Source organism: Halobellus marinus, assembly GCF_032113415.1.
In the GTDB taxonomy this organism is placed as follows: domain Archaea; phylum Halobacteriota; class Halobacteria; order Halobacteriales; family Haloferacaceae; genus Haloquadratum; species Haloquadratum marinus.
The window spans coordinates 173,015-230,685 of sequence record NZ_CP134947.1; the positions used below are offsets into that span (position 1 = coordinate 173,015).

General features: G+C 60.8%; 47 protein-coding genes and 4 pseudogenes (1 of these 51 cut by a window edge). 25 read left to right on the top strand and 26 right to left on the bottom strand.

Translation table 11 applies throughout. From position 1 onward, the window contains the following. Positions 1 to 422: 422 nt before the first annotated feature. On the bottom strand, positions 423 to 1,880 hold the full coding sequence (locus RJT37_RS19115; RefSeq protein ID WP_313690162.1) for a hypothetical protein: 1,458 nt from the start codon (positions 1,878 to 1,880) through the stop codon (positions 423 to 425). Positions 1,881 to 2,254: 374 nt separating this feature from the next. Here RJT37_RS19115 and RJT37_RS19120 point away from each other — a divergent pair, with 374 nt between their 5' ends. The 3 genes from RJT37_RS19120 to RJT37_RS19130 all read left to right on the top strand — a co-directional run bounded on the left by RJT37_RS19120 (position 2,255) and on the right by RJT37_RS19130 (position 5,039). Then, positions 2,255 to 2,710, top strand: coding sequence for a CPBP family glutamic-type intramembrane protease (locus tag RJT37_RS19120; RefSeq protein WP_313690165.1), 456 nt, complete (start codon positions 2,255 to 2,257; stop codon positions 2,708 to 2,710). Between the two features lie 410 nt (positions 2,711 to 3,120). After that, complete coding sequence (locus RJT37_RS19125) at positions 3,121 to 3,498, top strand: DUF5518 domain-containing protein (RefSeq protein WP_313690167.1); 378 nt, start codon at positions 3,121 to 3,123, stop codon at positions 3,496 to 3,498. A gap of 278 nt (positions 3,499 to 3,776) precedes the next feature. Further along, entirely contained in the window at positions 3,777 to 5,039 is a 1,263-nt protein-coding gene (locus RJT37_RS19130) for a serine hydrolase domain-containing protein (RefSeq protein ID WP_313690169.1), read from the top strand. Positions 5,040 to 5,093: 54 nt separating this feature from the next. On the opposite strand, the gene RJT37_RS19135 is transcribed toward RJT37_RS19130, so the two are convergent. Together RJT37_RS19135 and RJT37_RS19140 are read right to left on the bottom strand one after the other, a co-directional pair. After that, on the bottom strand, positions 5,094 to 7,271 hold the full coding sequence (locus tag RJT37_RS19135; RefSeq protein ID WP_313690171.1) for a heavy metal translocating P-type ATPase: 2,178 nt from the start codon (positions 7,269 to 7,271) through the stop codon (positions 5,094 to 5,096). Positions 7,272 to 7,403: 132 nt separating this feature from the next. Next, positions 7,404 to 7,832, bottom strand: coding sequence for a universal stress protein (locus RJT37_RS19140; protein WP_313690173.1), 429 nt, complete (start codon positions 7,830 to 7,832; stop codon positions 7,404 to 7,406). A gap of 95 nt (positions 7,833 to 7,927) precedes the next feature. Between RJT37_RS19140 and RJT37_RS19145 the strand changes: the two genes are divergently transcribed. The 4 genes and pseudogenes from RJT37_RS19145 to RJT37_RS19160 all read left to right on the top strand — a co-directional run bounded on the left by RJT37_RS19145 (position 7,928) and on the right by RJT37_RS19160 (position 10,584). Beyond that, positions 7,928 to 8,827 carry a CPBP family intramembrane glutamic endopeptidase gene (locus RJT37_RS19145; RefSeq protein ID WP_313690175.1) on the top strand — a complete coding sequence of 300 codons (900 nt, stop codon included), beginning with the start codon at positions 7,928 to 7,930 and terminating at the stop codon, positions 8,825 to 8,827. A 149-nt stretch (positions 8,828 to 8,976) separates the two neighbouring features. Further along, entirely contained in the window at positions 8,977 to 9,558 is a 582-nt protein-coding gene (locus RJT37_RS19150) for a flavodoxin domain-containing protein (RefSeq protein ID WP_313690177.1), read from the top strand. Continuing rightward, positions 9,555 to 9,833: a hypothetical protein gene (locus tag RJT37_RS19155; protein ID WP_313690403.1), complete on the top strand. Its 279-nt coding sequence runs from the start codon at positions 9,555 to 9,557 to the stop codon at positions 9,831 to 9,833. Before RJT37_RS19150 ends, RJT37_RS19155 begins: the two co-directional genes overlap by 4 nt. A gap of 239 nt (positions 9,834 to 10,072) precedes the next feature. Next, positions 10,073 to 10,584: pseudogene (locus RJT37_RS19160) on the top strand (TspO/MBR family protein). Between the two features lie 183 nt (positions 10,585 to 10,767). On the opposite strand, the gene RJT37_RS19165 reads toward RJT37_RS19160, so the two are convergent. The 5 genes from RJT37_RS19165 to RJT37_RS19185 form a co-directional block, all read right to left on the bottom strand. Beyond that, entirely contained in the window at positions 10,768 to 11,607 is an 840-nt protein-coding gene (locus RJT37_RS19165) for an ABC transporter permease (protein ID WP_313690179.1), read from the bottom strand. After that, entirely contained in the window at positions 11,604 to 12,599 is a 996-nt protein-coding gene (locus RJT37_RS19170; RefSeq protein ID WP_313690182.1) for an ABC transporter ATP-binding protein, read from the bottom strand. Before RJT37_RS19170 ends, RJT37_RS19165 begins: the two co-directional genes overlap by 4 nt. 118 nt (positions 12,600 to 12,717) lie before the next feature. Further along, positions 12,718 to 13,857 carry a bactofilin family protein gene (locus tag RJT37_RS19175; protein WP_313690185.1) on the bottom strand — a complete coding sequence of 380 codons (1,140 nt, stop codon included), beginning with the start codon at positions 13,855 to 13,857 and terminating at the stop codon, positions 12,718 to 12,720. Between the two features lie 262 nt (positions 13,858 to 14,119). Next, a complete protein-coding gene (locus tag RJT37_RS19180; protein WP_313690187.1) occupies positions 14,120 to 14,824 on the bottom strand; it encodes a CPBP family intramembrane glutamic endopeptidase in 705 nt (234 codons plus the stop codon). Positions 14,825 to 15,072: 248 nt separating this feature from the next. After that, entirely contained in the window at positions 15,073 to 16,461 is a 1,389-nt protein-coding gene (locus RJT37_RS19185; RefSeq protein ID WP_313690189.1) for an alpha/beta hydrolase family protein, read from the bottom strand. A 137-nt stretch (positions 16,462 to 16,598) separates the two neighbouring features. Here RJT37_RS19185 and RJT37_RS19190 point away from each other — a divergent pair, with 137 nt between their 5' ends. After that, positions 16,599 to 17,162 (top strand): hypothetical protein, encoded by a 564-nt coding sequence (locus RJT37_RS19190; protein ID WP_313690191.1) that lies wholly within the window; start codon positions 16,599 to 16,601, stop codon positions 17,160 to 17,162. Between the two features lie 26 nt (positions 17,163 to 17,188). On the opposite strand, the gene RJT37_RS19195 is transcribed toward RJT37_RS19190, so the two are convergent. From RJT37_RS19195 to RJT37_RS19205, 3 genes and pseudogenes are all read right to left on the bottom strand, one after another. Then, on the bottom strand, positions 17,189 to 18,313 hold the full coding sequence (locus RJT37_RS19195; protein WP_313690397.1) for a serine hydrolase domain-containing protein: 1,125 nt from the start codon (positions 18,311 to 18,313) through the stop codon (positions 17,189 to 17,191). Positions 18,314 to 18,565: 252 nt separating this feature from the next. Further along, positions 18,566 to 18,957, bottom strand: a pseudogene (locus RJT37_RS19200) (hypothetical protein); the annotation flags it as partial. 98 nt (positions 18,958 to 19,055) lie between these two features. Further along, positions 19,056 to 21,044, bottom strand: coding sequence for a serine hydrolase (locus RJT37_RS19205; RefSeq protein ID WP_313690192.1), 1,989 nt, complete (start codon positions 21,042 to 21,044; stop codon positions 19,056 to 19,058). A 214-nt stretch (positions 21,045 to 21,258) separates the two neighbouring features. Here RJT37_RS19205 and RJT37_RS19210 point away from each other — a divergent pair, with 214 nt between their 5' ends. Continuing rightward, positions 21,259 to 22,029: an SDR family NAD(P)-dependent oxidoreductase gene (locus RJT37_RS19210; protein WP_313690194.1), complete on the top strand. Its 771-nt coding sequence runs from the start codon at positions 21,259 to 21,261 to the stop codon at positions 22,027 to 22,029. Positions 22,030 to 22,381: 352 nt separating this feature from the next. On the opposite strand, the gene RJT37_RS19215 is transcribed toward RJT37_RS19210, so the two are convergent. Beyond that, the gene (locus RJT37_RS19215; RefSeq protein ID WP_313684617.1) at positions 22,382 to 23,197 is read right to left on the bottom strand and encodes an IS5 family transposase; all 816 of its coding nucleotides are present in this window, start codon (positions 23,195 to 23,197) and stop codon (positions 22,382 to 22,384) included. 94 nt (positions 23,198 to 23,291) lie between these two features. Here RJT37_RS19215 and RJT37_RS19220 point away from each other — a divergent pair, with 94 nt between their 5' ends. Further along, a complete protein-coding gene (locus tag RJT37_RS19220) occupies positions 23,292 to 24,074 on the top strand; it encodes a CPBP family intramembrane glutamic endopeptidase (protein WP_313690197.1) in 783 nt (260 codons plus the stop codon). 60 nt (positions 24,075 to 24,134) lie between these two features. After that, positions 24,135 to 25,142: a CPBP family intramembrane glutamic endopeptidase gene (locus tag RJT37_RS19225; RefSeq protein WP_313690199.1), complete on the top strand. Its 1,008-nt coding sequence runs from the start codon at positions 24,135 to 24,137 to the stop codon at positions 25,140 to 25,142. 83 nt (positions 25,143 to 25,225) lie between these two features. On the opposite strand, the gene RJT37_RS19230 is transcribed toward RJT37_RS19225, so the two are convergent. Further along, positions 25,226 to 26,179, bottom strand: coding sequence for a hypothetical protein (locus RJT37_RS19230; protein WP_313690200.1), 954 nt, complete (start codon positions 26,177 to 26,179; stop codon positions 25,226 to 25,228). Positions 26,180 to 26,488: 309 nt separating this feature from the next. On the opposite strand from RJT37_RS19230, the gene RJT37_RS19235 reads away from it, so the two are divergent. Both RJT37_RS19235 and RJT37_RS19240 read left to right on the top strand, forming a co-directional pair. Continuing rightward, entirely contained in the window at positions 26,489 to 27,922 is a 1,434-nt protein-coding gene (locus RJT37_RS19235) for a DUF8147 domain-containing protein (protein ID WP_313690202.1), read from the top strand. A gap of 282 nt (positions 27,923 to 28,204) precedes the next feature. After that, the gene (locus RJT37_RS19240; RefSeq protein WP_313690399.1) at positions 28,205 to 29,446 is read left to right on the top strand and encodes an RNA-guided endonuclease InsQ/TnpB family protein; all 1,242 of its coding nucleotides are present in this window, start codon (positions 28,205 to 28,207) and stop codon (positions 29,444 to 29,446) included. Positions 29,447 to 29,688: 242 nt separating this feature from the next. On the opposite strand, the gene RJT37_RS19245 is transcribed toward RJT37_RS19240, so the two are convergent. Together RJT37_RS19245 and RJT37_RS19250 are read right to left on the bottom strand one after the other, a co-directional pair. Continuing rightward, complete coding sequence (locus RJT37_RS19245; RefSeq protein WP_313690204.1) at positions 29,689 to 30,993, bottom strand: DUF7282 domain-containing protein; 1,305 nt, start codon at positions 30,991 to 30,993, stop codon at positions 29,689 to 29,691. 580 nt (positions 30,994 to 31,573) lie between these two features. Further along, on the bottom strand, positions 31,574 to 31,771 hold the full coding sequence (locus RJT37_RS19250; RefSeq protein ID WP_313690207.1) for a heavy-metal-associated domain-containing protein: 198 nt from the start codon (positions 31,769 to 31,771) through the stop codon (positions 31,574 to 31,576). A 132-nt stretch (positions 31,772 to 31,903) separates the two neighbouring features. Here RJT37_RS19250 and RJT37_RS19255 point away from each other — a divergent pair, with 132 nt between their 5' ends. Both RJT37_RS19255 and RJT37_RS19260 read left to right on the top strand, forming a co-directional pair. Further along, complete coding sequence (locus RJT37_RS19255; protein WP_313690209.1) at positions 31,904 to 32,494, top strand: AsnC family transcriptional regulator; 591 nt, start codon at positions 31,904 to 31,906, stop codon at positions 32,492 to 32,494. A gap of 96 nt (positions 32,495 to 32,590) precedes the next feature. Then, positions 32,591 to 35,265: pseudogene (locus tag RJT37_RS19260) on the top strand (heavy metal translocating P-type ATPase). Between the two features lie 501 nt (positions 35,266 to 35,766). Here the strand turns inward: RJT37_RS19260 and RJT37_RS19265 are convergent. The 4 genes from RJT37_RS19265 to RJT37_RS19280 form a co-directional block, all read right to left on the bottom strand. After that, entirely contained in the window at positions 35,767 to 36,582 is an 816-nt protein-coding gene (locus RJT37_RS19265; RefSeq protein WP_313684617.1) for an IS5 family transposase, read from the bottom strand. A gap of 160 nt (positions 36,583 to 36,742) precedes the next feature. Beyond that, positions 36,743 to 37,363 carry a class I SAM-dependent methyltransferase gene (locus RJT37_RS19270; protein ID WP_313690211.1) on the bottom strand — a complete coding sequence of 207 codons (621 nt, stop codon included), beginning with the start codon at positions 37,361 to 37,363 and terminating at the stop codon, positions 36,743 to 36,745. A gap of 119 nt (positions 37,364 to 37,482) precedes the next feature. Continuing rightward, positions 37,483 to 37,794, bottom strand: a complete 312-nt coding sequence (locus tag RJT37_RS19275; RefSeq protein WP_313690212.1) for a DUF7562 family protein — start codon at positions 37,792 to 37,794, stop codon at positions 37,483 to 37,485. Further along, positions 37,791 to 39,434, bottom strand: coding sequence for an NADH-quinone oxidoreductase subunit D (locus tag RJT37_RS19280; protein WP_313690214.1), 1,644 nt, complete (start codon positions 39,432 to 39,434; stop codon positions 37,791 to 37,793). Before RJT37_RS19280 ends, RJT37_RS19275 begins: the two co-directional genes overlap by 4 nt. Before the next feature lie 168 nt (positions 39,435 to 39,602). On the opposite strand from RJT37_RS19280, the gene RJT37_RS19285 reads away from it, so the two are divergent. The 4 genes from RJT37_RS19285 to RJT37_RS19300 all read left to right on the top strand — a co-directional run bounded on the left by RJT37_RS19285 (position 39,603) and on the right by RJT37_RS19300 (position 43,572). After that, complete coding sequence (locus RJT37_RS19285; protein WP_313690216.1) at positions 39,603 to 40,259, top strand: helix-turn-helix domain-containing protein; 657 nt, start codon at positions 39,603 to 39,605, stop codon at positions 40,257 to 40,259. 146 nt (positions 40,260 to 40,405) lie between these two features. Beyond that, positions 40,406 to 41,299: an alpha/beta fold hydrolase gene (locus RJT37_RS19290; protein WP_313690218.1), complete on the top strand. Its 894-nt coding sequence runs from the start codon at positions 40,406 to 40,408 to the stop codon at positions 41,297 to 41,299. 241 nt (positions 41,300 to 41,540) lie between these two features. Continuing rightward, positions 41,541 to 42,305 (top strand): CPBP family glutamic-type intramembrane protease, encoded by a 765-nt coding sequence (locus RJT37_RS19295; RefSeq protein ID WP_313690220.1) that lies wholly within the window; start codon positions 41,541 to 41,543, stop codon positions 42,303 to 42,305. Positions 42,306 to 42,777: 472 nt separating this feature from the next. After that, positions 42,778 to 43,572, top strand: coding sequence for a hypothetical protein (locus RJT37_RS19300; RefSeq protein ID WP_313690222.1), 795 nt, complete (start codon positions 42,778 to 42,780; stop codon positions 43,570 to 43,572). A gap of 611 nt (positions 43,573 to 44,183) precedes the next feature. Here RJT37_RS19300 and RJT37_RS19305 read toward each other — a convergent pair. Genes RJT37_RS19305 through RJT37_RS19325 form a run of 5 tightly spaced genes read right to left on the bottom strand, consistent with a single transcriptional unit; the run spans position 44,184 to position 51,557 of the window. After that, positions 44,184 to 45,263 carry an Mrp/NBP35 family ATP-binding protein gene (locus RJT37_RS19305; RefSeq protein ID WP_313690224.1) on the bottom strand — a complete coding sequence of 360 codons (1,080 nt, stop codon included), beginning with the start codon at positions 45,261 to 45,263 and terminating at the stop codon, positions 44,184 to 44,186. Between the two features lie 11 nt (positions 45,264 to 45,274). Further along, positions 45,275 to 45,952, bottom strand: a complete 678-nt coding sequence (locus tag RJT37_RS19310) for a TorD/DmsD family molecular chaperone (protein WP_313690226.1) — start codon at positions 45,950 to 45,952, stop codon at positions 45,275 to 45,277. 43 nt (positions 45,953 to 45,995) lie between these two features. After that, positions 45,996 to 49,253 (bottom strand): molybdopterin-dependent oxidoreductase, encoded by a 3,258-nt coding sequence (locus RJT37_RS19315; RefSeq protein WP_313690228.1) that lies wholly within the window; start codon positions 49,251 to 49,253, stop codon positions 45,996 to 45,998. After that, complete coding sequence (nrfD, locus tag RJT37_RS19320; RefSeq protein WP_313690230.1) at positions 49,250 to 50,521, bottom strand: NrfD/PsrC family molybdoenzyme membrane anchor subunit; 1,272 nt, start codon at positions 50,519 to 50,521, stop codon at positions 49,250 to 49,252. The genes RJT37_RS19315 and nrfD overlap by 4 nt, the downstream gene beginning before the upstream one ends. Positions 50,522 to 50,525: 4 nt before the next feature. After that, entirely contained in the window at positions 50,526 to 51,557 is a 1,032-nt protein-coding gene (locus RJT37_RS19325; protein ID WP_313690232.1) for a 4Fe-4S dicluster domain-containing protein, read from the bottom strand. Between the two features lie 339 nt (positions 51,558 to 51,896). Between RJT37_RS19325 and RJT37_RS19330 the strand changes: the two genes are divergently transcribed. The 4 genes and pseudogenes from RJT37_RS19330 to RJT37_RS19345 all read left to right on the top strand — a co-directional run bounded on the left by RJT37_RS19330 (position 51,897) and on the right by RJT37_RS19345 (position 54,303). After that, complete coding sequence (locus tag RJT37_RS19330; protein ID WP_313690234.1) at positions 51,897 to 52,949, top strand: PAS domain-containing protein; 1,053 nt, start codon at positions 51,897 to 51,899, stop codon at positions 52,947 to 52,949. Continuing rightward, positions 52,844 to 53,473 (top strand): bacterio-opsin activator domain-containing protein, encoded by a 630-nt coding sequence (locus tag RJT37_RS19335; protein ID WP_313690236.1) that lies wholly within the window; start codon positions 52,844 to 52,846, stop codon positions 53,471 to 53,473. Before RJT37_RS19330 ends, RJT37_RS19335 begins: the two co-directional genes overlap by 106 nt. Positions 53,474 to 53,547: 74 nt before the next feature. Next, complete coding sequence (locus RJT37_RS19340; protein ID WP_313690401.1) at positions 53,548 to 53,739, top strand: helix-turn-helix domain-containing protein; 192 nt, start codon at positions 53,548 to 53,550, stop codon at positions 53,737 to 53,739. A gap of 263 nt (positions 53,740 to 54,002) precedes the next feature. Then, a pseudogene (locus tag RJT37_RS19345) lies at positions 54,003 to 54,303 on the top strand (hypothetical protein). A 156-nt stretch (positions 54,304 to 54,459) separates the two neighbouring features. Here RJT37_RS19345 and RJT37_RS19350 read toward each other — a convergent pair. Beyond that, positions 54,460 to 55,167: a DUF2238 domain-containing protein gene (locus RJT37_RS19350; RefSeq protein ID WP_313690238.1), complete on the bottom strand. Its 708-nt coding sequence runs from the start codon at positions 55,165 to 55,167 to the stop codon at positions 54,460 to 54,462. Positions 55,168 to 55,228: 61 nt separating this feature from the next. Beyond that, complete coding sequence (locus RJT37_RS19355; RefSeq protein WP_313690241.1) at positions 55,229 to 56,248, bottom strand: DHH family phosphoesterase; 1,020 nt, start codon at positions 56,246 to 56,248, stop codon at positions 55,229 to 55,231. A gap of 294 nt (positions 56,249 to 56,542) precedes the next feature. On the opposite strand from RJT37_RS19355, the gene RJT37_RS19360 reads away from it, so the two are divergent. Beyond that, positions 56,543 to 57,580 carry a hypothetical protein gene (locus tag RJT37_RS19360; RefSeq protein WP_313690243.1) on the top strand — a complete coding sequence of 346 codons (1,038 nt, stop codon included), beginning with the start codon at positions 56,543 to 56,545 and terminating at the stop codon, positions 57,578 to 57,580. Next, a protein-coding gene (locus tag RJT37_RS19365; protein ID WP_313690245.1) for a hypothetical protein crosses the window boundary here: on the top strand, positions 57,511 to 57,671 show its 5' portion. The gene runs 1,078 nt beyond the window's last position; the window shows 161 of its 1,239 coding nt (coding positions 1–161); it begins with the start codon at positions 57,511 to 57,513; its stop codon lies off the right edge, out of view. Before RJT37_RS19360 ends, RJT37_RS19365 begins: the two co-directional genes overlap by 70 nt.

The following is a 57,671-nucleotide window of genomic DNA, read 5'->3' on the forward strand; positions in this document are numbered from 1 at the left end:
TCATCGTCGGGCTTCCTCACTCACTACGTTCGCTGTGGGAACCTCTCTCGAAAAAACTGGATCAAAAAAGCAGCGGCGAAGCCGAACGCGAACGACTACACGAGGGCAGGCATCTGTGTCTTCCTGTCGCGTTCGACTGCGTCGAGTTCCCACGCTTTTCGAAAAGGAACCACGGGAAGCCGCTGCTGTCACTCGATTCGTCTTCTAACTAAAGACGAATGACATTGTGACAAGCGTCTCACAGCACTCTCACGCAAAAATTAAACTCATCTCGTACACGGCGTGTTGACTCCGTAATTGGATACCTCGCGTTCTCACTCGTCCTGATTGACTGGTCCATTATCCTGAGAAGATGTCCGGGACTGGGGCTGGGATCTGAGGTATTGCCTATGCGGTTCGGTCCTGCGTCGCAAAGAGGGGAGTCAGCCGACGCGTTCCCCGCGTTCCCGCTCGGTGGCGACTGATCGGTATCCTGCCGCGTATGCGAGTACCCCGATCGCAGCAACCACGAGGCCCCACGGAACGTATCGTAGCACGAGCGACACGCTCACGAGACTCATTCCCGTATGTGGTGCAAGTGCGAATACCACTGGAATGGGCGAGAGCAGGAGCCCGGTGATGAACGCGATCCGAAGCGGTGTCCTCCACCGGCGTGTGATCGCAAGCGGGAGGAAGCACAGTGGCGGCAGCACCAGACTCACCAACCCGTACGTCGTGTCGTACCCGGCCGCGCCCGCCGCTGCTACGGGAAAGAGCAGCCACTGTCCGGCGAGAACCGTCGCTGTCGGCCACAGAAGCAGCCGCGTCACTGCGTCTATCGACTCTGTTGTGTCCGTCTCCCCTTTGAGGAGACGTCTTGTCAGTAGTATCTGGCCGACGACGAGCGGCCCACCCAGAATGAGTGCCGGCCCGGCACCCGTCGCCGCGACGACGTAGATCAGATAGAACAGGAAATCACCCAGTTGCTCAGTCACCGGGCCAGAAACGCCAACGAGTGTCTCGATGGTCGCTGCAGTAAGGCCGACAGCGGCCAACGGTCCGCCCACGAGCGCGATCAGCCGCAACCGCGAGAGTCCGGCCAGCCGGGAGCCGAACCGCCACAGGAGCGCGAGAACCGCGGCGAGAATTGCGAAGGGAGCGACGGCAGCACTCAGGTCCTGTGCCTTCAGTTGGGCGACGTCGATTCCGATTCCCAGCGTCGTCGCAACACTACTGATGACACCGTCGTCCGGTGCGAAAACGACGTGACTCCGAACGCCGAGGGGGTCGTACTGCTGGTCGCTTCCCTCCCACGTGACGACATCACCGTCGGACGTCGCATCGGCTGGGGCGTGCGACACGACCGTTCCCGGCGGACCGCGCATCGTCATCGAGTCTGCTGCGAGGTAGAACCACCGCGCCTCGCCACCGTGCCAGTAGAAGAAATCGACCACGTAGACGCCACCCGCGCTTTCGTGGGCCATATCGGGCACCTCGTACTCGACGAGCAGTGTATCCCCATTCATCGACGCCGTGAGCGACTTCGGCTCCTCTACTGCGACGTATCCACGTTCGTACACACGCTGGACAACCCGATCGCGGAGCGACTGGTCCTCTCTGAGTGTCTCGACACCAGCACCGGTGAGAGTGACCCGTGCCGTCCAGTGCCCCGTTCCGGATTGATCGATCTGGATGGTGAGCGAACTCTCTGTCACGCCGATAGCGACACCGTTCTCGTCGGCAGTGTCCACGAGCGTATCGCTACAGACACCACAGACCGCCTGTGGCGGCGGTCGACCACTGACCGGAGATCCGACCGCCGAAAGTAGAATAATGCCGACTAACGCAGCAACGAACAGGACGCGTAATCCAGCACCTCTGTCGACTTGCTCTGTGATCACGGGCGCTCAGTACAGAGTCGAGTACTGCCGTTCATAAGAATCACCCTGGTTGGGAGAGCCTTCCCACTCGAGGGTAAACAACGCTTGATATGGTCGCTAACGAACAACAGTTCGTTCACCAGACGTTGCTGTCCCTGCTGACTCTACGTCACCAGCAGGGACGCAAACCTACGAGGAACTACAACAAGTCGTCCGGAACGACGGGCTGATCTCACGCGATCAGGCCGCTGGACTCTGGTGGTCCGACATCGACCTATGTAGACGATTGGGGCGAAATCGCTCCTGTGGGACAATCTGCTCCGAATCGTGGCGATGGCGGGGCGGACTGGTGAGCGATTGCGGCGTTTCTCGTGCTCGCGTTCGGCTGGTCCTGGGTGCCGAAGGCACTGGCGGGTCTCGGTGTACTGGACGGCGTGCCCGTCCTACCGGAACTCGGTGCATTCGGCCCGACCGTCGCAGCCTTCGTACTCGTCGCTACCGTCGCCGGCCTCGCTATCGGCCTCGTCTGGGCTGTCTGGCACCTCCCGCTGTGCTACATTCCCAGTCAGACCATCTACTACAACATCCCTCTGTTCGGCTTCTTCGTCTCCACTGCCTTCCTGTCGGTCCTCCATACGTGGCTGTACAACAACACCAACCGCAGCCTCCTGCCCGCCCTCCTCTTTCACACGGCGTTCAACTGGGCGAACGGGATGTTCCCGGTGCTCGAATCTGACCCCGCGAGCCTCACACTCTTGGTGATGCTCGCGGCGGCGACCGTCGCTGTCGTCGCCTACTGGGGGCCGTCGACGCTGTCGCGGCCGCGCTCCCGCTCCGACGCAACCGTCTGACCGCTGCGATCCCCCACTCGTTCACCAGGAGCGAAACGCCGCTATCAGACAGTTCTCACCCGCCGTCGTGACACTCGCCGCCCTCTGACTGGTCTTCGGTGCTACATAGTAGCGTTTGCAAGTCTTCGCTCACGCGATCGCACGCAGTCGTGTGTTCGGATGAAAATCAGTTGCGAACGCTACGATATAGTAGCGTTTGCAAGTCTTCACTCACACGATCGCACGCAGTCGTGCGATCGGATGTGCAATCAGTTGCAAACGCTACTATAGCTCTCTGCTATCCTCTCGCGTCCGATGCCGGGCTTCGGGGGCATACACATACGAACGAATCGGCCGCGCAGCCGATGAAAAAACGAACGAATCGACCGCGCAGCCGATGAATTATAACTACCGACAATAGTGGAACATATATGAGTGAAGGAGACACGCTTATAAACGCGGTTATCGGCGCAGTCGTTACAGTTGTGCTGTCGTTCACCGGGTTTTCCCCGATCCTGGGCGGTATGGTCGCCGGCTACCTCCAGCGGGGAGACCGTGCCGACGGCAGCCGTGTCGGTGCGATCTCCGGTGCGATCGCGGCCCTCCCGTTTCTCTTGCTGTTTTTCGTGTTCGGAGGGTTCTTGTTCACGGGTTCTATGATGGGCGAGGGTATGGGGGTGCCTGGTGGATTTTTTGTGTTGCTTCTGTTCGGATTCGTGTTTGCTCTCATCTGGAGTGTCGGACTGAGCGCTCTCGGGGGCTATCTCGGCGTGTATATTGCTACTGAAACCGACGTGAGTGGCGGATAACCGCGGTCGTGATAGCCCCCGCGTGATCAAGAAGGACACCGGGTTCCGTCGTGGACTGACCTGCAGACAGCCAAAGGATGGGTCGAAGTACGGATGACCGCCACAGACGAATGGTGGGCGGGCTGTTTCGCCCTCGCGCCGATGTGGCCGAGGCGAAGGTTCAATGACAATGCTTACGCTCGTCTCTTCCCGCCGAGCGCCGTCAGCGGGGGCGGTGATCGGTGGTAACAAGTGAGAGTTATCATTATGAATGAACCGCTAAACCGAATACGAGAGCGATGCGGTCACCTCGAACCGACAACGAAGATCCGACCGGCCCCGACGCCAAGTCCGCTGGAACGCGACGGCAGGTCCTGCGATCTTTGGCTGGGCTCGGAGTGGCGGGCGTCCTCGCCGGCGGTGGGTGGCTGTGGCGTACCCAGTCTCTGCACGCCCAACGTGACCGCACCAGCCTCGGCGGTCAGCCACAAACCGAGCCTCGCGTCACCGGGCCGAACGCGCAGCGCGTTCCATCGGATCGATACCAGACCGAACTCGACGCGTTCAGTGACCGCTGGAATCAGACCGGACTCCAGGCGTCCATCCGCTTGGGCGACGGCACCGGCTGGCACGGCGTCGCCGGACACGCCGACCACGATCGGCAGCGACCGCTCGGCGCAGCCCACCACCTCTACATCGGGAGCGTCACCAAACTTTTCACGGCCACACTTGTCCTGCGATCTGTCCAACGCGGCGTGCTCTCACTCTCAGATCCGATCGATACCTGGATCGACCTGCACGAAGGCGATGGAATCACCGTTCGAATGCTCCTCAATCACACGAGCGGCATCCCGAACTACACCGAAGATCCCTGGTTCATCGCCCGGTACTTCGGCCGCCCAACGAAACGATGGACGCCCACCGAACTCGTCGACATCATCCGCGGAGACAGCCTTCGCTTCCACCCCGGCATCAGTCACGAGTACTCGAACTCGAACTACATCCTTCTCGGAATCATCCTCGAACGCGCGACCGGAACCGCGTACGGCGATCTCCTCAGGCGGCTCGTTCGGAACGAACTCGGGTACGACAACACGTACTACCGTGGGTATCCCGCGAGTGTACCAATAGCGAACGCCTACGACGAATCGATCTTCAAAACCGGCCGACGTAACCTGACGGGGTTCCGCACATCACTCGAAACAGGCGCGTACGCCGCTGGCGGCATCCTCTCGACGGCCCCGGACGTCGCCGGAGTTGTGAACGACCTCTTCGACGGTGCCATCCTCGACGAATCAACCCTCGACGCGATGCTGACGTTCGTCGACGCACCTGACGAGGACGTCACGACTCAGGAAGAGTACGGTCTCGGCCTCAGACACCTCCGCATCGACGGTGAAGACCTGTACGGACACACTGGCACCATCCCAGGATACTCCGCGGTGGCATTGCATCACGCAGATCCCGAATACACGATCGCGGTCCTCAGCAACGTCTCCTCGATCGACCAGGCAGGAATCTACGGTGCTCTCCAACGTATCACTCTCGAGGAATACTACTGATCCCGGTCACAGAGATGCAAGGCAGAACCCACGACTGCAGTCGTGAGTAGCTGATCAACGATAGCCGAGCAACCGAAGGCCGTTCAGGGAGACGAGCACCGTCGAGCCCTCGTGCCCGACCACGGCAAGGGGAAGCGGAATCCCTCGGATGAGGATCGTGCCGACCATCAGTGCGATCGCGCCGAACGCGATTGCGAGATTGACGGTGAGCGTCCGGCGGGTCTTGCGACCGAGGCCGAGCACGTAGGGAATCTTGCTGAGATCGTCGCCCATCAGTACCACGTCGGCAGTGTCGAGGGCGACATCGGTTCCAGCGCCGCCCATCGCAATCCCGAGTGTCGCGGTCGCCAGCGCCGGCGCATCGTTGATGCCGTCGCCGACCATCGCCACGTTCTCGTGCTGCTCGACCAGGTCTTCGACAGTTGCTACTTTCTCCTCCGGTAATAGTTCGGCCTGCACTTCGTCGATACCGACCTCGTCGGCGATCCGCTCGGCAACGCGCTGGTTATCGCCCGTCAGCATAATGATGTGCTCTACGCCGAGTTCGCGGAGGTCGTCGATCATCTCGGCAGCGCCGGGACGGACCGTGTCGGTGAACGCGAGCCACCCTAACACGGTGACCCCGTCGCCGTCCTCCCGGGCGACGATGACGCTCGTTTTCCCCGCTGCCTCCAGCGTCTGGAGGCGGTCGAGGGCGGGTTCGAGCCCCGCGATCGCTTCATCTTCGAGGACGGTCCCGAAGTAACTCCGATTGCCGATGTGGATGGTGTTGGCTTCGACATCGGCGCGGACTCCTTTCCCCGCAACTGACTGAAACCGCTGTGCGTCGGGAACGTCGAGTGACCGCTCTTCTGCCTTCGCCACGGTCGCACGAGCGAGATGATGTTCCGAGCGGGCCTGTACTGCGGCCGCGAGCGAGAGCAGCTCGTTGTCGGTCAGTGTCTCGTCTGCTGCATCCTCTCGGACGAAGACGTCCGTCAACTGTGTATCGCCCCGCGTGAGCGTTCCTGTCTTGTCGAACGCGACCGCATCGATGTTCGCTGCCGCCTCGACGTGTTCGCCACCCTTGAACAGGACGCCCTGCCTGCCGCCGGAGGCGATCGCCGAGAGGACCGCCGCGGGCGTCGAGATGATGACCGCACACGGCGAGGCAGCGACCATGAGCGTCATCGCGCGGTAGAACGTACTGGTGAACTCGCTCCCGAGCGCGAGCGGCACAGCGATCGCCGCGATCGTGAGTGCGAACACGCCGAGGACGTACGGCTGTTCGAGGCGGTCGATGAGCCGCTGTGTCGGCGCCTTTTCGCTCTGTGCGCGTTCGACCATATGGATGAGACGGCTGATCGCTGACTCGTGGGCCTGCCGCGTGACCTCGATTTCGAGACTTCCGCTCTCGTTGATGGTCCCGCCGAACACCTCGTCGCCGGGCTCCTTCGGTACGGGCACAGATTCGCCGGTGAGCGAGGCCTGATCGACCGTCCCCTCGCCGGACGTGACGACGCCGTCAAGCGGGATTTTGTCCCCCGGGCGGACGACGAAGACGTCACCGACGGCGACGTCGTCGACCGGGACGGTGACTTCCTCCCCGTCGCGTAGCACCTGAGCTTCGTCCGGCCGCATCTCGACGAGGGACTTGATCGCCCGGCGGGAGCGTCCGATCGCGTAGTGTTGCAGCGTATTCGAAAGCGAGAACAGAAACAGGAGCATCGCGCCCTCGAACGGGGCACCAATCGAGAGCGCACCGAGCGCAGCGACGATCATCAGGAGGTCGATGTCGACGGCGCCGTGGCGGAGCGTCTCGACCGCTCCCTTGAGGCCGTACCAGCCGCCGAAAGCGTATGCGAGGCCGTAGGCAGCCCACAAGAGGAGTGGCGGTCCGTCGAGCCACCCCGTCACCAGCCCAGTCACCATCCCGAGCAGCGTCAGTCCGACGAACACAGCCTCCCGCCTGAGTTCCGAGCGCGTGCTCACCTCGTCCGTTGTCGAACCGGCGTCAGCCTGAACCGAGACGTCCCGGTCACGGACTGCGTCTCGAATCGCCTCCTCGGATGTGACTTCCGCATCGTAGGTAATTCGAGCGCTCCCCGTCCGGAAGGAGACGTCGACGTCGTGGACGCCTGAGAGCGTCCGGAGGTGGCGTTCGAGTCCCCGCGCTCCCGCTTCGCCACGACCACCTCGTCGCTCGATGCTGACAGTACACGTCGAAAGTTGGGGAGATTCAGTAACGGACACGTTCTCTACACCAATAGTTTGCCGGGATTTGACGTTTTAGGTGCACTTGCGAGCGTCCCTCCGGCTATCTGTGCGTTCGATTTCTCGAATCTCCAGCGACTACCGATCTGTGGCCCTTCTGTTCTGTCCGAATCATCCGATGATCGTCACTGGGATCCGTGCTCGACGAGTGACTGTCTCGGCGACGCTTCCGAGGAGTGCTCGATCGATGCCCGAGCGCCCGTGGCTGCCTATGACGATCTGATCGATGCCGTGGTCCTCAGCGTATTCCAGGATCGCTTGTGCGGGTTTACCGACTTCCGTGACAGTGTCGAGGTCGCTACCGCGTTCCGCCGCGATATCCGTCGCCGTCGTGTGGATTTTGGATGCGCGTGCTTGGGCGTTATCGTACCAGTCATCGGCGACAGGTAAGCCGCCAGCCTCCACGTCGATCACCGACTCGAGCGGATTGATGACGTAAATTGTGGTGAGAGTTGCATCCGAGAAGTTCTCGATAGCGTACGTGAGCGCACGCTCTGAAAGCGGCGACCCGTCGAACGCGATGAGAACGTCGTCGGGCATACGAAAGCGTTCGATGCGAACTGGCAAGAGTGTACTGCCCGGGACACCCCGGCTGGGAGTACCGTTAAGTGCTATCTCAGTCACATCCGTTGGTAATGAGCCGCAGTATTCGTGCGTGGATCGATCACCATCGCCTCCCGAGTTTCGTCGCAATCGCGTACGCGTTCACCTGGACAGTTCAGGGTGCACTCGCGTATTCGGGGATGGAAGCGTCCTGGACGCACTCGATCCTGATCGGCTTCGGCGGATTCGGCCCGCCGGTCGGCGCAGCGGTGGTTATCTGGGCGTCGGGTGGCAGCCTCCGCACCTGGGTCGGCCAGATGTTCAAATGGCGGATCGGCGCAAAATGGTGGGCGATCGCACTCGGGCTCCCGTTCGTTGTCCTCTCGCTCGGCGTCCTGCTGTTCGTCGTCGCCGGGGGACCGATCGATCTCACCGAGTTCGAATCACCATTCATCTACCTGTTCGCGATGGCGTGGGGGACCGTGTGGGGTGGCGGTCAAGAGGATCTCGGGTGGCGCGGTTTTATGTTGCCCATCCTTCAGGACTCCTACAGCGCGCTGGTGTCGAGTGCCATCGTGGGCGTCACGTGGGCCGTCTGGCACCTCCCGCTGTTCCTGAACGCCACCACGACCCACGGTAGCTGGCCGCTTTCCCAGCAACTCCTCTGGATGGTCTCGATCCTCGCCGGATCGATCCTCTGGACGTGGATGTACAACAGCACCGGCGGGAGCGTCCTCGCCGTCGCGGTGTTCCACGCCGGAATCAATGTTATGGGGATCTTCCACCCCGCCGACCAGGAGGCGCTCATTCCGGATGGCGCGCCGGATCCCTGGTTGAACCTGCTCGCCGAAGTCACCGGCGCCGTTCCTCTCGTGTTGGTCGCGATCCTCCTGGTCGTCGTCTACGGCGCTGACCGTCTCGCGAACCGTGACCCACCGAGCCCACAAGACGCCGGCCTCCCACCGGAGACTGAATCAGACGCCGTCGAGTGAGCACGCATCAACGATGGACTCAGCGTGCGTTCCGAGGTGCTACACCTTGAACCAATGAATCCCTCAGGCCGTGACTCGGACGGGATTGCGGATCCGAACAGAATTTATTGAGTGCCGTAGCGAACGAACGTACTGAGGTGTGAGAATACGTGAGCTCCTTCCTGATACTGTATGGGACGGGCGAAGGCCAAACGGCGAAGATCGCAGAGCGGATCGCGGCTACGATCAGCGAGCGTGGTCACGAGGCGAGTGCGATCGACGTCCGCGATCGATCGGACTCGCTCACCCTGGAGGCGTACGACGCGGTCGTCGTGGGCGCGTCGATCCACGTCGGCAAACACCAGGACGAGGTCCGTGACTTCGTCACCGAGAATCGAGACGCCCTGTCGGGGATGCCGACCGCGTTCTTTCAGGTCTCGCTGTCCTCGGCAAACGAGGAGAAACGCGAAGAGGCTGCGGGGTACGTCGAGTCGTTCGTCACGGAAACTGGGTGGCATCCGGATCGAATCGGGCAGTTCGGCGGCGCGCTCCGGTTCTCCGAGTACGGGTTCCTCAAACGCCTTATGATGAAACGGATCGCGAAAGACATACTCACCGAGAATCGCCAATCGAAGGGGGACATCGAGTTCACCGACTGGGATGCGGTTGACGCGTTCGCAGCAGATGTCGCCGCGTTCGTCGAAGGCCGCCTCGGCGTTGCCCCGGATACCACCGAGGATCGGGCGGTATGACAGCCTCGCAACCGCCCCGACGCCTCACTCGGCCCTATCTTGCTGCGTCGGCGCTTACGCTCCTGCTCGCGGTTGTGGCGACTAGCGTCGGACTGTTCGTCCCCGAGTTCTACCGGGACGCCGAGGTCCTCCTCCCACAGTTGTATGGGCAGGACCTGCTGACGCTCGTCGCGGTCGTGGTCGCGATGCGGGGCGTAATGCTGTGGCATCAGGAATCCGGCCCCCGTGGAAAGAGGAGTTCGTCCGCGTACGGTCGCCCAGCGACTGGTCGCTGACGCGCCGTGAGTGGGCGCTCCTGGTCGGCGGGTATCTGTTGCTGGCCGTCGCCTGCTACCGTGAAGCTGTCGCGATAGCACAGGTCTCTGGATGACGAGGGCGGAATCGCGTGCCTCTGTGCGGAAAGTGGCTGTGACGATCTGTCGTCGAGGGATGGAAAGATTTCCTCTGAGAGACGGTCAACCGCGGCCAGGGTTCGACGTCCTCACTTTTGAGTCGAGAGCCCCAATCGGATCACATGGCATCACTCGTGGCTCGTTTTCGCCGGTTTCCACGCGATCGCCCGATCCTCGCACTCGCACTCGCCATCCTGACCGTCGAAATCGTCGGGGCTTCCGGGTCCATCTTCACGGCGCAAGGCCTCAACACGTGGTAGACACCCTTCAGCGGCCGATGCTTGCTCCACCGAACTGGGTATTCGGTCCCGTTTGGACGGCCCTGTTCGCACTCATCGGAGTCGCGCTATGGCTCGTCTGGCGACGACTCGATTCGTCACCTCGCGAAGCCCGGGTCGGGTTCGGCGTATTCGTGGTACACTTCACCTTCAATGTGGGATGGTCGGTGGTCTTCTTCGGTATGCAGGAGATCGGATGGGGGCTGGCCGTGATCGGACTCCTCTGGCTGCTCATCGTCGCAACGATGTGGGCCTTCGACCGCGTTGATCGACGGGCGGCTCTCCTTCTCGTCCCGTATCTCCTGTGGGTCTCCTTCGCCGCCTATCTCAACTACCGCTTCTGGGTGTTGAATTAGGTCGCGACTCCTGATCACTCTCGTACGCCACTGTCGAACGGATATTGTCACCTACGAATACCGTTACAGCGCGAACTGCACGGTTCGCGGATGCCTCATCTGACCCAGCCCTGCGCGCTGCGCGCCCTGTAGTTATCACGACCCCCGATACCTCTCATCAGTTGAGGGTTTCAATAAGGCCAGTTAGCTCAGATCGGCCCGGCGAAACCTGAGATACCCGACGAGGAGCGGGAAGACTGCCCAGGCGAGCAGGATGAGAAAAAATACCGCTGGATCGAGGTAGCTAGGTGCCGGGCCGCCGATCCGCGCTTCCACGGCCGTTCCGCCACCGAGTAACAGCCGCTGGACGAGCGTGTTATACGCCCCGGTCGGACTGAGACCCTGTAAGAGCAGGAACCAAGGGGGCACGACTCCACCGGGCATCTCGCCAGTGACCAGCAAGTGAACTGCGTTAGGGGCCAAATCCCAGAGAAGCGTCAGCCCGAGGTATGCTGTGATTGCCAGGGTCATCGCCCGGGCGCGTGTCGCCGTTACGGCGGAAATCCCGATGGCGATGCCGACGAACGAAACGCCGAGAAGCACAGTCAAAACCGTCGTCCCAATGAAGGCTACCACGGGGAGTCCGCCGTAGAGAATCGCCGTAACCACACCTGACAGCACGAACCCCAGCGCGAGACCGATAGCGACCACACCGCTACGACCGAGGAACTTCCCGAGGAGCACTTCGCCCCGCGACGGCGGGAGCCCGAGGATCACCTTCAGACTTCCCGACTCCCGTTCGCCGGCGATCGAAAGATAGGCGGCGATCAGCGCCATAATCGGGACGAGAAGTCCCGCGAACTGCGATGCACCGCCAATCGCCATCTCGGCACCGCCTTCGACGTCAGGGACGAGTAGTGAGATACCCGCCGACAGCGACGTCATTACAGCGATGATGACGACGATGCCCCAGATCATACGCGACCGGAGGGCGTCGGCGAATTCCTTACGAGCGATCGTCAGCCAGATCGTGGCAAGCGTCATCGCTCCACCTCCGAAGTATCGACCCGCGGGGGTGCATCACCTGTGTAGGCGCTGAACAGGTCTTCCAACGATGACTCCTCGATCGTCACGTCGAGAATAGTAGCGCCATCATCGCGGATGCGGTCGATAACGTCGACTTTGGCTGTGGCCTCATCGACGCTTACTCGAATCGTTCGGCTATCAACAGTAACATCGGAGACACCGGCGAGCTCCGCGAGGGTCAGCGAGTCCGGGACGGCGTCAACCGTGAGCGTTACCGTCGACCCCGTTCCAAGCGCGTCGCGAAGCCCGCCGATCGAATCGATGGCGACGAGTCGGCCACGGTTGAGTATCGCGACGCGATCACACACTGCTTCGACCTGGCTGAGGATGTGACTAGAGAAGAAGACAGTCTTTCCCCGATCAGCGTGGTCTCGGGCGATCTCACGAACGAGGCGAACCCCGTTGGGATCGAGCCCCGATGACGGTTCGTCGAGAATCAACAGTTCGGGATCGCCGACGAGGGCGATCGCGAGGGCTAGTCGTTGTATCATCCCCTTCGAATAACCACCGACGACCCGGTCGGCAGCTGCAGCATCGAGCCCGACTCGATCGACCAGGTCGTCGACAGCGTCGTCGGATCGCTTCAACGCGATCGCATACTCCAGATGTTTGCGGCCAGTCAGGCGGTCGTAGAGCCCGTATCCATCCGGAAGAATACCTACCCGCTCGTGGATTTTGCGCGTCTCAGTCTGTGCGTCGTATCCGAGGACAGTTGCACTCCCGGCGGACGGGCGGACGTAGTCCATAATCACATCGATTGTCGTGGACTTTCCGGCGCCATTCGGCCCGAGAAACCCGAATATCTCGCCTTCGTGGACGGTCAGGTCGAGATTGTCAACAGCGAGAACGTCTTTCCCGTAGCGTTTTGTCAGCCCTGTTGTCTGGATCGCAACCGCTTCGTTCCGGAGGGGTTCTTTCGATTCGGACGCGGGACGAGAGGTGGTATCCATACTACTTGTACGCCGACACTCCTCAAAATCTCACGGTACAATCAGATGCCGGGAACCCCGTCAAACATCGCCCGCGGTTGTATCGAACCTCGGACGCACACCCGGTATCCGACCGTATTCACTGACTGTCCGTCTTCCGTTCGGCGGAAGATCCGGCCTGTGAGTCGCTGAACGACTCCTCGAACGTCGTCTGTCGGTCGCTGGGACCTGAACCCCGCCGGGTGCGGAACGAGTTCCGGAGCTCCAACGCGAGTGCGCCCAGTCCCAGCAGGAGTGAACCGAAGACGAGGAATCCGCCCAAGATCGGGATCGCATCGAGAACGGCGAACCCGACGAGGCCCGCCACGAGCGCCAGCCACCGGTTGTCCCGTCCGATCAACCGGAGAGCCCACGCACCGACGGCGTACTGGCCGTAGACGGCTCCGACCCAGATTGCGAGCCCGAATGCAATTGCGCCGAGGACGGCGAGCGGAATGCCGATGATCGTGATGGCGATCAGCGCCAGGAGAATCGGGCCGCCGACGAGTGATAGCAATCCAACGCCGCCAGCTTTCGCCGGCTCGTCAGACACACGCCCCGCGAGCCTCGCCGAGAAGGACGGAAAGAGGACGAGCAGGATCGCCCCGAGCAGGAGATTTGCGAGGAGGCCGTACCCCGCTGCTACCCAGTTGGGGAGCGTGAAGCTACCAACGTTGTCGCGGAGATTCGGATCTTCCACGACGCCGCCCGCGACCGTCGCTGCGGGGTCTTGCGTGAACGCGGCGGCGTCGTAGCGGAACTCGCCACCGATATCTGCGTTCGGTCCGAGGACGATCGTCTCAGCGCCGACACGGACGTCGCCGTCTATCCGGCCATCGATGCGGACGTATCCAGCGCCGACACTGACATCGCCGCCGATCGTGGCGGTCTCGGTCACCTGGATGTTGCCGCTGCCGGCGGTGACGTCGCCGCCGACCTCACCACCGATGCGGACGTCTCCCGCGGCGCCGGAGATCGATCCCCCGACACGCCCGCCCTCGGCGATATGAATCGTTCCGGCGGCGCCGGAGACATCACCCGTGACAGTTCCCCGGACCACGATGCTCCCTGCGACTGCGTCGACGCTGGAGACGGTCTGCCCTTCCTCGACGACAATCGTTCCCGAGGCTCCTCGAACGGACTGCGCCGCCGCGACCCCTGACACCGTCGAAAGGAGGAGCACCGCGACGAGACCGACCACGACCCCTCGGCGAGCCGTTGTCTCGAATGATGAGCGCATACCGCTCGTATCAACGCAATGAATCAAAAATATACTGAGCTTAACGCGATGTAGGACTCGGCGGTTTCCATTCCAGATTCGGTCACCTGGCAAGGAGATATGCGCTCCGCGGCGATGGCCGATGTGGATGCTCAGTCGATTCCAAGACGTCGACGAGTCCGTGCCTGTGCTCTTGGGACGCCGCTGCGGAACGTACGGGATCCGGAATTGGTTGCCTGCTGCTCTACGCACAGCCCCGCCCCGGAATCGATGTCGGGGGCCCTCACCCGATCAGGCCGTGTGCGATGCCCGGGGCCAAGAGCCGGCTGCGACGCTTCCGAAGCCAGCCGTACACGAGGCCGCCGGCGAACGCGGTCAGGAACAGGTACCACGCAGTCAGCGGGTAGTACCCCACGTGTGCGAGAGAAAACACACCAGCTTGGACGACAACCGCCGGCCACTCCCCGAAACGGTGGCCGATAGCCGTCTGGAGGAAGCCCCGGAAGAGCGTCTCTTCTTGGAAGGCAGCGACCGCGAAGCCGAAGGCGTACAGAAGCAGTGTCCCGACCAGCGATGGAGCGTCTGCAACCGGAGCGTCTTGAGGCGGTCCGAACGTCGACTGGAGGCCCAGCGTGAGCCCCAACATCACGAGGAGAGCGAGAATGAACCCGAGGAGACCCCAGATGAGATCTCTGCGGACGTGATCGCGGTCGATCCACCACGCGACGATATCGACACCGACCCATCGTGTGAACCCCAGATACACGAGTCCGACTGATCCGACGAGAACCGAGACGAGGATTAAGGCCCCGAATTGGATCGGTTCGTTGAGGGTCGGTTGTGACCAGAACGGCCCCCACAGAATCGCGCGCATACCGACGAACGCGACGAGCAAGACGAGTCCACGACGGAGTTGCTGTCCGCTGAATGGGTCACCGATAGATTCGGTCGATGGGTCCGGTTCGTCGGCTTGTTGTTCCGTAGACATCGGTTATTGTCTCATCGCGGCCGGTGTGGCTGTATCGTACTTCCGTTCAGACATCAGGTTGTGGGAACAGAGCATATTTCATCCCTATGGCGACAGCGGTTCCCCGGCCGTGATCTCGTTTGCAGCGACGAATCGGTCGTGGACGACACAAACGAGCTCGTGACAGGTTGTTTTCATACGTTCCATAACGGCCGTACATTCGTCAAAGAGGTATCGCTGGCGGTGATCAGCAGAATGATACCAGGGCCTCAGAGGTATGGTGGCACGATCGCCGGCATCAGCCAGAGGACAGTGAGTCCGACTACGATCCAGCGGGCCCGACGCTGCACATTCAAGACAGCGAGTTCGGCGAGGAACACGCCCAGCACGACGAGAACGAACGAGGAGAGAACGACGGTCGTCACGAGCTGGAACGTGACGAATCGAGTCGAGAGGAGTACGAACGCGCCGACGGGGAGCAGAAGAAAGCCGAGGTCGAGCAGAGACGAGCCGACCGTCGTGTCGGTCCACGATATCCGCGACGCCAGGCGGTCGAGAGCGACGCCGACAGCGAGCAGTAGGCCGGCCAGCAAGACGTACTTCAGTACCTGCTCGGGCATCGGTCCGACGTGGTAGATCCGCTGGGAGACCGTCGTGTGGACGACCGTCGCGAAGCCAACAAGCCACGTAGCGGCGACGACAGCGTCCCGTTGTCGCCGGTCGTCGAAACGCATCGAGACGACCCGTTTCGTCAGCGTTGTGGCGGCGAGGACGCCGACGAGCCCGAACAGGAACTGGTAGACAACCGATCCAATCGAGCGGACGGTGATTCCGAGGTCTGCAGGCGGTGACTCGCCGATTGACTGGAGTGCCCAGTCGGTCGTCTCACGGACCAATACGGGGTTGTCGGATTCCGAGAGATGGGTTGCGCCCTCAGCGACCACGACACGGCGGGCGGTTCCGTCCTCGAACGAGCCGACCTGTTGGCCCGGTTGGAGCGGGGTGCCAGTCAGTTCCGCGGAGACGTTCGTAAGTTTGCTCGGTGGGACCAGCGAGTCGTCGCTTCCGGTCGCCAGCAGGAGATTCGTCTGCAGCGTGTCGTTACGTTCGGGCGGGAAGCGGCCGGCGATGGCGACGACACCGTCGGTATCGGGCCGTTCGTATGCGACCCGGTACGCGCTGTTGGCACCGCCGGAGTGGCCGCCGAGGACCATTCGTTCCTCGTCGACTCGCGGATGCGACGCCAGATATGAGACCCAGTTGTGGTAGTCCGCTTTCGCCCGTTCGAACAGCACTGACGACTCGCGTCTGGTCTCCCAGCGGATCGGTTTTCCGGCCTCCAGTTCTCTCGTTTGCCCGGCGATCAGAACGGCGAAGCCGTTTATGGCGAGTGCCGCCCCATAGTTGTGATATAGCGCGGGTGCGGTCCCCGATCCGGCCCCGAACACGATGCCCGGGGATGGCTCGTCCCCATCGGGAAGATACAGTGTGGCTGTCGTGATGCGGTCGTCAGCCTCGATGTAGACGTGCTCGACAGTGTACCCACTTCCGCCTGCATTCGGCGTCAGTACGAACGGTGCTCCCCATCCAGCGACCCCAACGACTATGACCACCAATAGGGCAGTCGTGATGTACTGCGTGGGAATCGCGATGTTCATACCCTCGGGTAGGGTGGAGAAACGTTATCAATACAGATGGTTCTCGGCGAATGTGAGGATCTCCGGACGAAAGGGTCGGTCCTCACTGTCCGGCAAGCGGTAGCATACTTGAAGACGCTCGTTGCCATCGGTCACATATGAGTATGTCTGTCGCAGGCGAGACTCGTCACGTTGACGAGGAAGATAGCCAGTTCCCGGCCTACGGACCGATAGAGGCAGGCCTCGGCTATCTCCTGTTCTACGTCCTCGTCGATCGCGTGACCCCGGCCATCGTCACGGTGTTCAGCGACACGGTTCTCGATCTATCACCCTCGTTCGTCCGGTTCGGGCTCGCGACCGCACTGTGGTTCGTGCTGGTGGTGACCGCAATCGACCAAGTACGGCGTCAACTCGCGGCGCTCGGCGTCGGTACGTACGACGAGTACCAACTGCGGGTGTGGTCACGCGTCACTCCGTCGTCACTGCGAACGACGGGATATCTCCTGGCCCTGATCGCCGGTACTGCCGTCGCCGTGATAACGTTCGACCGTGCGGTCGAAGCTCTGTTGTCGCTGATCCCCGTTGTCGCCACCGTGGACGTCGTCGCGTTCGACCTCGCCGAACTGTTCGTGATGGTCGTGTTCTTTTTCTCCTACAGCGTCGCAGCTCATTCTCTCGATAGGTTGGTGATCGGCGGCAGTAGAACACTGACGTCCGAGTGATTCTCCTATCGCTTGGGAAGCTATCGTCAGGCCCGCTTCACCTTCGAGATCAAACGGAGCGTTCGGAAGAGAAACATCATACTCTTCCGCATATACGACCACTGGTTGAATGTTCCGATCAGATAGACGTCAATCGAGGGGTTGTATACGATAAATGCGCTACTCGCACCGAGTCCACCCCACGAGTGGAATCGTTTGAGAAACGGGAAGGGGCGAATGCGGACGAAGCCGTAGCCGTAGTCGATTCCTTGCCACAGTTTGTTCCACTGCCGCATCTCCTGGAGCGTCTCGTCGGATACGAGTTCTCCCTCAACCAAGGCTCGATGGAACTTGAATAGCTCTTCTGCGGTGTTGACGGTCTGTCCACCGGCATAGAAGGCGCTCAACGAAGGCACGGTGTCCACATCGATCTTCGTCTCGTCGATGTAAAATGGAGCTGTGGGGAGCTCGCTGTCTACTGCGGGTTCTGAGAATGGGGGTAAGTACGAATGCGCCATCTCCAATGGGCCAAAAAGGAACTCCTTCAGGGCCTCGTGATACGGTTGGTCGGTCACGCTTTCGATAATCAGTCCGAGCAGATTGTACCCGAACTCCGAATAGTAGCAGTCCTCCCCAGGCGGGAAGTGGGGCTCTAGATTTCGAGTTGCCCATTCGATCGTCTCCTCCGGTTCCCACGTCCGGTCCGGGTCCGCCAACATCTCGTCGAACAGTGTCTTCCCCTCGGGTGATTCTTCCAGCCGAGTGTTCAAGAACATCTTTCCGCCTTCGGGGAGGGAATGTGGAAGTCCGGAGGTGTGACCGAGGAGATGACGGATCCGAATCTCGTCTGTGTAGTCTGTCCCGTCAATCGTGTGGAGGCCGTCGAGAACCGAGTTCGATAGATGCTCTGCTATGGGGTCGTCGAAACTGAGTTGGCCGTCGTCCGAGAGTATGCCCACGATTGTCGACGTGAAGCTCTTGCCGATGCTGGCTGCGTAGTATGGTTGCTCCGGAACGGCTTCGATATCTCCCGTCTGTCCGGTGGCCATATTCCAATGCAGGTCACGGCTATCGGAATGGACCAACAAGTACCCGGAGTGGAGATCGCGATTGTCTTCGACGGCAGATTGCAATCTGGATTCGAGACGGGATTTGGCTTCTTGCCGATCCATAATGTCCGAACATACGGATTTATCGGTGTTAAGTGGTTGTAGTGTTCCCAACGTCATCAAATGTCTCCAACAGTAAATAGTACTTCGAGAGATGCCCGGGAATGACAAGCCTGGAGGGTTGATTTGACCGTGAGACCTGCGAGAACAAGATGGTCCCGAGACTCTATGAGAGTCCTTGTGCTGGATTGATGGTTTATACAGAAGACATCCACTGGACTGAACAATAGGTGAGCACTCTTTATTCACCAATGAGAGTGATCGGTCGAGGTTCTTCGTGAGACAGGTGCTGGTGAGTTCCGAAACTGTTTCCACCAGTGGCTTGAGCGGACAAACGCACGGTACTCGTGTTTTAGCCGGGGGTTTACACTCTCGTTCTGACTGCGCAGATCGTATAGGGCAGGGTCCAGCTGAGCTTCCCTGCTTTGTGGAGTGATAAAAATTCTTGATGCTTGATGAGCGGGTGAACACCCGCGATCTCGATCAGTTCGTCATGAAGCATCCGGGACGTCGTATTCTTCTGTACGTTGAGACAGAGCAAGACAACGTGTTGGGTGGAGTGTGTACCTCCGTTTCGAGAACTTCGAGGCGTAGCGAGTGACAGTTCGTCGAGCCGAGTGATATGCTTGTTCGACGAACTGGAGTAACTACGATTTCTGGAAGAACTGCATTCGGTTGCACTACCGGGCGAACCTATAACTCGCTGAGGATTTCAACAGACCTCCTTTTCGGGAACGTTACGCCGCTACACCTGATACCAGAGGAGGTTCCAGTACGCGAGAACGAGCGCAAAGATGACACCTGTGAGGCCGACCACGGTATACTGAACTCGCGTCAGGCGGCTCCAGACATCCCGCTGCCAGGCAAACCCGGTGAGGACGAGCGTCGTGACACTCGCGAGGGCTCCCAAGAGCGGGAACAGCAGGACGACCTGCAACGGTAGCGGATTCCCGAGGAGGGCCGCCTGTGGATCGCTTAACACGACGACGGCCAATCCAATCACGAACCCCAGATAGCTCACCGCTGTGAGTCCAGCGATCCGACGAGTGTGCCGCAGTGGGGAGGTCGGTCGTTCTCGCGTCTCGCCACGGTACCATCGCCAGAGACCCGTCGCCGTCCATCCGAGGACGGCTCCGAGAAAGACCAGGATGCTCAGGCCGGCGATGGCTGCGTGCGTTGCCGGTTGCTCACTGGCCCCGAGTCGTTCATAGGCTGAGGGAGGCCTGCTGTCGAAGAACAGGTGGGTTATCTCGCCGTCGGTCTCCTCAAAGACAAGCGCGTCCCATCCATCGACCGCCTCGAAATACAGGTCGTTCACCTCGACCCACTGCGTCGACCCGCCGGGGCCGGTCGTGACGAGTCGGCCCTGGTCATCGACGGAGACAGTGACATTCGACTGCACGCCCAACAGTTTCTCCGACGTGGTGTATGGAGACCTGAGTGTGCGATACGTCCCGGTCACGTCACTCACCCGCGTTGGCTCGCCATCGGGCTGGGATGTGCTCTCTTCGCTCGGGTAGTACTCGTCGATCAGTGCGTCGAGCAGTTCGTCTCTGGCTTCGATACCACCAGGGCTGTTGTACGAGACGAAGAGCCCGACCCCGTGCTCCGGAAGCAGGGCCACTAAACTGTGGAATTGCTCGGTGTCGCCCGCGTGCCCCACGATACGCACATCTTTCCGGCTCAGTTCGTAGAACCCAAAGCACATTCCGTTCAGTCGATCGTCGTTGCCGAATCGCCGCTGGTGCATCGTCGCTACGGAATCGGACTCGAGGATGCGTCCCTGGCCGGTTGCGCCACCCTGCAGGTGGGCACGGACGAACCGCGCCATATCGGTCGCTGTTGTACTCATCGATCCAGCTGGCGCCATACCGACGTACTCGAAATTGCCCTCCTGATACCGACCGTTCGGGGTCGTGTACCCCTTCGAGAGCGTCCCGTCGATAGCATCGGGAACGGGCTGGTCGAACGTGCTCTGATCCATCCCGAGCGGCTCGAAAATCTCCGCTTCGACATACTCACTGAACGACGACCCGGCAGTCGTGGCGGCGATATAACCGGCAAGCGCGGCCCCGTAGTTCGAGTAGGCAGTAAACTCACCCGGCGGCCGAACTCTTGCCGGTCGCTCGTTCTTGAGCATCGTCGGGAGCGGACGCAGATCCGATTCGTTCAGGACAAACGTTCCACGAGCGCGTTCCTCGAATCCCGCAGTATGAGTCGCAAGGTGATCGAGGGTGATGGGTTGGTCGTACGTGTCCGGTATCGTGATATCGTCGAGATACTCGTTTATGTCACTTTCAAGATCGACCCGACCAGCCTCGAAACCCTGCATAACTGCCGTCCACGCGAAGAGTTTCGACGTCGATCCGATGCGAAAGAGCGTATCGGCGGCCTCGACCGGCGCGTCGGTCCAGACGTCCCGGACACCGTACCCCTTCGTGAACGTCGAATCACCATCGACGACTGCGACGGTCGCACCGGGGATGTCGTGGGCCTCAAGTTGGGTGTTCATCACGCCATCGAGAAACGTCTCGAAGGATTCTGGGTCGGATAGCAGTCCGTTGGACTGTTCCTGCTGGCTGGGTTCAATCGCGCTCGCTCTGCTGGACATTCCTTGGAGGGCGACCGCCGCAGAGCCTGTCGCTGCGAGGCCGCGAAGTACCGTGCGTCGCGAGTACGCGTTCGGCTGTTGGGTACCAGCGATGGCATCAGTCACTGTTTGCGATCGGGACATCGGTCGATTGCGTTTTAGCAGCGTTGCGCAGTCACCGCTCTAACGGTCACGAACTCACACTCTATTGAAATAAACATTCAGGGAGAACGGCCTCAAAGGCAGTTCAAGCAGGAAGTCGGAACCGGCCTCATTTTATCGCCCGAGAGTGAGGCGAGATAACACGCCCCACGAGTATATATACACTTATGATGAAGGTATTGATGGAGGTCGAATTATGGACCGATTCTCGGACAAGACAGCACTCATCACTGGAGCCGGATCGGGAATTGGACGTGCAATAGCCCAACGCCTCGCTGACGAGGGAGCTGATGTAGTGGTCTCTGACGTAAACGAAGAGCGCGGCGAGGCGGTGGTTGCATCTGTCGAGGACGACGGTGGGTCTGCCACCTTTGTATCGGCCAACGTTGCTAATCCTGAAGAAGTTCAGCAGTTGGTTGAGACCACTGTCGATACGTACGGAGGGCTTGATATTGCCGTCAATAATGCCGGTATTCTCACCGGGCTCGAAGACATCACCGATATCGAGGAGGATGATTGGGAGCGACTCATCGACGTCAATCTGAAAGGTGTATGGGCCGGAATGAAGGCGGAGTTGCCCGTGATGGAAGAACAGGGCGGGGGAGTCATCGTGAACACAGCGTCCGAAGCGGGACTCGTCGGGATGGGTGGACTCGGGAACTACGTTGCCAGTAAACACGGCGTCGTTGGGCTGACGAAGACGGCCGCGCTTGAATACGCCGACCGCAGCGTCCGCGTCAACGCGATCGCGCCCGGGCCAACGGAGACGAACATCCAAGAAACGATGGCAGGCGGGTCGGATCCTCGTGAGTTGCCCTTCGATACGAGTACTATGTCTGACGTGCCGATGGGACGTCAGGCCGACCCAAAGGAGATGGCCGGTGTCGTGGCGTTCCTGTGCTCCGAGGACGCGTCCTTCGTGACTGGCGTCACTATCCCGGTTGATGGCGGCCAGGCGGCCGACTAACCCCGCCGGTCATTTTCTCCGATGAATCGGGCACATCTGTCTCACGACCAACCGCCCCTGCAAAGTGGATAGGCGCGCCCGCTTGTGGATCTGTGAACCTGACAGCGCGGTCCGAAGCGATGTCGAAGTACAAGATGTCTTGCCTTGTTGAACGCAAGACAGCGACGGGGTAGGGTCGATTGTTTGTAGTCTCACGCTGTCAGAGGTGCGTTCTTACAGTCAGAAGATACAGCGGCTGTTACTGACAGCGGTTGCCGAAGGGTCAAAACTATGGTATCTTGCTTCGTTGTTTCGGTGACGACGGCGATGCCTCTCCCGGATACGTCCGGAGAAGGGGAGCAGGCGGCGAGCCCTAACTCGCCGCCTGCGTTAGGTTATGGACGATGCACTTCCGAGTCAGCTCCCGGAACTGGCCGTGCCAGCTCCGGGAGCGGAGCTTCTCGCCGTCGTCTTCTTTCAACTGCGAGAAGCCCGTCTCACTCATCCAGCGTTGGTTGTAATCCTCGGTCATTCGGGCGTTGTGGGCCTTCTGCAACGGTGTTTGTTCCCTGTGCTTGATCAGTGGTCGCGTTGAGTTCGAGCGACACTCCTCACGGAGTTCGCCCCACGAGTAGTTCGCGTCAGCAGACAATACACGCAGGTCTTCCGCGTTCCGGCGGAAGACCTGCATCCCGATGTGGCCGTCCCACGCCTTCTGTGTCGTGAAATGAACGTCTTTGATCGCTAGCGAGTTCACGTCGATCAAGATGGTTGTCTTCATCGACTGGAACGAGTAGTTCGCACGGTCACGGTAGTGATAGCTGGTCTGATCACGCTGGAAGCCACTTGCATCGATTGCGGCTTCACCACTCCAGCCCGCCTGCTCCGCCGAAGCGCGGAGCAGGCGGCGGAGTTCACGCATCCGATACTCGTCTTCCCACCGGCAGAACGAACTGTAGTGTGGTGCCTCGTTGAGATCAAATACGGCGAGGATACCGGGCATCTCGTTGAGGTAGTCTTCAGTCTCACGAAGACTCTTCTCCAACTCAACGCGGAACAAAATCAACGCAATCTGTGTCCACTTGGCGTACCCGTCCGCGCCGTTCGGCGCGGCGGGTACGTCAGGGTCATCTACGTGCTGTTTGGCAAGATCTCGACACATCCGAGCGAGCCGTCTGAGCGATCCCATATCGCCAGACGGCGTCCAATTCCCGGTTAGCTTGACGGTATTTTCCTGTGAGAGCGTCTGAAACTACAGTCAGCTAGCGGCAAAACAAGGCAAGATGTCTACTGACTACATTCCTGTGAACGCGGGTCGTAACGGACCCACATATATTTGTCATATCCTGCAGTCACATCCAACCGAGGGCGGATCTAAGATGGGGCCTGACAAAGCTCGACGCGAGTCGCGTGCATCCCTGTCTTTTCCAGTTTTCGTCGGTTTGATTCTCTCCCTGTTCGGAACTCCGTTGCTTGGACGGCTCGGTCTTCTGCGATGGGTCGAAGTGTCGGCAGCCGGTTCGTTTCTAGCCACCTCCCTTGCCAGTTGGTTACTGGTCGGCACTATTCTGGTTCTCGTCGTCTACTGGGAGCGGCGGCAGCTACCCTCGATCGGTCTCCGGGTACCCGACCGCAAAGAGGTAGCTGTCGGACTGGGTGCTGGTCTCGGTGGGGCCGTGCTCGGCCTCCTCGTGACTGGTGTCGCCGTCGTCACCCTAAATCTCGAACAACCGGAGACACTGTCGGCGATCGGTCAACTCTCCCTCCCAGTCCAGATCGCTGTCGTCGGGACGGCCGTCGTCACCGAAGAGATACTCTGGCGGGGCTACCCGATCGAACGGCTGACAGAATTAACTGGTAGTGTCTGGGTCGGAGCTGTCGTCAGCGGGTTCGTTTTTCTCGCGGTTCATTTTCCGTCTTGGGGTCTCGTCGGCGCGATCCCACAGGCAGTATTCACGGTTGTACTCGTGGGCGTGTACGTCTGGAGTCGCAACATAGTAGCCAGTATGCTCACCCACGGAATTATCAATCTCATTATGATATTTGTGTTACCGGCCTTTCTCTAGATCACCACCAAATTTTCAGGGCGATAGAATTATCAATTAACTTGACATCATTAACAGATAATGCTCGAACGTGGGAAAGCCATCGTCTGGAACGAACAGACGCGCCGACTGCGGCTCCCGTGGCGACTGGTACTGTGGCTTGCTCTGCTGGTCGTCCTCGGTATCCTCGTGACGACGGCCGTCGGCATCCTCTCCAGCCGATCGATCGAATCCGTGGTCGCACTGTTCAGGCCGGGACGTCCAGGTGATCAAACCCGGATTGCGGCCCGGAATCTGGTCTTCGTGTCGGGACAGTTGGTCGTGATGGTCGGCAGCGTGTATCTTGCCGGCCGGTTCCTCGATCGGCGGTGGTTCCGGGATTTCGGGTTTCGATTCGACCGGGATTGGTGGGTCGATCTTGGGTTCGGCCTCGGATTGGGGGCTGTGCTGATGACAGGGGTGTTCGTCGTCGAACTGCTGGCTGGCTGGATCACTGTCAGAGAGCTGTTTTTCATCGCGCGTGCTGACTTTGCTTTCTGGCCGTGGTTCGCCTGGGGGTTCGTCACGTTCGCGGCCGTGGGTGTCTACGAGGAACTCCTGTTCAGGGGATATCTTATCACGAACATCGCGGAGGGACTGACGTGGTTCGAGCGGGTTCGTGGGACGGCTGCAGTCGGGCTTGCCACGCTGTTTACCTCCGTCGTCTTCGGGGTGGCACATGCCGGAAACCCGAACGCAACGCTCGCAAGTACGGTCGGTATTATGCTCGCGGCGCTCACGCTTGCGGCTGGCTACGTGTTGACCGGCGAACTCGCGATTCCGATCGGCCTCCACACGACGTGGAACTTTTTTCAGGGGACGGTCTACGGATTTCCCGTCAGTGGGACGAAAAACGGCGTCTCTCTGGTGGCCATCGAGCAATCCGGTCGCAGACTACTCACCGGAGGGGAGTTTGGCCCGGAAGCGGGCCTCATCGGAATCGTTGCCACTGGAATCGGTCTCGGCCTCACCCTTCTGTGGGTCAACTGGCGCGAGGGTGCCGTTCAGTTCGACCCGTCGCTTACGAGCCCCGACCTCCGCCATCGATAGCGGTCGATCGATGAATACGACGATGACTGCCCGCCTCGAGCGGTCCAAACCCACCGACTACACGGTGTCGTTGACGGTGGTCGTTACTGATCGTTCGCCGCCGTCTTGGCGTCTGTGTGCGGAATCTCTGCCCCGGCGTCCGTGTCTGGAATGGCACCAAGCACGTGTTCCCGGAGGGGCGCTGTGGCGAGCGCACCGGTGACGTGCCCGCGATTCAGCACCGCGAGCGACATCCCGGCGTAGCTCGGTCGCTGGCTGTCGTACTCGATGATACGGTCGTACCTCGCGAGAAGCGGCGCACAGTTGGCCGACTCGACGGCCCTGAACTCCTCCTCGAAGCCGAGTACCTCACGGAGGTGATCCGGGCGTCTCTGGACTTCCCCGGCTGTCATCTTCCGATAGATGGACGAAACGAACATCTCGCCCAGCGCGGCCCCGGCGAAGATCGGAGCGTACTGATCGACGGTGTCGAAGCAGGCTCGGTGGAGGTTGACGGCCCAGCCACCGAGGCTGATACCCGATACGAGGACCGGGCGAGTGGTTCGATCGTTCGCCGTTGTGGCGAGCGCGTCGATGAGGACGACTGAGGCGGCGAGCATCCCGACGAAGTTCTCGAGTTCGCCCATCGCCCGGGCGTAATCCATATTCGATCCGTCGTGGAACGGTGCTCTGACGGCGACGACGTTGGCTGGAATCGCATCGTCGGATCCGACGAACAACCGCCGGAACGAGTTCGAACTGAACCGCCCGAAGTCGAACGGTCGCTCGCCGCTCCCGTGGTGATAGATGAGCGTCGGATAGTCCGGGCCACGCCACTGCCAGGGCAGATACGCCGCCTCGAACGTCCCGATCGGTGTGTCGACGGGGACGGTCCGCTCACCAGCAGTACTGAGATCGTCGACCGTGGCCTCCGATTCACTCGCCACCTCGACGAGCGGTGGGGAGTCGAGGGATCGGGCGAAGAACTTCGAATCGCGCAGGAGGCCTGCACTCACCTGAATGGTCCCGATATCGATGAGTTCGTGGATGTTCGCCATCCGACCTGGAAGTCCGGGTCGGACGCCCTTAGTTCTCGACGTCCGCCCAGTCCCTCGCGGACCACCAGCGTCCCCCGGTGGGCTTGCTGTCGAGTCTGTACTGCTTCCGTGGGATGTCCCCAGTCTGCGACATACGAGTGGTCGTCGATTCTCGACTTTCGGATCACTCCCCCTCGCGACCGTTTCCGTCCGGGTGAGTCGATCGGCTTCGCGAGCAGCCGGATGCGCGAGCGTACCAGCAGCCGTGTCGTCGTCTCCTCGACCGGAGTGAGTACGGGTTTTTTGTGATCACATAGAGTCATATCCTGTATGCCTCTGCTGACGCGCAAGGCCCTCCGAAACGGAGCAATCGGAGGCCTGGCTGGGGCGGCGCTCGGGTTCGTTCCGCTCGTTCTCCTCGTCGCGCCACTCCTGGGCGGTGGCGTCGCAGGATATCTCGAAGGCGACGACACCGAGCGAGGGCTGGTCGCGGGTGCCGTCGCTGGGGTGGTTATGGCAGCACTCAGCACTGTCGTCACAGGCGTGATTCTGTTCACCCGCTTCGGGGATCTGCCGTTCGCCCCCGGATCGCCGCTCGCGGGCTTCGGCGTCGCTGCACTGCTGTCGTTTGCGGCCTCTCTCGGGCAAGTCCTCGTTGCGAGCATCGGAGGCACGCTCGGCAGTCTTCTCGCAGGCGCCCGACCGTCAAAAGAAGATCCGGGCGACCGTCACGAGCCCAGATGGGGCGTCGTTGCCGGAAGTCTTGTCGCCGGAGTCCTGATGTTCGCCGTCGTCACCGTTATCGTCGCTGTCGTGCTCGAGGCGTTCATCTGGTTGTCGCTGCTCGTCGCCCTTCCGATCGGGTTCATCGCCGGTGCCGCTGTCGCCATCCTCGGGTATCGCTACGTCACGCGAGGCCCCGACAGCACCGTCAACTGGCGTGGTGTCGGCATTGGGGTCGTCGCCGTCGTCGTCGCGTTCGGGTTGCTGCTCGGCGGGGTGTACGCGCTCGGCCAGCAACGCGCCGAGCAGTCCGAACAAAGTACCTACGAGTATCAGGTGACGATCTCTGCGGACCAGACGCTGTCGAATGCGACGTTCTACGTGCCGGTGCCGGAGACGAGCGGCGAGGCGGAACTCGGCGAGCGGTTCGTCGAGGACGTCCAGTATCGCCGCGAAACCCCTGCAATCCGCGGATACGACGGTGACCCCTCGCGTGTGAACTTCACGTACGAATTAGTCGACACGAAGCACGGACGGATGCTTGCCATCAGCGCCGACCGCATCGAGGTCAATCGCGTGTACTACCGCGAGGTGGCGAACGAGACGATGGGGTGGCGCGAAGCAATTCCCGAGTCGGAGTACGATCCGTCGAACCCATCGATGGGCGTAGTCGATGACGGCACCTTCACGTTCTCCGTGACTGCCCCGAGCGGGGAACCAATCGATACGGCAGCGCTGTTCGGAACGGAGCCACTGCTCTCTCCGCAGTTCAACCGCACGCCGGTCGAGTGTATGTACGGTTCCCAGGAGCGCCACCGCTGCTTCGAGTACGACACCCCTATGTACGCCACCTACGGAGCACCCGAGGACACGACGGTGTACGTCTCCGCGCACCTGGCCGGCCGCAACGAATGGATCGCCGGCGAGTGGACCGGCAACGAGTACCGCGAACGGGCCCACACGGAACTGCTGGGGCCGGGCCGTGGCTGGTACTTCGTGCGGGGCGAACTGGAGGTCGGAAGCGGCCGCTATCGGGACTAATTCCTCGATCTGTGGTCTCTGATTTTCATCGGGTGACCTCTTCCAGCACCGATTTTCCGAGGAGGAACTCGGCGAGCAGTTCGAAAAAAGGTGGGCGGCGACGAGGACCGAACGGGTCACTCGAAGGTGGACCCCGTCTGTCGGCGTCTCTGTCGAGAACCACACGCCCGCTGCTATTTATCGGCGGTCAAGGCGAATACCCCGAGGCTTGACCTCGGGGATGAGGCCGACACGCAGGGATACAAACCATTAAGACGACACATCCGTAATCACGGGACAGCGATGGAGTACAGTTACCGCTATCAAGCTTGTCCAACACAAGAGGTAGCGGAGCGACTGGAACACCATCTGAATGTTCATCGCCAACTCTACAACCACGTTCGCTGGGACTACGAACAAGCCCCAGAGGACGACAAACCGAGTGAGTACGACCAGAACAACAAACTCCCCGAATGGAAGCGAAAGTGGCCGGTGTTCAGCGACCTGCATTCGAAGGCCGCACAAGCCACCGTCGCTCGCTTCCATCGGAACCTCTCGAACCTTCGCAAGAAGAAAGAGAAAGGGTACAACGTTGGTCGACTCAAACGGCAATCACCCACCGAGTACCGGAGCGTGACGTACAACCAGTCCGGTTTCGACCTCGATGAAAAGAGGGGGCGCGACAGGTATGCTTACGTCCGTTTCAGCAAAATCGGCTGGGTCAAAATCCGTTACCACCGCTCGATTCCCGACCAAGCAACCATCAAAGAAGTCACGTTCAAGAAGGAGACCACCGGCGAGTGGTTCGTTTCCCTCGGCCTCGAAACCGACGACGCCGACTTGCCCGAGAAGCCCGACGTGGACTCGCTTGACGCGAGCAACAGCGTAGGTATCGACCTCGGCATCCTCAACTACATCCACACGAGCGACGGCAAGACCGTGGTCTGGCTCGACCTCAAAGACGAGCACGAGCGTCTTCGCCGCGAACAACGCAAGTTGTCTCGTAAGGAGAAGGGGTCGAACAACTACGAGAAGCAACGTCGGGAAGTGGCGAAGGTGAAGCGCCACATCAAGCAGAAGGTGGTGGACTATCAGCACAAGATTACGACGTGGCTCGTCCGCGAGTACGACGCTGTGTTCGTTGAGGAGTTGAACGTGAAGGGGATGTTGGAGCAGTCGCACAACGCTGGCAACAAGCAGGATGCGGCGTGGCGACAGTTCATCACTCTGCTCGAATACAAGGCTGACCTGTACGGTTGTCACGTCAAGCAGGTTGAACCCGAAGGGACGACGAAAGAGTGTGCGTCGTGCGGTGTGGAAACGGCGAAACCAATCTGGGTCAGGGAACACTCCTGTCCGAGTTGTGGCTTCGAGACGGACAGAGACGCGAACGCGGCGATGAACGTTCTCAAGAGCGGATTTTCTGAACTAGGGCTGGGATGGCCCGAAGACACGCCCGTGGAGACTGTGACCGCTACGGACACACCTGAATTTCAGTGTGTGTCTGCAAGTCACGTCGTAGAAACGGGAAGCCTCGGGGCTTGACCCCGAGGCGATTCACCGCAACGACGCGTTCTGTCCACATATGACAATACGCGTTCTGTCTACGTACGAACGCCAGACGGCGCTCGTCGTTGGCCTAGGAAGGGAAACAGCGAATCTCTCCGCCTTGTGACGACTCAACCCAGCCGTTCGCCCGTCCCGACGGAGCATCCCGGTATCGATGGGAAATAAACGCCGAGTATGCGGGACTCGGCTGAAAGTGCGAACCTGGGGACCCAGGTTAGTTACGCATCCTCGGGGGGTGCTGTCGGTTCCGCGTCGGTACCCTCTTCACCGGAGTCGCCCTCTTCGGTGTCCTCTCCGGGTGCAGTGGTTTCGTTTCCGGTGTCCCCGTCAGCGCCGTTTTCGGGTGTACTGGTTTCGTTTCCGGTGTCCCCGTCAGTACCGTCTTCGGGTGTGCTGGTTTCGTTTCCGGTGTCTCCGTCAGTACCGTCTTCGGGTGTGCTGGTTTCGTTTCCGGTGTCTCCGTCATCCCCGTCGTCCGGGACTTCGACCGTGATGATCGCGTCCTGTCCGAAGTCGTTCGAGAAGACGCTATGGATGTACATCCCCGGGGGAGTCCCCTCGGTATTTATTTGGAACTGAACGGTCGTCGAGCTCTCGCCGTCGAGGTCGACGGTTCGGGTCTCCACGAGGGCGCCGTCGAACCGGAACTCGACCGGCTGTTCGTTGGCGAACTCGTTGGGGTTCGTGACGGTGGCGTTCACTGTGACGTTTTCGCCAACGGTCACCGACTCGGGCGCAGTGAGGTCCGTGACCCCGAAGGAGGCGATTTCGTCGACGATCAGGACCTGGGCGGGCTGTCCGTCCTCTCGCGTGTACACGCCGTGGATGTACCTGTCGGCAGTGACGGCTGACGTGTTGACGGAGGTTGTGATAGTCGTCGACTCGCCGGCATCGAGGCTGACTTCCTCGCGGATCGACACGTTACCGTCGAAACGGTACTCTACGGTCTGTGTGTCCGCCTCGTCGTTGGGATTCTCGATGGTTGCACTGACGTTCAGCGTATCGTTCCGTTCGATGACTTCCGGAGCACTCAGATCAGTCACGACAAACGATTCACCGGTGGTCATCTGGGTTTCCACGGTGACGTTCGCCGAGTCGGTGATCGCCGTCCCGTTGTCGACGTACGGACCGTCCTCCGATCCGTTGGTCGCGACGAAGTCGTAGGTCTCGCTGGCGTTCCTGTCGCGATGCGGCATCGCGATCAGCGTCTCGTTATCGGTGAGCTCCGTCTCGTTGAACGTCGCTCCCGGAACGCCATCGAACAGCGTGACAGTGACGTTATCGTGTTCCCCGGGTTCGAGGTACTCCGAGACGCCGACCACGCTCCCGGTGACCTCCCCTTCGAGTAGACTGTCGTCGTGGATCACAACGAACCCGCCGTCTGTCATATTCACCGAATCGACGGTCACCGACGTGCCGTCCGTCGTCTGATCAGAGAACGCCACCGTGGCGTTTGTGTCCATCGGTGAGTCGGTCTGTTGCTGTGTCTCCTGTGCTCCGACCATTCCCACGACGGAGGTCATCATCACCGCCGCTAATACGATCGCGATAAGTTTCGTTCTTGAAGCTTCCATAGTATTGTATCTCAGATCCAGTTTCGTGTTTCGCTTGCCGAACTCGTGTTTCGCTTGCCGAACTGTCCTCCGCTCGCTGGTCCCCGCGTGAACCACACGTCCCCCACTCCCCGGTCCAGTTTTGTTATACGTCGTCTTGGTCTGCGTTCGATCGGCTTACTCCTGTCCGCCGATTTTTGTACCATATCGGAGTCTATGCCGAGGTCGATAAGACCCGCTTATTAGAGAGCTCCGGCGGTGTCGCTGCTGAATTGCCTCCGAAACCACGGGTCTCCGGAGCCCGTAACACGGGGAGTAATCCCCACCATCCGACGCGGGCAAAGGCCCCGTGTCGGCGGCCAGAAGATGTCAATCCATCCTAGGTATGATACTTCGGCTTTCGCGGTACGATCAGGGCAGGCGGACTCGAAAGAGAACGAGGGTCGTCCGCGAACGAGCTGGGTCTCTCATACTGATTACTCTCACTTGTTACCGCCGAGCGCCATCCCTATTGGCGGCGCTCGGCGGTAAGAGACGGGAGTAATCAGTATCAGGCGTGGGCTGTGTATCCAGCGTCTACGACTGCCTGCACGAGAACCGTGACGTCGGCGTCACCATCGACGCTCGCCTGTTCGGCCTCACGATCGGCGGTAGCGTCAGTCACACCAGACACGCCTCGGAGTGCCTCTTCGACTGTCTGTTCACAATGGCCGCAGGTCATCCCCTCGACGGTGATCACTTGACTCACTCCAGTGAGAGACACGGTCGGCTCCTCTTTGCCGTTTCCTGCTTCGACACTGCTGTTTCAACGGCCGTGAAACGCAGCATTCCAAAGTGAATTCAGGGAAATAGTATTGTATCCTGCGTCCTTTCGGCCAGTATGCGGGACTTGGACGAAACCGATATGGAGATTCTCTCGCTGTTAGCCGAGAACGCCCGTCGCCCGTTCAGCGCAATCGGCGAGGAAGTTGGCCTCTCCGGGCCAGCCGTCTCAGATCGCGTCACACGGCTCCAGGAGGCCGGGGTCATCAACCACTTCACTATCGATGTCGACCGTACCAAACTCAGGGCTGGTGTACCGGTACTCGTCCAGCTAGATCTCCCGGCCGAGTCGTTCGAGACGGTACGCGAGCGGGTCAGAAACGACGACGCCGTCGAACACGTGTTCATTACGTCGGAGGGCGACCTCTGGTTCTATGGACGTGCAGAAGCACAGAACGTCCGGGCGTGGGTGAACACGCTTCTCGACGGCGTCGACTCGGTTGAATACACAGTCACGTTAGTCGACGAAGTCGAGTGGACGCCATCGATCGATGGCGTCGAGTTCGCACTCACGTGTGCCGAGTGCGGTAATACTGTGGATTCTGAGGGGGAGACGAGTCGTATCGGTGGAGAGCTCTATCATTTCTGTTGCCCATCGTGTCAGAGTCGATTCGAAGATCGACACCAGCGTCTCGAAGAGGGCGTGTAGCGCTGACTCCGGTTTGGAAACGAAAGCAAACGCCGTTGATTACCCCCACTATCTAAGTAGTAACTCACCTAACGGAGTAGCCCCTATAGTATACCGATGCAAACACGCACAGCACATCTTGACATCACAGGGATGACCTGTGCCAACTGCTCGGGGACAGTTGGGGACGCCCTGGAGTCGCTCGACGGCGTCATCGAGGCGAACGCCAATTTCGCCACGGACGAAGGTTCCGTCGAGTACGACCCTGACGAGGTTTCGCTCGCAGAGATCTACGAGACGATCGAGGACGCCGGCTACGGTGCGGTGTCTGACACGGTGACCATCGGTATCTCCGATATGACCTGTGCCAACTGTGTGCAGACGAACGAGACTGCGCTCGAGAACACGCCGGGTGTTATCTCGGCCGAGGCGAACTTCGCCACCGACGAAGCGCAGGTCAGGTACAACCCCGCGGACACGTCACTCGAGGCGCTCTACGACGCTATCGAGGACGCCGGTTACTCGCCGGTCCGTGAAGACCGAGACAGCGGTGAAGCGGGTGAAGACGCTCGGGACGCCGCGCGACAGGGTGAGATTGAAAACAGCTTCGACTGACACTGTTCGGAGCCGCGTTGGCTGCCCCGATGCTGTTTTTCCTCGCAGAGAAGTTTCTGCTCGGCGGGGGAATTCTGCCCGAGACGGTCTTCGGCGTCGAATTCGGGTGGGTCGAGTTCCTGCTGGCGACACCCGTTCAGGCGGTGCTCGGCTGGCCGTTCTACAAGAACTCGTACAACGCGCTGGTCAACAACAGGCGCGCCAATATGGACGTTCTCATCGCACTGGGTTCGTCCACTGCGTATTTCTACTCCGTTGCAGTACTTGCCGGACTGATCGCGGGAAGCCTGTACTTCGACACTGCCGCGCTCATCCTGGTGTTCATCACCCTCGGGAACTATCTCGAAGCGCGCTCGAAGGGGCAGGCGGGCGACGCCCTTCGGAAGCTTCTCGAAATGGAGGCCGAGACGGCCACCCTCGTCGACGAGGACGGCAACGAGACGGAAGTGCCACTCGAAGATGTCACCGTCGGTGACCGTATGAAGGTCCGTCCCGGCGAGCAGATTCCGACCGACGGCGTCGTCATCGACGGGCAGAGCGCCGTCGACGAGTCGATGGTCACCGGCGAGTCGGTCCCCGTCGAGAAAGGCGAGGGCGACGAGGTCGTCGGCTCGACGATCAACGAGAACGGCGTCCTCGTCGTCGAGGCGACGAAGGTCGGCGCGGACACGGCGCTCCAGCAGATCGTTCAGACAGTCAAGGAGGCCCAGTCCCGCCAGCCAGACATCCAGAACCTCGCAGACCGAATCTCGGCGTACTTCGTCCCGGCGGTCATCGCGAACGCGGTACTGTGGGGCACCGTGTGGTTCCTCTTCCCTCAAACACTCGCTGGGTTCGTCGAGTGGCTTCCGCTGTGGGGTGCGGTCGCTGGCGGCCCAGTCGTGGCTGGTGGCACTGTCTCAGTCTTCGAGTTCGCGCTCATCGTCTTCGCGTCGTCCGTGTTGATCGCCTGTCCCTGTGCGCTGGGGTTAGCGACGCCTGCTGCAACGATGGTCGGGACGACGATCGGTGCCCAGAACGGCGTCCTGTTCAAGGGCGGAGACATTCTCGAACGGGCGAAAGACGTCGACACGGTCGTCTTCGACAAGACGGGCACGCTGACGAAAGGCGAGATGGAACTGACCGACGTCGTCGTCTTCGACGGTGACGGCCAGGCCGTCGCGGACGGTGGAGAGCCGGCAGCCGACGGCGGTCCCGCGAGTAGCGCGAGCGGGACCTCGTCGGACCCTCGATCCGACGGCGGAGCGCTAACCGCACGCGACCGTCTCAGTGAGGATGACGTCCTCCGATTCGCAGCGACGGCCGAGAGCGGGAGCGAACACCCGCTCGCCCGGGCCATCGTCGACGGAGCCAGAGAGCGCGGCATCGACGTGAACGACCCCGAGGACTTCGAGAACGTCCCCGGCCACGGCATCCGCGCAACCGTGGACGACAGCGAGGTGCTGGTCGGAAACCGAAAGCTCCTCCGCGACAACGGGATCGACCCCTCGCCCGCTCAGGGGACGATGGAACGTCTCGAAAGGGAGGGGAAGACGGCGATGCTCGTCGCCCGCGTGCCCGCTGGCACGGACGAGGGAGAACTCGTCGGTGTGGTCGCTGACGCCGACACGATCAAAGAAAGTGCCACCGAGGCCGTGAGCCAACTGCAGGAGCGCGGCATCGACGTGATGATGATCACCGGCGACAACGAGCGCACGGCCCGTGCCGTCGCCGAGCAGGTCGGCATCGACCCTGGGAACGTCCGCGCGGAGGTGCTCCCCGAGGACAAGTCCGATGCCGTCGAGGCCATCCAGGACGAAGGGCGCAAGGCGATGATGGTGGGCGACGGCGTCAACGACGCGCCCGCGCTCGCGGTCGCCTACGTCGGGACGGCCATCGGGTCGGGCACGGACGTCGCCATCGAAGCTGCGGACGTGACGCTGATGCGCGACGACCCGCTCGACGTGGTGAAGGCCATCCGCATCTCGGATGCGACACTCCAGAAGATTAAACAGAATCTCGTGTGGGCGCTTGGTTACAACACGGCGATGATCCCGTTGGCTTCACTCGGGCTGCTCCAGCCCGTGCTCGCGGCCGGCGCGATGGCCTTCTCGTCGGTGTCGGTGCTGTCGAACAGTCTGCTGTTCCGTCGGTACACTCCGGATCACGATTACGAACTGCTCGGCCGACTCCGCTAATCAACTCTCCCAGAATCACACTCCCTATAGTAGCATTTGCAAGTCTTCACTCACACGATCGCACGACTGCCTGCGATCGGATGTATAATCAGTTGCAAACGCTACTATAGCACGACACCGAGAAACGCCCGTGGGTTCGTCACAGCGGTGAGGAGACCGAACGCTAAGACGGCGGTCCCGACGCGGAGAACCGTGTTCCCCGCCATACTGTACTACGTCATCAGGGACCCGCGACGTCTCGTCGTAGCCTGCGAGTAGGAACGTCCACCCGCGGAACCTGAGCAGTGCTTGCCTTGTTGAACGCAAGACAGCGACGGGGTAGGGTCGATTGTTTGTAGTCTCACGCTGTCAGAGGTGCGTTCTTACAGTCAGAAGATACAGCGGCTGTTACTGACAGCGGTTGCCGAAGGGTCAAAACTATGGTATCTTGCTTCGTTGTTTCGGTGACGACGGCGATGCCTCTCCCGGATACGTCCGGAGAAGGGGAGCAGGCGGCGAGCCCTAACTCGCCGCCTGCGTTAGGTTATGGACGATGCACTTCCGAGTCAGCTCCCGGAACTGGCCGTGCCAGCTCCGGGAGCGGAGCTTCTCGCCGTCGTCTTCTTTCAACTGCGAGAAGCCCGTCTCACTCATCCAGCGTTGGTTGTAATCCTCGGTCATTCGGGCGTTGTGGGCCTTCTGCAACGGTGTTTGTTCCCTGTGCTTGATCAGTGGTCGCGTTGAGTTCGAGCGACACTCCTCACGGAGTTCGCCCCACGAGTAGTTCGCGTCAGCAGACAATACACGCAGGTCTTCCGCGTTCCGGCGGAAGACCTGCATCCCGATGTGGCCGTCCCACGCCTTCTGTGTCGTGAAATGAACGTCTTTGATCGCTAGCGAGTTCACGTCGATCAAGATGGTTGTCTTCATCGACTGGAACGAGTAGTTCGCACGGTCACGGTAGTGATAGCTGGTCTGATCACGCTGGAAGCCACTTGCATCGATTGCGGCTTCACCACTCCAGCCCGCCTGCTCCGCCGAAGCGCGGAGCAGGCGGCGGAGTTCACGCATCCGATACTCGTCTTCCCACCGGCAGAACGAACTGTAGTGTGGTGCCTCGTTGAGATCAAATACGGCGAGGATACCGGGCATCTCGTTGAGGTAGTCTTCAGTCTCACGAAGACTCTTCTCCAACTCAACGCGGAACAAAATCAACGCAATCTGTGTCCACTTGGCGTACCCGTCCGCGCCGTTCGGCGCGGCGGGTACGTCAGGGTCATCTACGTGCTGTTTGGCAAGATCTCGACACATCCGAGCGAGCCGTCTGAGCGATCCCATATCGCCAGACGGCGTCCAATTCCCGGTTAGCTTGACGGTATTTTCCTGTGAGAGCGTCTGAAACTACAGTCAGCTAGCGGCAAAACAAGGCAGCAGTGCTCCAAGAACGGTCAGGAGCCCGCCGGCGACGAGCCACTCCACCGCATTGGAGGCCCGGCCATCATTCACCACCGCCGTCCGGGCTGATCTCGAAAGTGGTGATCGTCCCAAGAAGTCCAGTAGTGGTATCTTGGATCGTGAGACCCGCCTCAGCGACAACATCACAGGGCTGTTGATCCCAGCGACAGCCGGTCTGGGCGTAGTGAGCGTCGGTCCGCCACTGCTGGTAGCTTGCGATCGGTCCCACGTCACTTCGCCCGTGTTCGACCAGGCGGATCGTCCCCTTGGGCTTACATACCCGGTTCATTTCACGGAGCGCGGCGACTGGATCGGGGAACGTACACGTCGACAGCGACGAAATCACTGCGTCGAAACTGTCGTCGGCAAAATCGAGATCCTGAGCATCCATCTGCAAAAGCGTGCCTTCGATATCTAGCTCTGTGAGTTGGTCTTCAGCGCGTGCTAACATTTCCGGACTAACATCGATGCCGACGAGTTCGACAGTCTCTGGAAGATATCCGAAGTTCGTTCCCGTCCCACAAGCGACGTCTAGCACCTTCCCGTCAACATCTCCAAACCGTTTGCGGCGATAGCGGCCAGTGACGAGACGGGCCAGCCAGTCGAAGCGCTGGATCCAGTCAGCGTACTCGGCGTACGATTCTTTGATCTCCGAGAGCGACATCGGTCGGTTCGACGCCGGGTCGGTCTCGGTTCGAGAGCGGTGGCGGTGGGAACTCGTCTGAGTCGTATTGTCAGGTGATGTCATTTTGTTGGGGGAGCTACGAAGGGCGGTCTGTTCTGCTACGGTTCCTTCCGCGATGTATCCGCATCGTCGACTGTGAGCTCGCAGAACTGCCTGAGGAACGTCTGTCGGTCGGTCCGGCCAGCACCGGCCGCGATGAGCGTCTCTTCGAGTCCCTCGCGGTTCTGATGACAACACTCGCGGTGGCAGGGCTTACAGAGATATTCGAACTCCTTGTCGTCACGGTTCCAGCGGTCGCCCTGCTTGTCGTATTCTCGCGCAGCATCGCGGTCGACCGTCTCGCCGCAGGCGATGCAGGTTACCCGCTGATCGGAGTCACCACGCCACGGCGTCGATGTCGGTATCGTCATCGATCCACCTCACCCATAATCGTGTCGAGACTGCCGAGCGTTGCGACGAGGTCGGCAACGTACTCGCCTTCCGCCATCGCCGGTAGCGCCGATAGGTTCGAGAACGACGGGCCTCGGATTTTGAACCGCGCGGGCGCGTCGGTTCCGTCTGCGCGGATGTAGATCCCGAGTTCGCCCTTCGCGCCCTCGACGGCCCTGTAGCACTCTCCCGACGGTTTCAGCGTCCGCGGCACGTTGGCCTGGCAGGTCCGATCTGCTTCCGGCCAGTCCGAGAGCAGGTCGACGCACTGTTGGATGATGGCTGCTGATTCTTCGATTTCCTGTAGTCGCACAAGCACACGTGCGAAGTTGTCGCAGCCGTCCCGGGTGATGACGTTCCACTCAAGACGATCGTAGTAGCCGTACGGGTCGTCACGTCGGAGATCGTAGTCGATACCTGAGGCACGAGCGACCGGCCCGGTGGCTCCATACTGCTTTGCGACTGCTGGCGGGAGTTCGCCGGTGTCGACACACCGGGCTTGGAAGACTTCGTTGCTCGTCAGGAGGTCGTGGTATTCCGCGAGCTTCTGCGGCAGGTCGTTGGTGAAGGCGCGCACGTCTTCGAGGAACCCGTCGCGCGGCTCTGGGAGGTCCCACGCGACGCCGCCGATCCGGAAGTAGTTGAACATCATTCGTTGACCAGTCAGGTCCTCCAGGAGATCCTGGACGAGTTCCCGGTCCCGAAACCCGTACATAAAGGTGGCATTGAACTCGCCGCTGACGTCCAGTGCGTACATCGCCGTGAATAACAGATGTGAGAGAATCCGAGACAATTCGGCGCTCATCGTCCGGACGACCTGGGCGTACTCAGGGACATCAATCCCGGCTAAGTCTTCGATGACGCGGGCGTAAGCCCACTCGTTCAGGAGGCCCGCACCGCCCCAGTCCCAGCGGTCTGGGTACGGCATAATCTGGTGGCGGTAGGTCCCCTGCTGGCACATCTGTTCCTCACATCGGTGGATGTACCCGATATCGGGCTCGACATCTGCAATCGTCTCCCCATCCAGCTCGACGTTCAAATGAAGGACTCCGTGAGTCGACGGGTGGTGCGGCCCGATGTTGATGTGCATCGTGTCAGGCCCCTCACGGTGATCCTCCTGTAGCGGATTCGCGTGCTCGGACAACGGCACGATCTGAGGCCGTGTCTGATCGTAGTCCAGCGACAACGGATGTCCCTGCCACGTCTCCGGCAGCAGGATCCGCCGCAGGTCCGGGTGGTCCTCGTATTCGATACCGACGAGATCGTAGGCCTCCCGTTCGTGCCACGCAGCAGTCCGGTAGACCGGTGTTGCTGACTCACTTATCGGGTCGTCCTTCGCTGTCGGAACGACGACCGACAACTCGCGCGTCCGGTCGTCGTAACTGGTGAGGTGATAGATCGTCTCGAAGCGGTCTTCGTACTCTTGAGCAGTCACACACGAACAGTGGTCGAATCCTGCCTCCGAGCGAAGCGTCGAGAGGGCGCTCTGCACTCGATCAGCGCGGATCACGACCGCGGGGGCGTTCTCGTGCGTTTCACGACCGACAATAGCGTCGGTTGGGAGGGCGGTGACCGCCTCAGCCGGGGACTGCCGGGCGATCGAGCGGTGATGCTGAAACATCGTCCACACCTAGCTGTTCCAGACCGAGCACGGTAGGCGCGTTGCCTCACCTGTGGTGTGATATAAATACCAGTGCCGCCTTCGGAACTGCTGTTTTTTTTCGTTGCGCCGCAGCGGTGAGCGGCTCTACGGTAATGATTTATTTTCTAACGTACTGCAAGTCGTCGTATGCGGTATCTCACGGTGGAAGTCAAGCCAAACGAGGGAGGTGCGTTCCACCCACTTGGGGATAAGCTCACGGAAGCACCGGATATCGAGCGAAGAGCCATTCATCACGTTGAGCTTCTGGCCGACGAGACCGTGTTGCTACTGGCGGAGGCGAGCGGCAGTCAAGAGCGGTACGAACAGATTATGGCTGCATCCCCGCACGTCATCGATTATCTCGTTGCCGGAGATGACCGGTGGATGGCTGTGAGTCAATTCGTACCGACCGACGAGGTCCGAAAGGCACTGGTACTCCAGCAAGAACTGTTTTTAGTAGTTGATACGCCGATCCGCTTCACTTCCGAGGGTCACCTCGAAATCACGTACCTCGGGACGGAGAACTCCTTCAGCAAGCTGTTCGACTACGCCGGTGAGCTGGATTCGATGGCGTTCGATATTCGCAATATGGGGGAGTACGAGGCGGACGAGTCGTCTCTCAGTCGAATGATCACCACTCGACAAGAAGAAGTACTTGAGGCAGCCGTGGAGGTAGGATACTACACTGAACCACGTAAAGCGTCACTTGAAGAGGTAGGTGACGCCGTCGGGATCTCTCCTGGAACAGTGGGTGAACACCTTCGAAAAGTCGAAGAGCGCGTCTTTAGCGAGATCGTCCGCTGATGCGCTCGGGCTCGTAGTCGAAAATAAAAATAGCCTTACTGCTACGGCAGTCCGCCTATTCGGATACATCGCGTATTTTCAGACATCAATACCCCGTTGACGCCTGAGCAGAGCATTCGAACCGCTCGCCGTGCCAACAAACACTGATGGCAGCAACAACACCATCCACAGATACTGACGCATCGTTGCTTACAGCCCCGAACGTCGAATCCTCCTCCCGGGAGGTAAACGGCGTCCGACTACACGTCGTAACAGCTGGCGAACCTGATGCCCCCCTCGTCGTCTTGTTACACGGCCACCCCGATTTCTGGTATGGGTGGCGTCACCAGATCGGTCCGCTCGTGAATGCTGGCTATCGCGTGGTGGTCCCGGATCAGCGCGGCTGTAATCTAAGCGAAGCACCCGACGGAATCGACGCCTACCGGATGTCGAATCTCGTCGCCGATGTCCGTGAATTAATCCGCAGTGAGGGACGCGAATCGGCCCACGTAGTCGGACACGATTTCGGCGCGTTCGTGGCCTGGAACGTCGCTCTTCGGGAGCCCGCCGTCATCGATCGACTCGGAATCTGCAACGTTCCGCATCCGACGGTGTATCGAGAGACACTCCGCTCCAGCCTCCGCCAGATCGCGCGGAGTTGGTACGTCTGGTTCTATCAGCTCCCGAAGCTCCCCGAGTGGATGCTGCGCCGGAACGGGATGGAGAATATGGTCGCCACCCTCGAAATCTCCTCGAATAACGGAACGTTCGATGACGAAACGATTGCGCGGTATCAAGCAGCGTGGCGGCACACCGGTATTGAGCCGCGGATAAACTGGTACCGTGGATTCAGGCGGTCGGAGCGTCCGTCACGCGACACTGTCGTCCAACCAACGCTGATCTGTTGGGGCGAGAATGATGTTGGACTCGTCCCTTCTATGGCGGAGGAAAGCCTCGCGTACTGTGAAACGGGTCAGCTTCAGACATATCCCGACGCGTCACACTGGGTCCACCACGAGCGCGAGGAAGTCACTGAAGTGCTTCGTGATTATCTCTCGTGAACGGATGAGGTATCAGTACTCGGTCGTGGGGGTGACACCGGACAGCTTCAGCGATCACAGAGTCGGTTAGTATATGAATAAGCGGACACGTCCGACACAATAGCGGAGTAGTCCCGTCGCCTTTCTGTACCTATGAGTACTGAAGCCAGGAGTGCAACAGATCTACGGGGAGTGTCAGTCACCGTGGATCAGGTCTTGTATGCGGGTGAACCGATGATACCCGGTACTGCGGTCAAGACGTATGATCGTCACCGCATCGCTACCGATGCGGGGACACACCACAGACGGGGTACTCGTTGATATGAATTCGGTACGACAGTGGATTCATCGGGTCACACACGACGTGTCGGATGACCGTGTCAGAGCAACGTGGCGCGGAATACTACCGTGGGCGGTTGGTTTCGGCGTCCAACTCCTGGCGCTGGCCATAGCGGGATTTGCTATCCGGAGCCTGTTCGACGTCTCTGGACTCGGGGACGGAACGGTCGCGTTATTGGATATCGGGCTCTTGGGGGTCGCCTCGGGTCTCGGGCTGCTCGTCGCAATCGCACTCGGAACGCGGCTTGATCAGCGATCGCTCGCAGCGTTCGGGGTTAGAGCCTCCAGGAGTGAGTTGGTGGACTGGGTGGCTGGAATCGTCATCGGGGCGCTCACATACGGCGTGCCAACCGCCGTGTTCCTCCAACTCGGGGGAGCTGACGCAACGGCGGGGTTCAGTACCCAGATAGCTGACCCCAGCGTCTTGGCACTAGTCGGTACGGTAGCTCTCGTTTCCTTCGGGTTGCAAACTGCGTTCGAGGAGTTCGCTTTCCGTGGGGTGATGCTATCGAATTTCGCAGAAGGGATGCTCGCTCGGGGCAGCTCTTCCAACTGGTCTGTCGTTATTGCGCTACTGACGAGCTCTGCGATATTCGGAGTGAGTCATATCGTTACCCAAGGTGGAGGCGGTGCCGAGGGACGAAGTATTCAGATAGTCGTCGCGAGCACGCTGCTGGGGTTGTTGTAGGGCGGAGCGTACGTCCTCACAACGCGGTTAGCGGTCCCGTTCGGCCTCCACTTCGGGCACAATCTCTGGGCAGCGATGATGTTGCAGCCGACAGAAGTAGCCGCGACAATACCGGCTCTCGGGCACGTCGCGTACTCGGTGAGCAGATACGAACTGGCCCTCGGGAAGATGGTCGTCGGGGCTAGCTGCGTACTTGTGTGGCTGTACCTGACTCGTGGCGAATTCAGGATCGAAGGGCAAAGCACCCGCCAGACGGAACCACGAGTCGATCTCGAGGTCAATTTGACGGTGCACCAACAGCGGTGTCGCGGTCGCGCTCGCTTTTGATCGCCCGCACAACCCGGCCACAGTCGTCAGGGTTTAGCTCACGCACGTCCGACTGGCGGCTGTTGTGAGCCATTGGGACCCAGCGTTGCGCTCGGTACAGGAGGCAGCCACCGGGCTTTACGGCCCGAGGTCGTTCACTGGTTATTTGCGGGAAATCGGCCAGGATCCGGGCCAATATCGGACGGCGGCGGAACTCACGGCCGACACCCGGCAGCAGCTGTCGAGTCGGTTGGCGGAGCGAGAGACGATGGTCCTGTCGTTGGGGCGAGCGACGGACGGCTCCGGAACTCAGTTTGCGCTCGTTCACGTTCCGGACCACCTGGACGACTTTTTCATCGACGAGCGGGCGTTCCGTCCGGACGAACGGGAGACGGTAGATTACACGGCGGAGGGAGACGATACGCTCGCTCTCGGACAGGAGGTGCAGGATATGCTCGAAGTGTATCGGTCGCTGCCGACCTTCTCGGAGACGGGGTTCCTGAACTTCGCCCTTTCGACGGGGCTTTTTCCCGAGCGCTCGATCTCGACGCTGCACAGATCGGCACTGCTCCGACGACCGTCGCGTCCAGCTTCGATTTCGAATTCTGAACCACATCCCGACCGACCGACGATTCTCCATCACAACGACGGTCAGATCGAAATCGACGCGCTCGTGATGACTCGCCGCAACGGCGAGCGCGTTCTCCTGGTCATCGAGGCGATGTGTGGGGGGCGACGGAACCTGGCCAAGCACAAACTGGGCTATCCGGCGCTTGCGGCGGAGACGTCACTGTCGCTCGACGTTGATCGAGTGATTCCTGTCTACCTTCGCGCACGTCCGGTAAAGGAGGGTGTTCGATACAGCATCTACGAGTGTTCGGAGATTCCGACGGGCGAGGAACGGCCCTGTCTTGCGAAGTTGCACGTCGTCGACGACTCCCACTACGAAGTACGTATCTGATTCGGCTACGGGCGGGGCTTCTTTGACCGGGCCACAGGACAGCCACACGGATAGGGTGTCATAGAACTCCTGTTACGGTGTTTATTTCACGATCCCACAGCCGAATCAACCCAAGACTCTGCCTGCGTGTTGAGCATCCGCGAGCGGAGCGAGCGGTTCACCGGACCCGACCGTAGGGAGGGTCCGGCCTTTTGGCATCAACGGGTTTTCCCGGGGTTTGACCGAGCGATGCGAGGGAAGACCCCGGGAAAAGAGGTTGCTGAATTGAGCTCGGGTGCGGAAAGTCTTCTATAACACCCTCACGCAGATGGTGACCCAGCAGGTGATGCGTGGAACGTATGCATCTCGAAACCAACAGGCTGCAACGCCCGGCCTGAAATCTCTTGGTGGGACTCCTCCGCGTTCACGCGGAGGAGGTCAAGTGCCTTCGTGACATCCGCACCGGAATAGCGGGCGACGCTTTCCGAGGTTCTTCTGTTACTAACTGAAGCCGGGTTACAATCGACACCGACCAGCGAACTGTTTGCGGCGCCGATCCCTCCCCGAGGTCGCAGACGAGACTGAACCCTCGGAGTTCCGAGAGATTGTCGATATCCGGACCGAGCGGATCTTTACCCACTACCGTCAGTCGCAGTCTGGCGGTGGTGGCGTCGCAGCACGCCAATTTTGTTCGCAACCGTCGCCGCGAGGTCTTGGAATGCTTCCGCGGTCTTGGCGGCGTCCTGACGGACGATCGGCTCGCCGGTGTCGGCGCCCGCACGGATCGCCGAATCCAGTGGGAGCGATCCGAGGTACGGGACATCGACTGCGTCGGCCAGCTCTCGGCCACCGTCTTCACCGAAGATCTCGTGAGCGTCTCCGCAACTCGGGCAGACAAAGCCGCTCATATTCTCGACGATACCCAACACGTTGGTCTGGTACTCGCCGAACATCTCGATACCCCTGCGGGTATCGTCCACGGCGACGGACTGCGGTGTTGTGACGACGACAGTCCCCGTGACAGGTAAGTGCTGAAGCACCGTCAGCTGGACGTCACCGGTACCCGGCGGGAGATCCACGACGAGGTAGTCCAACGTTCCCCACGAAACGTTGGCAAACAGGTCGGTGAGGGTGTTCTGTGCGACCGGACCGCGCCAGACCACCGGATCGTCGTCTTCGATCATCAGTCCGACGCTCATCAGTTTGAGCCCGTGAGCGGTCGGTGGTTCAATTCGGTCTTCGCCGTCGACGGTCGTCACATCGGGATCGGTGTCGGCGCCGAGCATCTGTGGGACGTTCGGGCCATACACGTCGGCGTCGAACAGCCCAACGTTCGCCCCGCGGTCGGCGAGGCCGGCGGCGAGGTTGACAGCGACAGTGCTTTTCCCGACACCCCCCTTTCCGGAGGCGACGGCGATCACGTTTTTGACGCCAGGCAGAACCGACGATTCGGCAGAATCGAACAGCGGTACGTTCGCCGAGAGCTCGACATCGACCCCCGCATCGTCGGCGACCTCACGGACGCGCTCCGCGATGGCGGCCTCGTCAGGGGCGTGCGGCGCGCCGAGCGCGAGCTCGACGGCAGCGGTCCCGTCGTCGACGGAAATGTCGGTAACGAGTCCGGCAGTGACGATGTCAGTATCGAGCGCCGGGTCGTCGATGGCGCGGAGGCGATCACGAAGGTCGGCGTCTGAGATGTCTGTGGTTGTCATCGGTCGAGTGGTTACGAGGGTATAGTTTCGGACGGTTGTTGATCGGCCTGTACGACTTCTTCGGCGTCCCACGCGGTGAACGTCCGTGCGAGACGAGCGATTGCGGCGAAGACGCCTTCGACTGTGTCGCTGCTTGCGACGGCCTCTTCGAACCGGTCGATCCAGCCCAGTTGGGAGAGCGTCCGGGCCTGAAGTTCGCGGACTGCATCGAGGTTTGCTTCGGTTCCATCGCCTTCGAGTAGCGCCGCCTCCCGCTCACAGAGCGCGCGCATAAACTCGAAACAGGTGGCGATGTGGTCGGGGATGTCGCCACCGCGCTCGGGCGAGAACCCGGCGGCGGCGTACAGCCGCGCCATATCGGCGGCCGGATCGCCGAGGAGTTCGCCGGCCTCGCCGGCGGTGTGGTACCGCGAGTCCGACTCGAACGCCTCGCTCGGATCGGTCGCGTGAGCGGACGCGAACGGCGGGACGTAGTTGGTCCCCGGCACGACGAACAGGTTGTCGTACCCGACGCCCAGCGAACCTGCGTCGTGGTCGTCGCCGCGGAGGTCCGCCGTCTCGATGTTGATCGGGAACACTTCGGCAACGGCCGCGAAGGCCCCTCGATCGAGCGCGGCTGCTGTCGTCTCGGCCTCGCCGTCGAAGGTCGCAGCCAACAGCCCGTACAGTCGGGCGCGGGCCGTTGCCATCGCCGCCTCGTCGCGGCCGTCAGTCGTGTGCGGGCATTTCAGATCACCTCTGCTCCACGTCGACGAAGGCGTCGTACTGCGCGTTGCTTCCACCAACGAGGTCCGAGAGGCCGGTGTCGCCGAGCTCTGCATCCAACGGCTGGACGTGATTGATCGCAAAGCCGGCGTCGCGCCCCTTTGCGTACCCGGCCTCCTCGGTCATCGGCTCGTCGAACTGGTAGTCGCTGTGCCCATCGGCTTCGACCGCCGGCCGCGTTTCGCCGTCGATCGTCTCGGCCGTCGCACCGCCACCCGTTCGGCCCCATCCCCACATCGCGCCGACGACGCCGGGACGGATTCCGCTCGTGACCATCGCGACCGCGTCGACGGTCTTGCGGCCTGCATCGAGGACGATGTCGTCGCCGTTTTCGATGCCCCGCTCGTCGGCGTCGCGGGGGTTGATCCACACGGGGTTCTCCGGACGCGTCTCGCGGAGCCACGGGCTGTTCTGGGTGCGGTGCATCCCCTGCGTCCGCGGCTTCCAGTTGATCAGCCGGAGCGGGCGCTCCCGGTTGTCGTCGCCGCTCACCGCGGCCTGCACGGTCCCGTCGTAGTGCTCGACGTCGTCGACCCGCGGGAGCGGGTCGAACCGCTCGCCGGTGAAGGAGTGTTTCCCCTTCGGGACGACTTCGCTGTAGAAGTCGACCCGCGACTCGAGCTTGTACCGCATATGCTCGCCGTCGTAGGCGTTCGAGTCGTCCGCGCGCTCGGCGTAGTCGTACCCGTGACCGTGCTCGGCGAACGCCTCCCCGTAGCCGTCGGTCGGCTCCTCGAAGCGGCCGCCTCGGTTCAACACCGTGACGACCTTCCGCCATTCCTCGTCGGTGACGGCCGCCCGCCAGCGCTCGAGGTCGAACTGATCGCCGAGCCCGTTCTCGTGGCTCTCACGGAACACCCGCAGTTCGTCTTCAGTCGCGTCCGTGACCGGATCCCGGCCGTACGCGATGTTGGTCGCGAGCTTCAGGTAGAAGTCCTCGGCCTGTTCGAGGGGCCACAGGTCGCCGTCCGCGTCGGGGATGGCGTCCGCACCGACGCCGGGGAGATCCAGCTCCGACCACAGCTCGACGAGCACATCCTCGAACGGACGCGCGTCGGGGACGACGGAGACGGCCGGCTGGCTGATCTTCTCGTCGGCCAGCCGCTTGTTCGGGTATGTCCCGAAGTTCTCCCAGCGTTCGAGGTAGGTCGGCTCGGGCAGGATGTAGTCGGCGTACTGGCTCGTATCGCCGATGACCGTGTCCGAGGCGACGATCAGCGGGATCGTCTCAGTGTCTTTGAGGATCGCCGGGATCTCGTCGCCGCCGGCGACCGCCATAACGTGGTTGTTCGAGTACGGCCGGATGAACAGCGCCTCGACGCCGTACGGGTACTCCTCTGCGGCGCTGCCGTAGAGCTCTTGGGTGGCCTGTGGCGGCGCAACAGGGAACCACGGCCGCTTCGCCGGGTAGCCGTCGTCGCGGTCGAAAAGCGAGGTGTCTTCGTAGTTGACGCCGCCGCGGAGCAGGGGGATCCCCCACGGCGCGTGCCCGTCCGGGACCGAGCCGAGTTCGTACCGGCCGGACATCGTGTCGTAGCCCGCGTAGGGCGTGATCTGGCCGCCCTTCCAGTCGTAGTTCCCGATGAGGTGCTGGAGGGTGGCGATCGCCCGCGTGTTGTAGAAGCCGTTGGTGTGTTTCGCCGGGCCGCGGTAGGCCATAATCGCTGCGCGTTTCCCGTGGCTGGTGAACTCGTCGGCGATCTCGGCGATCTGGTCGGCCGGCACGCCGGCCATCTCGGCGTACTCCTCGACGGTGTGTTCGAAGACGCGCTCGCGGTACTGGCTCCAGACGCTCCGAACCGCCATCCCGTCGACCGTCACGTCGACGTCGAGAACGGCCGTGTCGATTTCGCTCGCGGGTCGTGGTTCGCCTGTGGCCGCATCGACAGCGACAAAGTCGTCGGCGGCCTCGTCGTCTTCCGAAACGAGTCCGAGGTCGGCGGCGCGCGCTTTCGGTCCTGCCGACTCGTCGACGAGCACGAGGTGCGCCGCGTCGCTCCACGTGGGTTCGTCGTCGTCGCTCGCGGCCGACTGCGAGGGGTTCTGGAGGTAGGTCAGATCGTGGCGGTCGTTCTCGATAATCCACCGCGCCATCCCGAGCGCGAGCGCCCCGTCCGCACCGGGTTCGACAGGCACCCACGTGTCGGCCTTTTCGGCGGTCTTCGACAGGCGCGGATCGACGACGTCCATCCGCATTCCGTCCTCGATAGCGTTCGTCAGCTTCGGCGCGAGCCACGTCGGGCCCTTGTTGGCGACCATCGGATTGGTCCCCCACGCGATGAGGTACTCGCAGTTCTCGATGTCGGGGTACTGCCGCTTCTTCTTTGCAGCGTGCGAACGGACGTTGCCCATCACGCTCGAAACGCCGCAGGTCCCGGCGTGGTGGATGCTGTTTATGGATCCCAGCCCCTGGTGCCAGAGCCGGTTCCGGATGAAGTTGCGGCGGAATCCCCCGACGTCGACGATCTGGTTGGACTTCGGCCCCAGATCGGGGTGGTCGGTGTCGATGAGGTCGTCCGCGTACTTCTCGTCGAAGTCAGACTTGGACAGCTCGCCGCTCTGGACTGCCTCCCAGTCGCTCATCACCGCCTCCTGTGGGGCGTATCCCCAGATGTCTTTGAGTCCAGGGTGGCCGAGGTCGTCGTCGCCCTCGACGATGTCTCGAATCACCTGGTCCCACGAGACGGTCTTCCACTCGCCCGACCCGCGCGGACCGACCCGTTTCATCGGCTTGCGGACACGGTAGCTGTCGAAGGCCGTCTGGATGCCCGCCTGGCCCTTCAGGCAGATGCGGCCACCTGAAAGCGACCAGCGGTCGGTGTTGACGTCGCCGCTCCCCTCGATGTCGCCCATCGCCACGTCCGCCGGATCGCTCTCGTAGGGCACCTGTGAGAACGGCTGCGTGTTGAGGAACGAATACGGGTTACCGGCGAGCTTCCGGACGAGCGAGCTATACTCGCCGGTACCGCTCCCGTCCGCGAGCTGAACCTTGATCGGACAGAAGGTGTTACACTGTCCGCAGGTGGTGTGTATCACGTCACTCGCGCCGTACTCGCCGTAGTCGTCCCCGACGTAGTGAAACTCGTCGTCTGTCCACAGGTCGTCGACGTCCACGTCGACCGCGGCGTTGCTGGCCGCCGCGATGATTCCGATACTTCCGACCGCCTTGACGAAGTCACGACGCGATACGCCTGCGCCGTCCTCGCCTGAACCGTCAGTACTCATTCGTGGTCACCTCCGCTCAGCGGCGTCAACGGCAGCGTCTCCGCACCGAGCGTGTACAACAGCAGTCCGACGCCTATCATCCCGACACTCGTCCCCCACTCGACCAGCGTCGGGAAGTACGATCCGTGGGGGAGCCCCTCCATCACCGGCATAATCTGTGCCGGAACGACGATATTGAACCGCACCGCGACGATCCCGATTACGACGCTCAGTCCGGCAAGCACCATCACCGACGGCGTGCGCCGCCAGGACTTCTTGGTCAGCAATACCATCGGGAACACCCAGCTGAGTCCGATCATAAACCACCAGAACGACCACGACATCGGGCCGTACATAATGACCTGCCAGGTCTCGATCTCGTGGGGGTGGAGGCTGGCGATCGCGATGAACGTCTCGATGGCGGTCAGGGCGGCGTCGACGATAATGAAGCCGATCAAAAGCTGTGCGAGGCGGTCGAGCAAGTCCGGGTCGACCGAGTCGCCGTCGAACAGCCGGGTCCGAAGCACGTAGATCACCATCACGAGGGCGGTCCCGCTGAGCAGCGCCGAGATGACGAAGATCACCGGAAACAGCCCGCTGTTCCAGTACGGACGGGCCTTCGAGACGGCGAACAACACGCCGGTCCCGCCGTGGACCATAAATATCGCCAGCGGGATCCCGACGATACCGGCCCGCTTGAGCCAGCGCTGGTCGAACGACTGGGACCCCTCGCTCGTGTCCAGCCGGCCGAGCGCGAGCGCCGCGTAGAACGTCTGTCGAAGCCCCGAGGCGCGCTGCGCGACCCGCGCGAGGTCGATCCGCATCGAGAAATACAGCTCCGTGACCAGAATCCCGATATAGGCAACGTAGGCGTGCACTTCCCACGAGAGCGCGGAGGTCAGTTGGCGCCAGAGGAACGGGAAGTACATCCGGTCCATCCGTCCGAGGTCGATCCAGACGAACAAAAGCGCCACCGCCATACTGATGATGGCCGCAAACAGCGCGTCGCGGTCGATCCTGTGCATCCCTTCGACCTCGAAGACGTTGGCCATCGTGCTCACGAGGAACGCGCCGGCGGAGAGGCCGACGAAGTAGATGTAGAAGGCGACCCACGCGCCCCACGGGACGATGCTCGTGAGGTTGGTACTCGCCATTCCCCCCGTGAGCCGCAGGTACGTCGCGTACGCGCCGACGGCGACGAGAACGCCGATGATCGCGTACCAGGCGACGCGCAGCCGGTCGTCTTCGAACCCCGGATCGAACTCGAAGCGTGAACTCTGTGTTGCCATTGTCTTATTTGAGGTAGTAGACGTTGGGGTCGGTCCCCTCGTCTTCTTTCAGTTGGAACGCGCGTGAGGAGTCGGCCATCTGTGCCACGTCGCTGTCGGGGTTCTCGAGATCGCCCATATTTCGGGCGTCGCCGATACAGGTCTCGACGCACGCCGGCTCTTCGCCGCGCTCCAGCCGGTGCGTACAGAAACTGCACTTGCGGATGTTGCCGATCGGCGATTTTCCCTCTTCGCGCGGTCCCCGGTCGACTCCGTACTCGGGACTTGTCAGTTCGCCGGCCTCGTCGACCTCGTCGTCGTAGTTCTCGCCGAAGTCGAAGTACCGCGCCCCGTACGGACAGGCGATGTTGCAGTACCGGCAGCCGATACACCGGTCGTAGTCGATGTTGACCACGCCGTCGTCCATCTTGTACGTCGCCGAGACCGGACACACCTGCACGCACGGCGGGTTATCGCACTGCATACACGGTCGTGGCACGTTCGTCCGGGTGACGTTCGGGAACTCGCCGTGTTCCTCTTCCATCACGACGTTGTAGGAAACGCCGGGCGGTGTCCGGTTTTCGGACTTACACGCGACCGTACACGAGTCACAGCCGACGCACTTCTGGAGGTCGATTACCATCCCCCACTTCTCGTCACCAGCGCCGATCCCACCGTCGGGCCCGTCTCCTTCGACCTGCGTCGACTCCGTCGCAACGGTGTCCATCGATCCGACGGCACAGCTCAACGATTCGGCCGTCTCCGTCGAGACAGTCTGGTCGCCGGCGTCGACCGCGGGGTTCGGCGTCTCCTGATACGCCTCGCCGAACTCGGCAGCCGCGGCTTCGTCGTACTTTTCCCAGTACTCGTCGCCGGAGAGTTCACCGCGTGCGACGCGCTGTGCGTCCTCGGCCATCGCGACGCCGAGATCCGTGTCCGCCTCGACGTCTGCGAGTTCCTCTCGCGGATCGGGTCGCTCCTTCTCGACCATCGCGTCGAGGTCGGCCTTCCCGACGTTCGGGATACCAGGGAGCGTGTCGTCGTCTGTGGTGCTCATCGCGACCACCTGTTGCCGGTCGTCCTGCCGACGAGCAGTTGCTCCTGCGTCAGCCGGTCAGTCTTGGAGTTCATACACGTATTCGTACGTTGCCGCCCGTGGAGAGGGTGATACCAATATAGTCTGAGTCGGCCCGACCCCGGAGAGACACCACATATCGAGGGTACCAATACTGTTTGGGTCGGGGTCAGCCGGGGACAAATCAGGCCGCGTCTCGAGCGGAGCGCCGACCACAGGGATTATTCGGCGAGACCAGTTACCTCCGAGTATGAATTGGTCGAGTCGAAGCGGACGAACGCTCCGCGGCCGAGGGTCCTGTCGGAGGCGGACGCGACCCGTATGAACGCGATTATCGCCCTCTCGATCGGACTGCGGCTCCTCGGCGTCGGCTATTCGATTCTGCTCCTCGCTCGCACCCGTGACCGCCGGTTCGGCTTCCTGACGCTGCTGTTTTCCTTTATGACGCTTCGGCAACTGCTCACCGTACAGACGGCGAGCACCGGGCTCGAAGAGCTTCCCGGCCTCGTCGTGAGCGTGCTGACTTTGTTGACAGTGTACTATCTCTCCGAGTACGTCACCGAAGAAAACGCCCTCAAGACGGAGCTTCGGGCAGTAAACGAGCGCCTCCGGAGCTTTCGGAAGGCCATCGAACACGCCGGGCACGCGATCTTTCTCACCGATTCCGACGGGACTATCGAGTACGCCAACCCGGCCGTCGAGTCGGTCACTGGGTACGACCGAGAGGAGGTGATCGGAGAGACTCCTCGGCTCTGGCAGTCCGGGAAACACGGCGACGACTTCTACGCGGAGCTGTGGGGCCAAATCACGTCAGGATCGGTCTGGGAAGGCGAACTGACGAATCGCCGGAAATCAGGTGAGCTACTGTGGATAGACGCGACGATCGCCCCGATCACTGAGGACGGGGACGTGAATCGCTTCGTCGCGATCGAGCGCGACGTCACCGAACGAAAGGAACGCGAAATGCGCATCGAGGATCAGAACGGGCGCTTAACGGTACTGAACAATACAAACGAAGTGCTCCGCGATATCAACCGCGAGCTCGTCGCTGCGTCGACACGCGACGAGATCGAGGCCACCGTCTGTGAGCAGTTCGCCTCGTCGGATCTCTTCGATGTGGCCTGGATCGGTAGTCGAGGACTCGTCGACGGCACAGTTAGCCCGCACTCTTGGGCCGGCAGCGACCTCGGATCGCTCGAGAATCATATCGAAGCGATGTGTACCACCGAGCCGACACCGGTCGAGCAGGCACTGAGGGACAGGACCCTGTGTTTACCGACGTCGAGGACGACCGATTGCAGACAGTCGGCAAAAAACGGTGCGTCGTCGTTCCGCTCGCCTATCACGATGCGGAGTATGGCGTCCTCGGGGTAGTGACTACCAACCCGAACGCGTTCGACCTGATCGAGCGGGATGTTTTCGTCGAACTCGGTCAAACGATCGCAGACGCCATCAGCGCTGTCGAGAGCAAGCAGACGCTCATTTCCAACAGCGTCACCGAATTAGAATTCCGGTTGACAGGAATCGACGAGCCGTTGGCGAATATGGCAGCACAGCTCGATTGTACGGTCACACTCGAGCACGTCGTCGATGACGGCGACGAGGAGCAGGTCCAGTACGTTACCGTCACCGAACCCGATCCGGAGGTCGTCATCGAGTATGCGGCCGAAGCTGACTTTATCGACACCATAGAGCACGTTTATACGCACGAGGAGCAGGCGCTGTTCCAGCTATCGGTCGACGAACGGTCGGTCGTCAAAACGTTAGCGCAGTACGGGGCAAGCATCGAGTCGTTTTCGGTTACTGGAACCACCGGACGACTGGTCGCACAGGTAGCCAGTTCTGAACGATATTCAGAAGCGTCGTCAACGCGCTTCGGACGGCCTACGATGGGTTGACGCTGATCGCACAACGAGAGCGCGAGCAGGACATACAGACTGAAGCAGTCTTCCGAAAACAGCTGACAGCCGCGTTGACAGAGCGACAACAGGAGGCAGCACGAACAGCGTACTTTTCTGGATTCTTCGATTGGCCCCGCGAGCACAGCGGAGAGGAAGTCGCGTCGATGATGGACATCTCACAGACAACATTCACCCAGCACCTTCGGGCAGCCGAAAAGAAACTTTTCGCCGCACTGTTCGATGGGACAGTAGCCAATCAGTAGAGTCGCGTTGAGTTTGGCGTGAGTTGTGCCGAAAAGCGAGGGCGTGATAATGATTACTCTCACTTTTTACCGCCGAGCGCCACCCCCGGTGGCGGCGCTCGGCGGTAAGAGACGAGAGTAATCATTATGAAGCCACGAATCTGCTGTCTGCGGATTGCTGTGGTTGAAACTCGTTGCCCGCAGAAGCGAGCAGAGCCGATATTTGATTAACCAACAAAACTGTGCCGTTGGCCGAATGGTTGGTTAATACGAGGCAACAGCTGATATCCTACGCGCCACCGCCACCGACAGCGGGGCTCCCCACAGACATCGTCGATACGCTCGACGGGTACTCGTCAGAGCAGCTTCACTACGGTGCCCGCGACGCTGAAGAGTAACGGAACACAGCGCTCGCGAGGCCCGTCTCGCAGACTTATCCGACGAAGGCGAGATCGACGACCTCCCGAAGGAGGTCCCCTCGAAGGCCACGATCACCATCAGAGAGGATCAACGACAACCGCTACTACTGGCAGTGGCGAGAAGGTAACCTCGAAGTACAGAGGACCCGTAACCCTGGAGGAATAGGCCTGAATCGCAATTTTCTGCGGTGTCAGGTTCGGCGTGGGTGAAGCAGTTTGCGAACGAGGAAAGACGGTGCTTGCACCCTCGACAAACTCGCGTGGAGAGCTGTTTCTGGATCTTCACCCGAGAGGACTTCAACAGCGTCGGATTGCGAAACCGTCATTCAGTCTCGGCTTCGGTGTTGCGGACCGTTTCAAGCGCGAGTCCGAGAACCAGTGTGCCGACGAAAAGCAGGATAGTACTCCCGATGACGACCGTTCCACTGATCTGCGGGATCTGCTCTGTGACCGATACGAATATCCGGACGTCGAACGTGACGACGACGATGGCGCCGATCCCGTTGAATACCATATCGAGAACTGTATCGCGGAGTCCGTAGTACTCGAGGACTGGCGGTCTGTCGATGTACTCACCGATTTCGCGGGCGGCGAGTTCCACGAGTTCCCAGAAGACACCAGCGCCGAGCGTGAACAGGACGGTGAATATGGCTGCGTAGGCATCCGTGACCTGCGATCCGAGTGCGGACGGGGTCTGGAGGCTCGCGTAGACAAGTGCCGCAAGGAGAGCAGCGGAGACGGTGTGTGTGAGATGGTCCCACCACGAGACGGTTTCGTACCATCCGAGCATCCCCAGCATATGAAGAAACCCCGCACCGGCGATCCACGCGGAGAGTTCGGGACCGAACGTGACGTCTGCCCCACCTCCGAGGGAGAGTGCAAGTTCACCGAGAGCCGGCAACGCAGCTGCGACGATGGACGCAATACCGTTCACGACCGCCTGGAGGTTCCGAGATTGCACTCCGATCAAGACCGTTCCGACGATCCCTGCGACGAACACGAAGAACACAGTTTGCAGAACGTTCGTCATACGATGGAGGTCAGGAGTTTAGTATCGTGAGTGAGGTGCTTGCAGGATCCTCGCAGTTGGCTTACTCTCCTTTCTCGTCGGACAGGTTGAGTTCCGCAACGAGGCGTGCGGTAATGACCTGCTCGACGATATCGAGCAACTGGGTGTCGTCAGATGTGTAGTCAGCAAAGATACCGAGCGGGATTTCACCACCCGCAACGTCGTGGTGACCACCACCACTCCCCACATCTTCGAACGCCTTTTTCAGTATCGACCCCGCGTTCACGCGTGCATCTGGTGATCGAGCACTAATGTGAATCGTGTCGTCGACGAGGCCAAACACGATAGCGGTCTGAACGCCCTCCAATCTCACAAGATAATCGACAGCTTGGGGGAGCGCATCCCGTTCGGTCGTCCGGCCGACGTGGGAGATGAGTACCGCTTGGGTGATGTTTCGATTGTCGATAGCGGTCGAGATCGCATCGAGGGTTCCGCCGGACACTGACGGCGTCGATAGCTGTCGGAGCATCTCCTGATCCGCTTTCTCGTGAAGATATCCGGCCGCATCATATTCCTCCGGTGTCGCTCCGCGGAGAAAATCGAGGGTATCCGACCGGATGGCAAACAGGAGTGCTGTCGCAAGATCCGAATCCAGATCGATATCGAGTATGCGCACGTACTCCGTAAGAATCGTCGCCGCTGCGCCAAGTTCCTCGCGATGATCGACGAACCGAGCGTCAATATCCTCGGCAGGATGATGGTCGATCACGATATCGACGGCTGTGTCCGGGGGAACCGTGTTGTTCTCGCCCGGAATGGAATGATCGACGAATGCGAGTAACGAATCCGGTTTACGGTTTTGGACGGTAGTGGGATCGAACGGTTTGAGGTCGATATCGAGGAGATTGACGAACGCCCGGTTCTGCTGGTGAGAGATATCGCCGCTGTAGAGGATCCGCTGTTCGTCGATGCCAGCCGCAGCTGCGATCCGACCTAATGCGAGTGCGCTCGCGAGGCAATCCGGATCGGGGTTATTGTGGCAGACGATGTTGATTTCGCTGCCCTCCTCAAGAATCTCGGGGAGTTGTTGTGGCTGACTCATTTTCTGAATCTACGAGCTCTATACAGTTACAACACAGGGAACCCTATTGAAATCGTGAGTACGTCTCATCAATATATTTATTATCTATCGTCGATATGTGTTCTCATACCAGTCCTATTGGGATGCCGGGGGCGTGCGTTTGTGAGAAGCGCGAGTCGCCAGCGCCTCATTCGTGCGCTGGAGACTATGACACGACCCCGACTCCGATCAATTGGCGGGTGCCCATCTTCGGGTGACCGTCTGACGACGGTGGACCGACACACGAGCGCTCTCGCCCCCTCGGGGGATTGATCCGTGGCAGAAATCCCGCCCGCCGAACGCCGAATTGCTGCCTTCAACGAGGGTGAGTACGCGGCATTCATCAAAGCCAGCGGCGAATGTTACAGGCGCGAACTCCGCGAGTACGAGGACTTCGTCACGAAGCCAGTTGATCGTGGCCACGAAGTGGCGCTGTACCAACTCATCCAGCAGGTGAAGACCGCCGCGACCAAAGAGGGCGAGGAGTGGGGCGCGGGGGACAAAGACAGCCTCCCGTCGTGGAGTACGCTGGAACAACTGCTGACGACCGACGGGTACTACGGTGCGTTCAAACGCCAGTACACCACACTCACCAATACCCTCGAGACGTGGGGCGCGGAAGTAGCGAACAACGTCACACTCCCCGAGGTCAGAACGTATCTTCGAGACAGAGCAGCGTCCCAAACGATCACCGACGTCGAGGAGACGATCGAACATTTCGGGCAGGCCAAACCCGGACGGGAGGCCCTACAGACGCTCTTCGAGGACGAAACCGGACCACACCATCCGCTCCAGCTGATCACGACGAGTGCCCTCAGCGGACACCTCGATGCGGCCGGGAAGTTCGATTTCGCGAAACCGAAAGCAGCCGATCCGTTTGGCCTCCCAACGAAAGTTGCGAACCTCGTCGCTGCGTTCTCGCCGGCGTTCCTGTTGATGGTGAAGCCGACGGCTTCCCAACAGAAGAACCTCCAGATCATCGGGCGGACGCTGTCGGAATTGGCGGATCGGTTCGTGAGCGTTCCCAACGATGTGTTCTCCCGGTACACGGGCACGCCTGCGGAGCTCGACGACCTCGTCACTCAGTTCAAGTCGGATATGGCCTCCCTCGGCGGAAAACTCAAGCGATGGGCAAGGTCCAACTCGTCGACCGTCGCGAAGGTCAAATCGGTCGGCACTGTGGCGGGTGCCATCGGCACAATCAGTGGGCTCTACACCTTCTTTTCAAAGCCGTGGAGGCGGTTGTGTCTCCGACGGCCGAGCGGATTCGCGACGCAGCCATCGAAGGGGGGAAAGCCTTCGTCGGCGCCGTGAACTTCGTCGAGTCACTCAACAAACAGTACGGGAAACTGAAGGGTTTGACCAAGGCGTTGGAGGAGATCGGTGTCACGGTCCTCCGCGATCT

Excerpts from the sequence above, each read along its gene's own strand:
- RJT37_RS19275 (WP_313690212.1), bottom strand. The coding sequence starts at position 37,794 with ATGACGATACCGACATCGACGCCGTGGCGTGGTGACTCCGATCAGCGG.
- RJT37_RS19280 (WP_313690214.1), bottom strand. The coding sequence starts at position 39,434 with ATGTTTCAGCATCACCGCTCGATCGCCCGGCAGTCCCCGGCTGAGGCG.
- RJT37_RS19165 (WP_313690179.1), bottom strand. The coding sequence starts at position 11,607 with ATGACGCTTGCCACGATCTGGCTGACGATCGCTCGTAAGGAATTCGCC.
- RJT37_RS19205 (WP_313690192.1), bottom strand. The coding sequence starts at position 21,044 with ATGTCCCGATCGCAAACAGTGACTGATGCCATCGCTGGTACCCAACAG.
- RJT37_RS19305 (WP_313690224.1), bottom strand. The coding sequence starts at position 45,263 with ATGACAACCACAGACATCTCAGACGCCGACCTTCGTGATCGCCTCCGC.
- RJT37_RS19170 (WP_313690182.1), bottom strand. The coding sequence starts at position 12,599 with ATGGATACCACCTCTCGTCCCGCGTCCGAATCGAAAGAACCCCTCCGG.
- RJT37_RS19230 (WP_313690200.1), bottom strand. The coding sequence starts at position 26,179 with ATGGCGAACATCCACGAACTCATCGATATCGGGACCATTCAGGTGAGT.
- RJT37_RS19310 (WP_313690226.1), bottom strand. The coding sequence starts at position 45,952 with ATGGCAACGGCCCGCGCCCGACTGTACGGGCTGTTGGCTGCGACCTTC.
- RJT37_RS19290 (WP_313690218.1), top strand. The coding sequence starts at position 40,406 with ATGGCAGCAACAACACCATCCACAGATACTGACGCATCGTTGCTTACA.
- RJT37_RS19330 (WP_313690234.1), top strand. The coding sequence starts at position 51,897 with ATGAACGCGATTATCGCCCTCTCGATCGGACTGCGGCTCCTCGGCGTC.
- RJT37_RS19295 (WP_313690220.1), top strand. The coding sequence starts at position 41,541 with ATGATCGTCACCGCATCGCTACCGATGCGGGGACACACCACAGACGGG.
- RJT37_RS19140 (WP_313690173.1), bottom strand. The coding sequence starts at position 7,832 with ATGCCCGACGACGTTCTCATCGCGTTCGACGGGTCGCCGCTTTCAGAG.
- RJT37_RS19315 (WP_313690228.1), bottom strand. The coding sequence starts at position 49,253 with ATGAGTACTGACGGTTCAGGCGAGGACGGCGCAGGCGTATCGCGTCGT.
- RJT37_RS19325 (WP_313690232.1), bottom strand. The coding sequence starts at position 51,557 with ATGAGCACCACAGACGACGACACGCTCCCTGGTATCCCGAACGTCGGG.
- RJT37_RS19195 (WP_313690397.1), bottom strand. The coding sequence starts at position 18,313 with ATGGATCGGCAAGAAGCCAAATCCCGTCTCGAATCCAGATTGCAATCT.
- RJT37_RS19215 (WP_313684617.1), bottom strand. The coding sequence starts at position 23,197 with ATGGGATCGCTCAGACGGCTCGCTCGGATGTGTCGAGATCTTGCCAAA.
- RJT37_RS19130 (WP_313690169.1), top strand. The coding sequence starts at position 3,777 with ATGCGGTCACCTCGAACCGACAACGAAGATCCGACCGGCCCCGACGCC.
- RJT37_RS19255 (WP_313690209.1), top strand. The coding sequence starts at position 31,904 with ATGCGGGACTTGGACGAAACCGATATGGAGATTCTCTCGCTGTTAGCC.
- RJT37_RS19155 (WP_313690403.1), top strand. The coding sequence starts at position 9,555 with ATGACAGCCTCGCAACCGCCCCGACGCCTCACTCGGCCCTATCTTGCT.
- RJT37_RS19220 (WP_313690197.1), top strand. The coding sequence starts at position 23,292 with ATGTCTACTGACTACATTCCTGTGAACGCGGGTCGTAACGGACCCACA.
- RJT37_RS19265 (WP_313684617.1), bottom strand. The coding sequence starts at position 36,582 with ATGGGATCGCTCAGACGGCTCGCTCGGATGTGTCGAGATCTTGCCAAA.
- RJT37_RS19145 (WP_313690175.1), top strand. The coding sequence starts at position 7,928 with ATGAGCCGCAGTATTCGTGCGTGGATCGATCACCATCGCCTCCCGAGT.
- RJT37_RS19210 (WP_313690194.1), top strand. The coding sequence starts at position 21,259 with ATGGACCGATTCTCGGACAAGACAGCACTCATCACTGGAGCCGGATCG.
- RJT37_RS19190 (WP_313690191.1), top strand. The coding sequence starts at position 16,599 with ATGAGTATGTCTGTCGCAGGCGAGACTCGTCACGTTGACGAGGAAGAT.
- RJT37_RS19350 (WP_313690238.1), bottom strand. The coding sequence starts at position 55,167 with ATGACGAACGTTCTGCAAACTGTGTTCTTCGTGTTCGTCGCAGGGATC.
- RJT37_RS19245 (WP_313690204.1), bottom strand. The coding sequence starts at position 30,993 with ATGACCTCCGTCGTGGGAATGGTCGGAGCACAGGAGACACAGCAACAG.
- RJT37_RS19270 (WP_313690211.1), bottom strand. The coding sequence starts at position 37,363 with ATGTCGCTCTCGGAGATCAAAGAATCGTACGCCGAGTACGCTGACTGG.
- RJT37_RS19180 (WP_313690187.1), bottom strand. The coding sequence starts at position 14,824 with ATGTCTACGGAACAACAAGCCGACGAACCGGACCCATCGACCGAATCT.
- RJT37_RS19285 (WP_313690216.1), top strand. The coding sequence starts at position 39,603 with ATGCGGTATCTCACGGTGGAAGTCAAGCCAAACGAGGGAGGTGCGTTC.
- RJT37_RS19355 (WP_313690241.1), bottom strand. The coding sequence starts at position 56,248 with ATGAGTCAGCCACAACAACTCCCCGAGATTCTTGAGGAGGGCAGCGAA.
- nrfD (WP_313690230.1), bottom strand. The coding sequence starts at position 50,521 with ATGGCAACACAGAGTTCACGCTTCGAGTTCGATCCGGGGTTCGAAGAC.
- RJT37_RS19240 (WP_313690399.1), top strand. The coding sequence starts at position 28,205 with ATGGAGTACAGTTACCGCTATCAAGCTTGTCCAACACAAGAGGTAGCG.
- RJT37_RS19225 (WP_313690199.1), top strand. The coding sequence starts at position 24,135 with ATGCTCGAACGTGGGAAAGCCATCGTCTGGAACGAACAGACGCGCCGA.
- RJT37_RS19235 (WP_313690202.1), top strand. The coding sequence starts at position 26,489 with ATGCCTCTGCTGACGCGCAAGGCCCTCCGAAACGGAGCAATCGGAGGC.
- RJT37_RS19175 (WP_313690185.1), bottom strand. The coding sequence starts at position 13,857 with ATGCGCTCATCATTCGAGACAACGGCTCGCCGAGGGGTCGTGGTCGGT.
- RJT37_RS19125 (WP_313690167.1), top strand. The coding sequence starts at position 3,121 with ATGAGTGAAGGAGACACGCTTATAAACGCGGTTATCGGCGCAGTCGTT.
- RJT37_RS19185 (WP_313690189.1), bottom strand. The coding sequence starts at position 16,461 with ATGAACATCGCGATTCCCACGCAGTACATCACGACTGCCCTATTGGTG.